Genomic DNA, 56,897 nt, shown 5'->3' on the forward strand with positions numbered 1-56,897 from the left:
TGTCGCGTGCGCGTCCGACGTCGACGTCGAAGTAGTTTCGAACCGTCTTGTTCGTGATCTTTCCGTACTCGTCGATGTGAGCGATCACGCGTCGGTCGGTCTGGTCGATGGATCGCCGGTTGTAGCGAACCGCTGTGCCCAATGCCTGCAGAGCATGCTCGCGCAAGCGGTACTTCGGGAAGCGTCGCCGCGCAGTTCCGCGACTCGGTTCAACCATCGCGACCGGATCGTCCGCGAGGCGCTTCAGCGTGACCTGGGCCGACTCGGGTCGCTTCTGGAGGAGCGGTGCGATGTCGGTGGCGGAGATGGCCTGGCGGTGGCAGAGGGTGTAGAGGACCAGCAGGGTGTCGACATCGGTGCGTTCTTCCGACGGAAGTTGAGACACATAGAACGGGATTCTCGTGTTCGCCGCGCCGCCGGTCAGGGTGACGAGAACCCGTTCCAGGTCTGAATCGATGCCGGGTAGGTCGTTGCCGGCGAAGATCATCTCGCGATACATGCGGTCGATACCGGCGCCGACTTCCTCGGCGAGTCCGAGCACGCGTGCGGCCTTCGTGAGGAGGGCGTTTCTCGGCTTGGAGTCGTGCGTGAGGATGTTCGCCGGCGTCACGCCGGCCACGAGCGGCCCAGGGGACGAGATCTCGAAGAGTTGGGGCGAGTGCGAGATCGTGACCGGCGCACCCGTGTGGTAGTCACGATGCACAACAGCGTTCGTCAATGCTTCACGAACCGCGAGATTCGGGAAGTCCTCGATCGGAAGTTGCTGTCCCTGAGGGAGAGTGACCGGCGTCAGACGCCTTCTCGCTTCGACGAGTTCCATCACCCGCTCGTAGGCGACGATCAAAGGCTCGCTGAAGCGCCGAAGCTCCGTCGGTTCGCCGCCGGGCGTCTCTCGATACATGTAGACGAGTCGCGCCGACCCATCGGCGGTTTCGCAGAAGAGGATCTCCCCGGCTCGCGAGAGCCGGCCATCCTGGCGAAGCACCCCAAGTTCCGTGAGCAGCTCCGGGTCTTCGCGACGCGATAGCGCCTGGCGCTCCTGGCTCGGATGTCTAGACAGCAGCTCTCGAGCGACGTCAAGGGCTCGCCGCGACACATCCGGCGTGGGTCGTTCGCTGGCGACTGCGGACCAATCGATCCCACGACGGTCCTCGCGGTGACGCAGCTGCTCAGCCGGGCTCATGTTGATGCAGTCTGTGTTGATCCGGCGGGGCGCGCGTCCCTGGGTATCGGCATGGATTTCGGGACTCTCAGGGACTCGGATTACGAGAAGGCGGGTCCCGTGAAAGTCGATCGCTTCCACGTCTACAGCCAAGTGCGGCACGGTCTGCTCGAAGATTCGTTGTTTGAGCAGGACGGCATCGAGAGTCGTACCGACGAACGCGTCGGGGCCTCCGGGCTTGTTGCGTACCCCGACGACGATGCTTCCTCCCGACGAGTTCGCGAAGCACAACGTCGCTTCGACAAGCAGCTTCTCGGTGTCGCCGCGGCTTCGGGTGTTCTCCTGCTTGAAGTCGATGCGTTCGGTCTCGTGAGAGTCGGCCGAGTCGCCGGCATACACGGCCTCGAGTGATTGAAGAACGGTCGGATCCATGCGAGTTTGCGGAGAGTTTGCGTCTGGCGCAACAGTAGCGCAGACCGCAAACTGATCGCAAACTCTGCCCTACGCGCGCGGCGTCAGACGCTGGCCGCTGCCGTCGAGCACGCGTTTTCACGCTGCCCGGCCAGGACGGGGAATCTCGGGTTCCTGCACTGCGGCCTCAGTTTCCGAGCGCGCGCGTGCCTTCCGGGAGCGCGGCGACGCTTCAGCGGGTGTCGGTGCCGTGCCGCGCGTTGCGTCTTTTCAACGAGCGCGAGACCCCGAGTGCGGCGGCGCGTACCACGGGGGCCAACGTGGCGGGGTTCGCGGTCGCCGAGTTCACGACGATCGAGAGGGCGGCGACCACTTCGCCCGCGCCGTCGAACACCGGCGCGGCGACCGAGAGGGCGTCGAGCGTGACCTGACCGTCGCTGACCGCGACGCCGGTGCGGCGCACATCGGCGAGGGCGCGGCGCAGGCGGTCAGGCTGAACCAGCGTCTTCTCGGTGAAGCGCTCGAGCGGCCGCGCCAGGAGCTCTTCCTGGTCGTCGGCCGGCGCGTGCGCCAGCAGCGCGAGGCCGACGCCGGTCGCGTGCAGCGGGAATCGGCCGCCGACGCGCGTGAGGACGCCGACGGCGCGCCGGCCGGCGATCCGCTCCAGGAACACCACCTCGTGCCCGTCGCGGATCGCGAGCTGGACGTTCTCGTGGGTGACCTCGTACAGGTCCTCCATGAACGGGAGCGCGGCTTCGCGGAGGCTGACGCCGCGGGGCGCCAGCGACGCGACCTCCCACAGCCGCAGGCCGATCCGGTAGCGGCCGCGATCGTCGCGCTCCAGTGCGCCCCAGGCCGCGAGCTCGGCGACCAGCCGGTGCGTGGTCGTGAGTGGCAGGCCCGCGGACCGCGAGAGGTCCGACAGCGAGAGCAGCGGCCGCTCCGGCGTGAACGCCTCGAGCACGGCGAGCGCGCGGCCGGTCACCGAGCGCTCGTCGCCGCGCGCGGTTAGAGGTCGAGGACGATCCGGTCCGTGCATGATCGGGAGACGCAGATCATCATCACGTCGCCGGCGGCTCGCTCCTCGCCGGAGAGCACCGAGTCGCGATGGTCGGGCACGCCCTCGAGGACCGCGGTCTCGCACGTGCCGCAAGTGCCCTCCTGGCACGAGGACAGCACTGGTACTCCTGCCGCTTCCACGACCTCCAGTATGGAGCGGCCGGGCGGCACGGTCACCGTCTGCCCGGAAGCGGAGAGCACGACCTCGAATCCCTCCGCGAGTACCGGCGAGGCGACGGCGCGAGCCGTGAACCGCTCGGTCTGCAGGGCTCCGGCGGCCCACTGCGCGCAGCGGTCCTCGACCGCCGCCAGCAGCGGCTCCGGACCGCAGCAGTAGACCCGCGTGCCCTCCTCGGGAGCCGGGAGCCACGAAGCGAGGTCGAGCAGACCGGTCTCGTCCTGGGGCGCGACGAGCACCTTGTCGCCGTACTGCGCCAGCTCGCCGAGAAAGGCCATGGAGGAACGCGTCCTCCCGCCATACAGCAGCCGCCAGGGCACGCCGTCGGCCTCGGCGCGCGCGACCATCGGCAGGATCGGGGTGATGCCGATGCCGCCCGCGACGAACGCGTAGCGCTCCGCCGGCAGCAACGGGAAGTGATTGCGCGGCCCGCGGATGCGCACGCCGCCGGAGAGCTCGTCGTGGACGTATCGCGAGCCGCCGCGCCCGTCGGGTTCTCGCAGCACGGCGACGCGCCACGCGCGGCGGTCCGCCGGATCGCCGCAGAGGGAGTACTGACGCGCGAGCCCGCCCTGAAGGATCAGGTCGATGTGGGCGCCGGGCTCCCACGAGGGCAGCTCGTGGCCGGTCGGCGAGCGCAGGGTCAGCGCGACGACGCCGTCGGCCACGTGGACTCTGCCCGCGACCACCGTCTCGAGCTCGCGCTCGGCCGCGACGACGGTCACTGCGTCGCTCCCACGAGCTCGTGGCCCTGCGGATGGCCGAGCAGCCACGCCCAGATCTCGACGGGAGAGGCGGCCACGTGCTCGGCGCCGCAGTGGCAGACGCCGACCAGCTCGTCGGTGCCAGGAACCCACACCACCCGATAGGTGACGTCGCGGTCCGTCACGACACCGGCACCGCCTCCCGGACGCCGGCCTCGGTGAGCCGCTGCAGCATCCGCCGCGCCGCCAGGGCACCGGTGTCGATGTTGATGCTCAGCTCCTGATAGCCGGCGGGCTCCGCGGCGATCACCTGCTCGAGCACGTCGAGCGCCACGACGTCCTGCAGCACCACGGTCCGGTTGCTCTCGCGCAGGTAGTTGGTGACGTCCGCATCGTCCTGGGCGAAGTCGCGCGCGACCGACCAGAAGTCATACGTCGAGTGCTCGGTCTCGGGCGTGACCGCGTACACGACTTCGACGTGGAAGCCGTGCGGGTCGCTGCCGTCGGCCGCGGGCAGCACGCCGGCCGGCGCGATCCGGCTGTGCAGCACGTACAGGCACGGCGGCCGGTACTCGATGTCCTGCCAGCGCACGATGCGGCCCTCGATCCCGGTCGAGCGCGCATAGAACGGCGGGCACTCGGCGTCGTCCATGTGACGCGACACGTAGACGATGTTCCGGTCCTCGTCGACTTCCGTGCTGATCGGCGTCTCGGCGACCTCGGGCGTGCCGATGTACCCGCCGTGCAGGTACGTCTCATGCGAGAGGTCCATCAGGTTGTCGACGAGCAGCTCGTAGCGGGCGGCGAGCGGCTCCATCCCGCGGACGGTGGCGTAGCCCGGGTCGGCGAGCCACGGCGCGCGTGGGATCGCGGCGGCGTCCGCGCGGGCCGGGTCGCCGATGAACACCCAGACGAACGAGTCCTGCTCGACGACGGGGTAGGCGCCGACGCGGGCGGTCCGCGGGATGCGCTGCTGCCCCGGGACGGAGACGCAACGACCGCCCGCGTCGTAGGTGAAGCCGTGATAGCCGCAGATGATGCGGTCGCCCTCCAGGCGGCTCTTGGAGAGCGGATAGCGGCGATGCACGCAGCGATCGGCGAGCGCGACGGCCGCGCCGTCCTCGGTCCGGAAGAGCACGAGCGGCTCTCCGCAGACCGTGCGAGCGAGCAGCTCGCGCCCGACCTCCTCTCCGTAGGCGGCGACATACCACTGATGGTTGGCGAACCAGGTCATGTGCCGGACGCTACGAGCCGGCCGGCCGGCTGGGAAGCGCGTCTTCCGCTCAGCGGAAGACGCGCCTCACTCGATTGCTCAGCCGAGCTTGTAGGTGTACGGGATCGTCGTCACCTTGTCCCCGCCCAGCGAGGCGAGGTTGAACGTGTCGACGTCGACGAACCCACGCAGCACCTTGCCCTTGTGCCCTGCCGCGTTGAACGTGAGCGTGATCGTCCCGGTCTGGCCGGGGGCGAGGCTCAGCGGCGTGTACGGCGCGGTCGCGTCGACGCTCTGCTGCCACACGTCGCCGCTGCTCGCGGTCACGTTCGTGTCGAACGGGTTGCTGTCCGCGATCCCGACGAGGTCCACGGACGATCCGGCCGGGACGCCGGTGGGCCCGAAGGGCCCGGTCGGCTCGGGCAGGTCGAAGTAGAACCCCGGAGCGAGCTCCGGCGCCGTCAACTTCGCCCCCGATGCGTTCCCGATCGAGCCGCCGAGCGCGTCAGGGTCGCCGGAGAAGAACGAGATCTCCGTCGTGATCGGGATGGTGCCCTTGGCGAGCACGCTGAACGCGTCGGTGTTGGTCGGCACCAGCCAGTTCGGCTGCGCGCTCAGCGACAGCGGGAGCCCGACGGCGTTGGCGTCGCTGCCGAGCAGGACCTGTTGCGTCTTCCCGTTCAGCCGGGCGTCGGCGAAGTAGTCCTTGCGCACGCTGCCGGTGTTGGTGATCTTGATCGTCGCCGTCACCGGATGCTTGGCCTTCACCACGCTCGAGCTCGAGCCGGGGATGCCCTTGCTCGTCACCGGCGGCGCCGCGAACGTGATCGCGCCGGTGAACGGCTCGCGCAGGTGCTGCCCGGCGACCGGGCCGGACACCAGCAGGGTGAGCGTCCACAGACCACCTTGCGGCGAGCCGTGGAAGAACTGCATGCTCTGCCCGAAGCCGAGCAGGTTGTCGCTCGCGTCGAAGACCGCGTTGGACTGCTCGGAGACCGGCTGGCCGCTGGGGTCGACCAGGTAGCCGGTCAGCTGGTAGTTGTTGTCGGTGAGCTGGAGGGCCGCGTTCAGCGACGGCTCGCCGTTGGGCACGTTGAACTGGTAGGTGAACTGCTGGCCGGCGTTGCCGGTCGAGCCGCCGCCGGTCAGCGTGCCGGCGAACGTGCCGCCGGCGCGCCCGAGCGGGACGAGCGAGCGGATGATGATCGGGATGCTGCCGTCGTCGGAGCCGCCCGTGCCCATATGCAGACGCAGACCCTCGTCACCGGCCTGGCCGGCGCCGACGGTCACGTTGAACGAGCCGGTCTGCCCGGGCGCGAGCGTCTGCGCGGCGGGTGCGACCGAGCCCGCGCCGTGGAAGGCCTGGGCCTCGTAGTTGAATTGGACCTGGCCGCTGTAGACGGCGGCGTTGTTGACGGTGAAGATCACCGCCGTCCACTTGCCGGCGTTTGGCTTGCGCACCTCGACGTGGCCGAAGCCGCTCTGGTCTGAGCCGATCAGCGAGTACGCCGCGACCTGGCCCTGCGGGTCGAACAGCGTCTCGAACACCGCCGTGCCCTTGGAAGCGGCGTTCCAGGTGATGTCGCCGGTGAGGTAGTCCGCTCCGGGGCCGACGTTGAACGTGTGCACCGCGTAGAAGTCGGTGTTGCCCTCGCCGTCGATGTAGGTCGGCGACGCGTTGGACAGCGTCACCGCGCCGGTGTCGTCCGACAGCGGCGTCGGGCGGCCGACGACCGATGGCGAGACCGTCTGCGGCGTGCTGCCCTCGTTGGTGGCGTGCACCGTGAAGGTGTGCGACTGCCCGGCGTTGAGCGTCGCGTTGAGCGACTTCTGGTCGATCAGCAGCGTCTGGCCCTGGTTGGCGCCGCGGTCGATCGACTCGGCGAGCTGCACCGCCTTGAGCGTGTTGACGAGGCCGGCGCCCTGGCGGTCGGCGGGGGCGCCGAGGTCGGTGGCCGTGCTCGTGATGATCTGCTCGACCAGTGCCGGGGCGGGGAGGCGGCCGTGTGTCTTGGCGTAGGCCTGAAGGACCAGCGCCGCGGTGCCGGAGGTCTCCGGCGCGGACGCGCTGGTGCCGCCGGCCGCCCAGATCGGCGGCGGGTTCGCGCCCTTGTCGATGTCGGTGCAGCCGAAGAACATCTTGGTGTCGCTGCTGCACAGCGACCAGCCGCGGTCACCCGGCGCGACGACGTCGACCGTGTCGGGGTTGAACTCGTCGATGCCGTCCGAGCTGAGCGCCGTGATGTTGTTGTTCTCCCATCCGCCCGGCACGAGCTGGGTGCCGTAGCGGGTCGTCTGGCGGTAGACGCGATAGGTCGTCGTGCCGCCGACGGCGATCACGCCGGGCGTCGTCGCCGGTGAGCCGACGTTGTTGAACGGGCCGGCGTCGCCGCTGGACGCGACGACCGTGACGCCCGCGGCCACGGCGGCCTGATCGGCCAGCGCGACCGGATCGTTCTCGGTGTTCGGCAGCGGGTTGCCGCCGATCGACTCGTTGAGGACGTTGACATGGTCGTGCAGGACCGCCCACTCGATCCCTTGCACGATCGTGGAGTTGAAGAAGCCGGCGTTCGGGCCGGAGAGGTTGATCACGGCCAGGCTCGCGCCGGGCGCGATGCCGGCGATCTTGATGTTGCAGCCGGGCGGGAGCGGGTGCGCGGGGTTGACGAAGCCCGAGATGTCATACGTCTGGTTGCCCTGTGAGGCGATCGTGCCCGCGTCGAGGAACGACTCGCGGCCGTCGCTCGGCGCGCTGGTGCCGAAGCCGCTGAAGTCCTGGTAGTCGAAGATCACGTGCTGGCCGTTGGGCCGGATCAGGTCGGGGTTGTTCGGGTCAAGGCCGTCGGCGACGATGCCCACGCGGATACCGCTGCCGTCGACCAGCTGCTGCGCGGCCGGCACATTCATCACGGTGCGGGCCTCAGGCTCGATGATCGGCTCGCTCGGGTTCGACGGGCAGATCGGCTGCTGGCCGGTCGACGCGACCTCGGGGACGGCCGCCGGGCCCGGGCCGCTGTCGAGCGTCGCGAAATGGCGGAACGTGTCCGGAACCACCGCCTGGATCGTCGTGTCGGCGCGCAGGTGCTGCGCCTCCGCCGGCGTGATCGACGCCGCGATCGCGTTGATGATGCGGAAGCCGTTGACGTGCGTGGCGTGCACGCGCGCCAGCTGCGCCCGCACCGGCGCTTGGAGCACGCTCGCCGCCTTGGCGCGGACGGCGGCCGCCGACGCCGTGGCAGGGAGGTTCTTCAGCTGGTTCTTGAAGATGATGATCGAAGGGCGTCGCGTGCCCGCCGAGAGCCGTTTGATGTCGGCGGCGCTGAGCACCGTCCGCTTGCCTCGGAAGACGTGGTCGTGCCGCGAAGTCGCCGCAGTCGCGGCACCTCCGAGCGCGAGAACGGCGGCCACCGTGACGAGCGCAGCTCGACGAATGCGAGATCGCATACGCAGTCCCTCCGGATCCGAGCGGCCCTCTTCCAGGCCGCGTCGGCCGCCAGTCTTGTGAAGGGATATGACACGCAGAGGAAAGTGCCCGCCTCAGGCGGGGACTTCGTCGCGCTCGGGCGCTTCGAGCCCGGCGTGCTTGGGCGGCGGAGGGGGTGGAGGCAGCTTGGACAGCGACTCCTCGAGATGGCCGCCGCCGCTGTAGCCGGGGACGCCCGCGGTCTTGGAGGCGCCCGTCAGCCCGGCCGGGGCGGCGTCGCGCTTCTTGGAGTCAGTCTCCAGCGAGCCCGTGCCGACCGTGGCCTCGTGGCCGCCGGAGACGGCCTGGTCCGGGACGTCGTACTGCGCGCGCAACTGGGCCGCGAGCGGCCCGAGCTCGGTCTTGTGTTTGGTGAACCAGCCGTCGATGCGGCCCTTCAGGGAGCGTTCCGGGGCGATCTTGACGGTGACCGTCTTGGTCTTCGGCTTCTTGTTCTCGTCGACGCCGTCGGACACCTCGGTGTCGTAGTTGCCGCCCAGGTTGGTCGCGGTGTAGAGGTCTGAGCTCGTGTGCGTGCTGCGCAGTCTGATCGCGCGCCGGTTGAGCAACGCGACGGGGTCGCTCGAGGCCTTCAGGCGCACGAGGTCGGCGTCGAGCCACTTGTCCATCAGATCCCCGATCGCGTTGGCCTCGTTCGGGCCGTTGATGCCGTCGAAGAGGAACAGCGGCGGTTGGTTGAACCATTCGTCATCGGTCGTCGGCGCCGTGGCCGTCAGCTTCGTGGCGGCGGCGACGGCGGGCCGTCCGCCGCCGCTGTGCCCCGAGACGATGATCCGGCCGGACGTGATCGCGGGCACGGAGAGCTTGGCTGCGGCCTTCGCGAGGACCTCGGTCACGTACGCCTGCGGGTCGGCGATGCCGAACGTCGCCGCGCTCGTGCCCTGCGGGAGCACGCCGACGATGTTGCGGCCGCTGTGCGCGAGCTGTTGCTCCATCCGGTCGGCCTCGACGTCGTGCACGCTGCCCGCGGGGCCGCGTGAGGAGTCGTCGGTGAGGCGCTCGCGGTAGCCGAGATTTCCCATCCCGTGGAAGAACAGCAGCACGTCCGGGTGCGCCTTGACGTCAACGCTGTTGGGGACGACGACGATCGCCTTGCCGGCGGCTCCCTCGCTGCTCTGCTTCTTCACGTCGGGGTCTTGGTTGCCGGCCGTGATGCCGTCGACAGGAACGCGCTTGGTGCCGGCGACGTCGCGTTCGGCCTCATTCCAGCCACCCGCGCGCGGCGGGTCGCCCTGCGGCGTCTTGTCTTTGCGTAGCAACTGCGCGACGGCGGCGTTGCCGGCGCCGCGCTGCAGTGCGAGCACGCGCGCCACCGGGTTCTCCTGGGTCCGCGGCGCGCGGGGCGTGTCGTCTTCGCGCCTCGGGGTCATTCGCTCCCGAGCCATCACGGGCGCCAGCCTCCCACATCCGCGCACCCGCGTCAGCCCTGAACATAGGCCCGTGGGGCCCTGAGGATTGCGCGCGCGTCATCCGGATCGCATGATGCCGATGGTCCCCGGCCGGTCGAAACTTCGGCGGTGAGATGGCTGCCTGAGTGGGCCCGCGGGTACGATCGTGCGTGGCTGCCGGTCGACGTGATGGCCGGGTTGACGATCTGGGCGTTGATGGTTCCGCAGGCCTTGGCGTACGCCGGGATCGCGGGGGTTCCGGTGCAGAACGGTCTCTACGTGATGCCGCTCGCGGCGGTCGGCTACGCGCTGTTGGGGAGTTCGATTCGTCTGTTCGTCGGCCCCAGCGCAGGGGTCGCGACGCTGTCCGCGTCGACGGTGGCTGTGGTCGGTTCGGCGAGCACGGGCTCGGCGGAGTACATCGCGCTGACCGTCGCGCTGACGCTGATGGTGGGCGTGCTCTACATCGCCGGCGGTCTCGCCCGCATGGGCTTTGTGAGCCGCTTCTTCGCGCGGCCGGTGCTCGACGGCTTCATCGTCGGACTCGGCCTGTACATCGCGATCGGCCAGCTGCCGAAGGTGGTCGGCATCGCGAAGCCCTCGGGCGACACATTGGCGGTGTTCGTGCGCACCGTCACCGACATCGGGAGCTGGGAGGCCTCGACGGTCGCCGTCGGGGTCATCGCCCTGCTCTCGCTGTTCGCGCTGGCTCGCTTCACACCCAAGCTCCCCGGGGTGATCATCGTGGTCGCCGTCGCGGTGCTCGCGACCAAGGTATTCGACCTCCACGACCACGGCGTGGCGATCGTCGGCGACGTGCCGACGGGCTTTGCTTTCGTCTCGCTCTCGAGCGTCACGGCAGGCGACCTGGTCGACATGCTCCCGGGTGCGCTGGCGATCGTGATCGTCGGGCTCGCCCAGTCGCTCGCGATCGCCAAGAGCTACGGCACCAAGCACCACGAAAAAGTCGACGCGAACCGCGAGATGCTGGGCTACGGCGCCGCCAACATCGGCGCCGGCGCGCTGCAGGGATTCACCGTCACGGGCGGGCCGTCGGCGTCGGCGACGGCCGAGCGCGTCGGCGCGAAGTCCCCCCCGGTCGCGTTCCTCGTGTCCGCGTTGATGACGCTGCTGACCATCCTCTTTCTCGCCGGGCTGTTCACCGACCTGCCGGAAGCGGTCCTCGGCGCGATCGTGATCTGGGCCGTCTCGGGCATGATCGACCCCAGCAAGCTCACGCAGTACTGGCACGCCCGCTCGCTCGAGTTCTGGGCAGCGCTCGGCGCCCTGCTCGGGGTGATTCTGATCAACATCCTCCCCGGCGTCGCGATCGGCGTCGCCCTCAGCTTCATCATGCTGATCCACACGATCGACCACCCCCACATCGCCGTGCTCGGACGCAGCCGCGACGGCTCGCGCTTCGTCGACCTCGAGGACGACCCAGACGCCACGGCGATCCCCGGCGTGCTGATCCATCGCTTCGAGGCGGAACTGATCTTCGCCAACGCCGATCTCTTCCAGGACGACGTGCTCGCGCGCGTTCACGCCGCGCAGCCGCAGCCCAGCATGGTCATCCTCGACTTCGAGGCGATCGGCCACGTCGACGTCACCGGCGGCGAGGCACTGCGCTCAATGCACGACACGCTCGACGCGCTCGGGGTCCGGCTGATCGTCGCCCGCGCCAAGAGCAACGTGCGCGGCGCGCTTCAGCGCCACGGGATCGCGGACGTCCTCGGCGAGGACAACTTCGCACCGACCGTCGACCGCGCCCTCGAGTCCGGCGCGCTGACCACGCGCTGAGGCACACCCGCACCCCGAGAACCGATGGATGCTCATGACGCCACGGTTCCCGCTTGCTCCGACGGTGCTGTCACCTCGTCGGAGGGATCGCGTGGCGTGCGCGCCGAGACGGCGAGCGTTGTCAGGTAGGCCGCGACGACGCCGACGATCACGAGCGGAGCCGACCCGGCGCCAGACGTCGCGGTCAGGAGCAGCGCCAACACGACCGCGGAGAGCGGCAGTCGCAGCACGGCCGCGACCGCCGCGCCGATGCCGACCGCGACCGCGGGTGTGAGCTCGAAGCCTGGCAGGTGCGAGGCCATCACACCTGCCGCCGCGCCCAGGAACATCGCGGGGAACGTCGGGCCGCCGCGGAAGCTCGCGAGCGAGATCGCCCACGCCAGCCCTTTGCACGCGATCAGCAGCGCCAGCGCGCCGAGCGACCACGTCGCCGCGCCGGAGAGCAGGCCGGGCAGCTGCTCCTGGCCCGAGAACAGCACCTCGCTCTCGTGCTTGTCGGTCGCCTGCTCGAACGCGATCGCCAGCCCCGCGACGACGAGCCCGGCGGCCGGGAGAGCGAGGAACGGTCGCGGCGTGACGACGGGCACGGTCCGGCGGGCGAGGGCGAAGATCGCGAGCGTGCCGAGTGAGATCGCCACGGCCAACGGCACCGTCCACACGAAGTCGAGCACGTCCGGCTGGTCGAACTGGGGCAGCGGGAGCGTGCCGAGCGCGTACGCGCTGTCGCTGAGCCCGGTGAACGCGCCCATGCCGATCGAGACCAGCGATCCGATCCCGGCCGCGAGCAGTCCAGGCACCAGCAGCATCCGCAGCTTCGCACCGCCGAGCCCGGTCGCCTCGATCAGGATGACCGCGGCGATGATCGGCGACTCGAAGATGAGCGCCAGCGCGGAGAACGTCCCGCACGCGCCGACCAGCGTGGCGAGCTCAGGCGGCGCGTCGCGGCGCAGTAGGCGGACGCCGAGCAGACCGAGCGCGCCGCCCACGGCGATCAGCGGGCCCTCCGGACCGAGCACGAGGCCAAGGCCGATCGTGGCCAGTCCGGCGAGCACGACGCCGGGCAGGTCCGCGGGCATCGTCGCGCCCGTGCTCAGCCCGTTCGCCGGCAGGTGGCCGCCCCCGCCAGGGAGGCGGACGATCGCGTACGCCACGATCAACCCGGCCAGCCCGGCCACCGGCAGCGGCCACCAGACCGGCGGCTCGTCGTAGCCGAGCGCATCGGGCAGCTTCTCGTAGACGCCGACCTGCACCTGATGCGTGAGCTCCAGGAACCCCCACGCGGCCAGCGCCGCGACGACACCGACCACTGCCGCGAGTCCCAGCAGGACCACGAACCGCCGGCTCGCCAACGTCTGCGCGAGATCGGGCTCCGGCGTGCTCATCGGAGCGCGACGCTAGCCACGATGCGCGCCGGCAACGTCGCCCCGATCGGGTGAAATGCGCCTCTGAGCACGCACCGCCGTTGCGCGATCATCCGATCGGAGTGATGACGGCGCTAAGCGAGCCGCGACATGCTGATGCCTCGTAGGCACGGTCGCGACACGCGGCCGGCCGGCTCGAGGAGGTACCGATGCGTGGTGGCTGGTGTCGTGAGGTCGTTTCCCGGAGCCGGATCTGGACGTCCGCCGCGACGGCGCTTGCGCTGCTGGCTGGAGCGCCCGCGGCGTTCGCCGCGTCGGTCGACTACGGCCCGATCTCCCACAGTGGTCTCAAGAATCTCGGGGCGGCTTCGACGAGCTTGAAGCTCCCGCTGCAGCTGGGTCTGATTGTGAGCCAGTCCAATCTGCAGAACGCGGTCAAGGCCGCCAGTGACCCGTCGTCGTCCTCCTACGGCAAGTACCCGTCGCTGTCGACGCTGCAGAGCAAGTACGGCGCGTCGTCCTCGAAGCGCAACGCGGTTGTGAACGCGTTCAAGTCCAACGGGATCACCGCGACCGTCGACGTCACCCATCTGCGCGTCAGCGCGACGGTCAGCGTCAGCAAGGCCCAGAAGATGTTCGGGACCAAGTGGAACGTCTACAAGACGAGCACGGGCTCGAAGGTGGCGCTGCCGGTCGACACGCCGAAGCTCCCGAGTGGCATCAGCGGCAATGTCGACACCGTCGCGGGGATGCGTGTGCAGCTCAGTTCGGGGAGTAGCTCGTCCGTGGGGCGCGCTGCCGTGGTCGCCGACGGCGGGACGCCGACGCGGACCGGGACGCCGGCGTTCGGCTGCGTTCCGACGAGCTTCCCCGCCGCGCTCGCATCCAGCAGTGGCCTGTACCCGAACCAGATCCTGACCGCCTATGGGATCGCGCCGCTGCAGGCCGCCGGCCTCAACGGGCAGGGCGTCGGTCTGGCGATCGTCGGCGAGGCGCCGACGCCGGCCGCGGACGTGAACACGTTCCGCTCGTGCTTCGGTACGCAAGGGACGGCCCTGAAGATCCACAACGCCGGCTCGATCCAGCCGATCCTCGAGAGCTCGCTGGACGCGATGGTCGCCTCGATGGTGGCGCCCGCGCTCGCGCGCTTTGACCTGTGGGTGCAGCCGATCGACGAGAGCGACGACGACGGCGACGTCGAGGGCTTCTTGCTGATGTTGGCCCAACCGCTGCAGGCGACGACCAACGGGACGTCGCTGCCCGCCGTGATCTCGGTGTCCTACGGCGAGTGCGAGTCGATCGTGCAGCCGTTCACGGCGGCGCGGACGCTGGTCGAGCGCCAGCTGACGGCCACCGCGGCACTTGGCATCACGACCGTCGTCGCGGCCGGCGACACCGGTTCCTCGGCGTGCGCGCGGGGGGTGCCGGCCAGCCAGCTGACGTCGTCGGATAAGAAGCCGCAGGTCTCGTGGCCGGCCTCCTCGCCGTGGGTGCTGGCGGTCGGCGGCACGAACCTGACGCTCAACGCGGACAACACGATCGCTTCGTCGGGCGCGTGGAACGACACGGCCTACCCGGCGCCGTTTGAGAAGACGGCGGGCGGCGGTGGTGGCTCGAGCGCGTTCGAGTCGCGGCCTTGGTGGCAGCCCGCCCAGCCCTTCGCGAGCTCGAGCAAGCGCATGGTTCCCGACGTGTCCGCCTTCGCGGACGCGAGCCCCGGCTACCCGATCGTCTGCTCGAGTGGCGTGAAGAACTGCACAGGCTCCGGCCAGAGCATCGCCTTCGTGGGCGGCACGAGCGCGGCGACGCCGCTGGTGGCCGGAATGATCGCCCTCTGGAACCAGCAGGCCCGCAGCCAAGGGCTCCCGCGGCCTGGATTCGTCCCGCCGCTGCTCACGTCGCTCGCGCAGCACAATCCGCAGACGGTTCTCGACATCACCCAGGGCACCAACGCGCTGTTCGGCGGTTCCTGCTGCCCGACCCGGACCGGCTTCGACCTGGCCACCGGCTGGGGCTCTCCGATCGCCAATGTCATCGCGTCGGCCCTTGCACGCTGACGGCGCGAGGCCGTGACCATCATCGGCAATGCACGACGTCCCGTTGCAGTGCTGCTCACGTGCGGCATGCTCGGGGTCGCGGGCTGCGGTGGCGAGTCGGGCGTCCCCGGCGACGCAACACCCCGCGCGACCGCGTCGCGAACCCCGCCGCAGACGTCGCGCACGCCGGGGGCCGGAGGAGCGCAGCCGTCCGTGACCGCACCTCCGGCCGAAACCGCGACAGCGGCGGGGGCAAGCCCGACGGCCCCGACCAGCTCGCCGTCGAGCACGCCCTCCGCCACCGCCACGAGCACGCCGTCCGCAACGGCCGCGAGCTCGCCGTCCGCAACGGCCACAAGCTCGGCCTCCGCAACGGCCACGAGCTCGCCGTCCGCGACCGCCACGAGCACGCGCTCCGCCACCGCCACCGCCACCGCCACGCGCTCCGCAACGGCCACGAGCACGCCCTCCGCAACGGCCACCACGCCCGCGCCGACCAGCACGCCGCAGCCCACGATCACAGCGACGACGACACCCGCGCCGACCTCCACGTCGACGCCGAGCGCGAGCGCCACCGTCGCGCCGAGCGCAACGACCGCGCCACCGCCGGCCTCATCGACGCCGTGGGGATGGATCCTCGTCGTCCTCGCAGTCATCGCCGGCGCGGGCGCCGGCCTGGTCGCACTGGCCCGGCGGTCGCGGCGGCGCAGGGCGATGCGGCGCTGGCAGGCGGGCGCGATCGACGCGTACTACCGGGCGCGGCAGATCGACGATCTCACCGTCCGTGAGCCGGCCGGCTCCCCTGAGCTGTACCGCCTCATCGCCGATTCCAGCGCAACCTTCGGCGCGCTCGCGTGCCGGGGTCCCGACCTGCCGTCGACACAGGCCGCCTACATGATCTCCCGCGCCCTCCTCGACCTCGAAACGACGCTGAGGAACGGCGGAGCGCCACCGAGCCCGGCCTCCCCGCCACCCGAATCCGAACTCGACGAACTGACGATCGACCAGGCGCTCTACCGCCTCGACCACGACCTCGCAGTGCTCCGGCCAATGCTCGGCGACCCCTGAGATGCCGAGGCGTAGATGCTCGAGCAAGGCACTGCCGCCCCCGACTTCGACCTCCCCGACCAGGACGGCGAGACCGTTTCGCTGGGCTCGCTGGCCGGCGCGACCGTCGTCCTGTCTGTCGCGCAGGCGAATCTGGATGCGGCGCTGCCAACAGGGACTGGGAGCGCTTGTCGCTCGAAGCGCGGCGCCAGATCATCCGCGCCACCGTCAATCGAGCCGTCGTCGCTCCAGCGACGGCCGGTACTCCGACCGCTGAACGGCAAGCAAATCTAACCCGCGAGCACGGCGAGCACGCCGCCGTCGAGCGAGCGCAGATTGCGGACGGCCTCGCGATGCAGCGCCGCGAGCGCGGGCGAGGCCTCACGCCACGGCTCGAGCTCCCGCACGGCCGTGCGAAGCTGCGTCAGGCAGGCCTCGCGCGGGAACTTGCCGAGGCCGAGCTTGCCGAAGTCCAGGCAGAACGACGCGTGGGCGAGCGTGGCGCTGGAACGCTCGGAGAGCTCGAGGCCCATCGACAGGTATGGCCAGTCGTCGTCGTCGCGCAGGCGCGTCTGCTCGACGAGCTGGCGGACCTGGAGCATCCCGAGCGCCGCCGCGCCGAGCGGGTCCTCGCGGGCGAGCCGCTCGAAGAGGCCGTTGTCCGGGCCGCCCTCGAGCCACGCGATCACCGCGGCGCCATGCGGCGTGGCCTCCAGGCGCGTGAGCGCCACCTGCTCGTCGGCAGGGTCGCGGGTCGCGATGTAGCGGGTGAGCGCGTCCGCCCATGACCCGTCCTCGGCGGCCTCCGCGGGGCTCACATGCGCGCGCGGGTCGCCGAAGAGCCCGAGGCACGCGGTGACCGCCGGGCTCACCCCGCGCTCGTGCAGGCGCGTGCGCGCGGCGACGAGCGCCCCGCCGACGTCGAGCCCGTCGCGGGTCGCGCGGTAGAACTCGCGCGCGAACAGCGGGCCGAGCCGGTCGGGCGCCGCCTGCGTCCAGGCGAGCACGGCGCTCGCGCCCGCGTCGCGCAGCGCGGGGACGAGTCCGCGCCCGCCGCCGCCTTGGATGTGGCGCGAGCGGCCGAGCTCGCAGGCGTTCATGAAGCACACCGGACGCCCGGAGAGCGGCGGGAGGCGGTGGACGCCGAGCGCGCCGTCGCCGACGGGGATGCCCTCGGAGAGCGCATTCGCGACGCCGTGGCCGATGAAGTGGATCAGCGCCGCGGGGCGGCTCAGCGCATCGATCAGCTCGGCCTCACTGCCCGGCGTGAGCGGGTCGGCCGTGTCCAGGCCGAGCAGCGGGCCGGCGCGCTCGACCAGCTGGCTCTCCTCGTCGGCGTGGCCGAGCGCGGCGAAGTCGGGAGACTCGGGGGCGCGCAGGATAAGCGCGTTGCGGGCGGCGCCGGGGGCGGTGGGAGCGAGCGCGCGGATCGCGTCGTCGATGGACCGCTGGCGGGCGATCACGCGCGTCTCGCCGAGCCAGCCGTCCGGCGCGCGGACGGCCTCGAGCGGCAGCTCGTCGAGGGAGCCGAACGGGTCCGGCGCGTAGAGGATGGTCCGCGCAGCGGAGAGCGTGTCGCGGACGGCGTCCGGGAGCTGGGCCCAGATCGCCTCGGCGGCCTTGACGAGGTCCGGCTCCTCGAGCCCCTGCGTGAGCGTGGCCGACTCGATCGCGACGTCCAGCGCGCCGCTTACCTGCAGCATGAAGGGCGTGAGCGCGTCCATCAGCTGCGACGAGGCCGTGCTCAGCGCGATGCGCTCCGCGACGCTCCCGGCGCCGCCGCGGATCGTCATGAAGGTGAGCGGGTAGCCCCCGCTCTCGACCACGAGCAGGCACCAGTCGGGCCGCGCCTGCAGCCGCGCGGCCGCGAGCGCGACGCGGCCGCGGACATCGGAGATCCAGCCGCCCGGAGCGTCCCGGCCGACGTCGCTGAGGACCTCGGGGCGGCGCAGCGCCTCGACGACGTCCGCGTAGGCCTCCGCGCGTGCAGGGGTGATCGGCTGCTCGGCCAGCGTGAGGAGCAGGCGCGTGTAGGAGACGGTGAACACCGACTTGGCCGCAAAGCCCGTGGACGACCCGGGCCGGCCGAGCTCGCTCTCGACCGCCCCGAGCAGCGCTCGCAGCTCCGCTTCGAGGTTGGGCGCGCGGCCCAGCTCGGCGCGGGCGAGCAGTGCGCCCTGGCGGCACTGCAGGGCCTCCGCGGGCTGCTGCCAGCGCTCGAGAATCTCGGCGGACTGCTCGTACACCGGGAGCGCCTCGGCCTGGCGGCGGAGCGCGGCGAGCGCGTTCGCCTCGCCCAGCCCGGACACCGCGACGCGGTGGTCGGCGGCGCTCGCCCAGGGCGCGTCGACGTACATCGCCTTCGCGCGGCGGAACGCCTCCAGCCCTTCGGCCGTGTGCTGCTGGATCGCCCCGAGCGTCATTTCCAGCTGCCACACGAGATCGTGCGCCTGCGTCGGCACGCCGATCGGGAAGCGCTCGCGCAGCCACGTGATCCCGTCGTGCACGAGCGCGACCGCCGCCTTCTCGTTGCCTATGCGGTTGTAGACGTCGGCGAGGCCGTTCCAGACCTGCGTGCGCGCCGCCGCGGCGCGTGTCGAGCGCCAGATCTGGATCAGCTGGCCGGGGGAGCTGTCGCCGGGCAGCGGCTGGCCGCGGTCGAGCGCGGTGATCTGCTCGGCGACGAGCGCCCAGACCTGCGGCCAGCGCTCGTCGAAGCACTGCTCGATCAGCGCCTCCCAGGCGGCGTCGGCGGCAAGCACCTCGCCGAGCGCCCCGCCAGGCTCGTCGACGCGCAGCGCCTCCCAGCCGAAGCCGGTGCTGATCTCGGCCGTGAGCAGCGGGCTGGTCGCGCCGAGCCGCGAGGCCGCCGCGAACCACTCGATCCCCCGCCCGACCCGCTGCAGGTGGATGTTCGTCTGTCCGACCGCCCACAAGCGCCAGGCCTGGGTCAGCGGGTCGCCCCCGAGCGCCACGACCTCGGGCGGGCCGAATGCCGGCCGGGAGGCGATCGGCTCGCCGAAGACGAGCGGGAGGGCGTTGAAGTAGCCCTGCGGGAGGTTCATCCCAGCGCCCAGGCGGGGAAGCCGGCGTCGCCCTCGCGCGGCCAGTAGGCGCGGTACACGCGCCCGCCCGTGAAGACGCAGCGGGCCGTCAGTTGGCGCGAGGCCTCGCGCTTGACGGTGAGGCCGAGCTTGGCGTTGACGACGGGGACCGTCACGGCGAGCTCGAAGGAGCGGTTGCTCTCGAGCCGAGCAGCGACCTCGCGCGAGAGCGGACCCGTGAACTCGCGCAGGTCGAACGGGTCGCCCCACTCGAAGTCGAAGTCGTCCACCTCCTTCGCGGCGACGCCGCAGAGCGCGCACCGGCGGGTGTTGGCCACGCCGTTGCCCGCGCCGCGGACGACGTCGAGCTGAATCTCCTCGCGCTCCACCCCGCCGCGGTTGACCGCGAAGCGCTGGGCGTGGACCTCCAGGTCCTGCGTCAGCTGCACGCAGTTGGCGGCCGGCTCGATCGTATCCGTGCTCGTCCAGGCGAGCTTGCGGCCGGCGCCGACGCCCGTCCCCACCGAGAGCGTGAAGCCGAGCTCCGAGCTGCGCGCCTGCTCGAGCTCGGCGGCGACCGTGCCGCCCGGCGGGGCGTGAAGTGTCAGCCACGTGATCGAGACCACGTGGCGCCCGAGGTCCTCGACGAGCTTGCGGCGCTGCAGGGCGGCGGCGAGCGCCCGGAACGGGGCCGGCACGCCGCGCCCGCCCGCACTCGGCAGGTCGTAGGCCGCGGCGTGCGCCGCGAGCTCGGCGGCGATCGCGTCCAGGTCCTCGCCGGCGGCGGTCCGCTCGGCCACGATCTCGGCGTAGCCCGCGACCGGTTCGTCGAGCTCGGCCTCAGGCAACGCGCCGCGCCCCGGCCCGCAGGAGGTCCTCGTAGGAGGGCGGCGGCGTGCCGGCGACGGCGTTGCTGAGCATCGGTGGCATTCGCTCAGCGTGCCCGATCAGCGCCTGGATCGACACGCGCCATTCCGCCGGCCCGGGCCAGCCGACGACCTCGTGGCGGAGCGTGAGCGTGTTGTCGCGCTGGTCGATGCAGACCTTCCCAATCACGATCTGGTCGTTCAGCCGCGCGATCAGACCCGGCGGGAGGCTCGCCGGGTCGACGTTCGTCATCAGCGGCACGTCGATCATGCTGACTGGCCACATCTCGCCCGCCGCGTCGTCGACCTCGCCTGCACTCAGCAGCAGGACCCCGCCGGTCGGGGTCGGAAGCACGAGCGTCAGCCCGTCCGGCGTCTCCCCGAAGGAGACGCCGAGGGCGACCAGCATCTCCTTGGCCCGCGTGATCATCTCGAGGCCCACGGGCGGATTCACAGCGCCGACGCTATTCGCGGCCCGAGAGGGTGTCAATCCGGGCGGTGCGGCGGGTACTGGAGGGCGACCGTACGCAACCTGGAACTCGTCAGCAATCTACGCTTTCGACCAACCAGGGTCATCGCTGGTCACGCCGCCTGGTCCGTGCCGGTCCTCCGCGCTTGTCTGCGAACCGGTGGGTGTAAGTCCATCGGTTCGGACTCGCACACCCAAAGACCCCGCGCGCGTCTTCAGTCTGACATTGGTCATCAGCCGACGCGTCAGGCGGCAAAGGCAAACGGCAAACAGCACCGGCGGACGACAAGAGGAGAAAGAGAAGGGAACGCAGCCCTCAGTCGGTCGCCGTGTCGATCTGAGCAATCAGCGCGGCGACGTCGTCGGCCGCGTGGTCAACGTCCGTTGGTGTGAAGCCTGGGATCTTGGCGACCTCGGCCCGGTAGAGCTGCGGCCACGCTGGCAACACGGTGATCGTCGGCGGCCATGCGTGTTTCTCGCGCAGGCGGAAGATCTCTACGCAGGCCTGTCGCACTTCCGCTAGCTCGGTGTCCGCAAGACGGCGGCGGACGAGGAGAACGTCAACGAGGTCGCGCGCACGGTCGTTCGCCCACTCGGGGATCGAATGGTCCGTGCATGCATGCAGCTTCTGGGCGATCAAGTAGCCGAGCGTGACCAGCGGCACCGCGCCGATCGACGTCAGCCCGAGGTCGCCCGGGTCGACGAAGGTGTTGTCGATGAAGTGCAGTGCCTGGCCGGCCCGCCCCTCGGAAGGGGCCGCCTCGAATAGGACCGTCGAGAAGGGGCGTCCCTGAGCGTTCTTGGGGGAGTGTCGTAGGTGCGGTCGTTCATCGCTGTTCGTGCAGTTCGCGCAATCGTTCCGCCGCGGCGGTCGTGATCGCCGCTTGTCGCTGCGCTGTGTCGATCGCCTGCTCGATCAGCGTCGGCCGAAGTCCCGCTTCGATCCCATCGATGATGGCGCGCCCTGGGGTGACGATCGGCACCCCGTTGACCGCCGTGATCTCGTCGGCGTCGAGATCACGCCGGTGCACCCGATACGCGAGTGGAGTGTCTCGGTGGGTGCGATACGCCTTAGGGACCGTGACGTCGATGTGATTTGGGTTGACGTCGCACAAATCGTGCAAGTCGAGGGCTGTCTCGTGCGAGAGCACGCCCCGGCCGTCCGGCCAGACTGCCGCGTGCATGAACTCGTCCCACTCGTCGTGTGGGACAAGGTGCAGGCGATAGACCCCGTAGCCGAGTCGTTCCGCCAAGCCGCGCCGCCAGTAGTCATTTAGGCGTTTGGGATCAATGCCCACCTCACGCAAGTCGGTCGTGCGCACGAATCCGTGCTGGTCGCGTGCGATCTCAAGGACTTCGGTGAAAACCTTCCCAGGCATGGGATGTACAGACTACGGCATTTTGCGGTTATCTGTACGTGCAGCCGTGGGTGAGGCTTGCACGAACAACTGCAAATTGCCGCTGTTCGTACGGACCCGTGGTGCTCGGATCGAAATTCGCCGAGGGGTAGCCTGCGAAAGATGCTCGAGCAAAGCACTGCTGCACCGGACTTCGACCTCCCCGACCAGGACGGCGACCACGTCAAGCTGTCCGACCTCAAGGGCCAGACGGTCGTCCTGTACTTCTATCCCAAGGCCGACACTCCCGGCTGCACCACGCAGGCGTGCGGGATCCGGGATCACCTGCCCGACTACACCGCCGCCGGCGTGCAGGTGCTGGGGGTCTCGCCCGACCCGGTCAAGCTCGTCAAGAAGTTCCACGACAAGCAGGGGCTGAACTTCACGCTGCTCGCCGATGAGGACCACGCGGTGTGCGACGCGTACGGCGTGTGGGCGGAGAAGAAGATGTACGGGAAGACGTATTGGGGTGCGCTGCGCGCCACGTTCATCATCGACGGCGAGGGGACGATCGTGCACGTGATCCCGAAGGCGTCGCCGAAGACGCATGACGACGAGGTGCTCAAGGCGCTTGGGGAGCTCGCCGCGGCCTGAGGCTTGACATGGACCGCTATTCAACGCTACGGTTGATCAACCGGAAGGATGAATAGCGACCAGCTCACCCTCACGTTCACGGCCCTGGCCGACCCCACGCGGCGGCAGATCCTCGCGCGGCTGCGGACCAGCGGCGAGGCGACGGTCAACGAGATCGCGGCGCCGTTCGCGATTTCGCTGCAGGCGGTGTCCAAGCACCTGAAGGTCCTGGAACGGGCCGGCCTGATCGCGCGTGGGAAGGATCGGCAGCTCAGGCCGTCCCGCATCCAGGGCGAGGCGTTCAGAGAGGCGGCGGCGTTCATCGACGACTACCGGCAGTTCTGGGACGAGAGCTTCGACCGGCTCGGGGAGCACCTGGATGGCGCGTGACCTGAGCATCACCCGCGTCTACAACGCCACGCCCCAGCAGCTGTGGGACGCGTGGACGCAGCCCGAGCAGCTCGCCCGCTGGTGGGGCAAGCGGGGCTGGAACGCCAAGCCGGAGTCGATCGAGCTCGACGTCCGCCCCGGCGGCACGTTCCGCGTGACCACGGTCAGCGACGAGGACGGCAGCGAGATGACCAACGAAGGCACGTACGACGAGGTCCAACCACCGCACCGGCTGACCTTCGGCGAAACCGTCGTGACGTTCACGAAGCTCGACGACGGCCGCACCGAGATGCACTTCCACACGACGACAGAAGCCCAGGACGAGCTCTTCCAGCGCATGAGCAAGGGCGTGGAGAGCGCGTTCGACCGCCTCGAGGAGGCCCTCGCACCATGAGCACGACCACGAAGATCGTCACCGGCGTCGACTACGTCGGCATCCCGTCCAACGACCTCGAGACGGCGCGCGCGTTCTACGAGAACGTGCTCGGCATCGAGGCGAGCAGCGTGTGGCAGCAGGCCGACCAGCCGGCCGTGGGAGCGGAGTTCGAGACCGGCACCGTCACGATCGCGCTGATCAACTGCCCCGGGCTGGGCATCCCGTTCCAGGTCAACCCGGCGCCGCTCGCGTTCCAGGTCGACGACGTGGCGCAGGCGCGCGCCGAGCTCGAGTCACGTGGCGTGACGTTCCTGGGCGACGACATCGACTCCGGCGTCTGCCACATGGCCAACTTCAAGGACCCCGACGGCAACGCCCTGATGCTGCACCAGCGCTACGCGCCCAAGGGCTGAACCGGCACGAAGTTGTCCGGGTCCATCGGCGCGTAGGCGACCTCGATCGTCATCCCCGCCTGCCAGCCGATGGTCGGCGGGACGTAGACGGTGCGCGCGCGGCGCCCGCCGGCGAGGTCGACCGCGAGCTGCATCGGGCTCAGCGCGCCCACGCGCGAGTAGGGGTTGAGCGAAGCCTCGAGCACCTGAGCGGTGGTGCGCGACGTGCGCGCCGCCGCCTCTTCGGCATCACGCCGCTTCCCGGCTCGCCGGGAGACGATCGCGACCACGGCGAAGATCACGCCGACACCCACGAAGATCAACCCCAAAGGCTTGAACGCCGCGGGCTCGGACACGAAGCCGATGACCGCGAACGCGATCCCCAGCGGCAGGAAGGTCACGGCGAGGATGCCCGTCACGAGGGTCACGACGAACCCCTTGACGGCGGTGTCGGTGCGGAACATGGGCGCGATGCTCTCGCGTCGCGCCCATGTCCGCAATCAGGACCCGACCCTGGGATTTACGGGGTCGTGGTGGACAGCGTGAACGTCAGCGTCTTCGTGTACGCCCCCGTGCGGAGCGCATCCGTGGCGTCGACGTGCTGCTTGAACGTGATCGTCACCGGGTCATTCGACACCGGCGCCGTCCACGCGGCCTTGGAGAACGAGACCGCCAGCGGCGACGGGAGCGAGAACGTCCCGTTCATCAGGTGGCCGGGATCGGACACCGTCAGCGCCGCGTCGCCCGCGGTCGACAAGACCGTCGCCGGAGTCGTCGCCGTGTAGTCCTTCGCCAGACCGGGCGTGAACGCGCCGAACGTCGCCGGAGCGCCCAAGACCAGCGAGAGCGTGGCCGGCACGCTGCCGCCGACCGTCGAGTTCACCGGGACGAGCCGCGTGATCTCGGCGCTGGTCGACGCCGCGTACGCACCCGCACCCACGTAGGTCGCGCTGATCTGGTGCGACCCGCCGCTCAAGGCCGGAACCGGCAGCGTCGCGACGCCGCCGACCAGCGGCACCGGCGCGCCGAGCGGCTGCCCGCCGTCGAGGAACTGGACCGCGCCGCCGGCCGTGTCGAGCTTCGTGAAGCCGGCGAAGTCGGCCTTGTTCAACGCTTCCGCCATCAGGTCGGCCGGAAGCGGCGAGGCCGCCGGGGCGGAGCCGGCGACCGTCGCGGTGAACGCGGAGCCGGTGTCGGCCACGGTCGTCGTGGTCGGCTCGCCGCCCGAGATGCCGGCGGCGCGCGCAGCCACGTCGCCACCCACGATCGGCAGCGAGATCCGGCTGTTCTTCAGCGAGAACGTGATGTTCGCCGCCGTGGTCGAAGCGGTCGTGCCGTAGTCGCGGTAGGAGCCCACGATGACGACGCCGATCTGGTGCCCGGCCGGGAACGTGTAGTCGTTCGGCAGCAGCGGGAAGCTGAACGGGTACCGCGTGCCGGCAACGATCGGGGTGGTGACATTCCGCGACGTGCGGTGCCCGGCGTCGAGCACGCCCTTCGTGACCCGCCACGCCGTCGTGGTGGTGTCGATGCGCTCGCCGACGTCCTTGTAGCAGCCGTTGTCGACCGCGCTGGCCTGGCCGTAGCACGAGGTCGTGGTGAGCGTCTGCACGCCGTCACCGGTCGCCCGGTTCACGCGCGGGAAGGCTGGGCCGAAGTCGACCAGGATCGCGCCGAGGTGCGTCGAGGTCTTGTCGGCCGACGCGTCGAGCTGCACGGTCGGCGTGCCGGAGAGCCGGACCGGCGCCGACAGCGGCGGCGTGAGGAACACGCGCCGGTTGGCGGTCACCGTCGTCGGGTTGGCGAGCATCGCGGTCTCGCGCTGCGAGGCGGAGTCCTGGAACGTCGTGGTCTGCTCGGCGCCGGTGGCGGGAGCGAGCCCGAGCTCGGCACCGGGCTTGAGGAAGAGCTGCGTCTGCTTGGTGCCCGGCACCGGCCACGAAGCGGCATCCGTCAACACGCCCGGGGACGTCTCGACGCTCACCTGCGGCTGGCTCATGATGCCGTTCTGCACGCCCTCGAGCCAGTAGTCGAACCAGTGGTGCAGCGTGTCCACCCACTTCGCGCGGCTGTTGTCGAACGGGTCGACGTGCCCGGTCTGCATCAGCCACGCCTTGGACGGCACGCCCAGGTCCTGCAGCGCGTACCAGAAGCGGCTGAAGTGGTCGAAGCGCACGTTCTCGTCACCCATGCCGTGCGTCAGGAACACCGATGCTCGGACCTTGGGCGCGTCCTTGACGTAGTTGCGGACGTTCCAGAACGGCGTCGTGAAGTCGCCGGTGGCGTCGGCGTCGTTGGCGTCGATCTTGTCCCGGGTCGGCTTGCAGTACGCCTGCCGGTTGGCGTCGGTCACGGTGTTCGCCAGGGACGACACGTAGTGCCCGCCGCGCTGGATGACGCCGTTGGAGCGCGTGTAGTCGTAGTAGTCGTACGGGCCGGACTCGCCGACGATCGTCGTCAGCCCGTCCACGCCGGTGACGGCCGCGGCGGCGGCCAGAGCGCCGTCGTAAGACTTGCCGATCATGCCGGTCTTGCCGTTGAACCACGCCGGAGCGGGGACGAGGTTGCCGTCCTTGTCGTGCGCGGTCCGGCGGCCCTTGAACCAGTCGATGACGTCGACCGCGGCGTTGTTGTCGGTCGCGTCCTGGACCGTCGGGCACCCCGTCGAGTGGTTGGTGCCGGTCATGTCCACGAGCGCGATCGCGTACCCGCGTGGGACGAAGTAGTTATCGAGGAACAGCGGCCACTTCTGCAGCAGACCGCTGGCGTCGTCGACTTTCAGCTGGGACTCGTTGCCGCGCCCGAGCGTCGAATAGTACGGGCTGGCGTCCATGATCACGGGCGCCTTCAGGCCGTTGTTCGTCTCCGCCGGCCGGATGATGTCGACGGCGATCTTGTCGGCCAGGCCGTCCGCATCGGAGTCGAAGTCGGAGTCGACCCACACGCGATCACGGACCGCGCCCGCGTAATTGAACGCTTCCTGGGTCTCGCCGTTCTCGACGACGATCCCGGGCGTTTGGGCGTTCGCCTTCCCCGCGCTGGAGAACACCGCTGCGGCCACCGCCGCAGCGAGCAGCACCTTGCGTCCCTGCATCTCTCTTTTACCCCCAGTTAGACCAGGAGCGAAGCTACTCCGGCGCGGCGCCGGTGTCCTTCGACTGCGAAGGGAAATCCGAGCGCCGGATTTCGACACCTGTGGCCCCGTTCATCACCCGCCGTTCACCCACCGGCGCCGCGAGGGCGACCTCGGTCGAGCGCGCCATCCGCACGGCGTGGGGCAGCGAAGGCGAGCCGTCCTCGCGAAAGCGCGGCGGGTGGCGCTCCCACAGCGTGATCGTCACATGGGTGGCGGTCTCGGCGACGTCGACCCGCTCGAGCGGCAGCAGGCCGCTGGTCCACGCGACACGGACGCCGCCCTCGATCGGCTCCCAGTGCTCCCACGACGCCGCGACGAGCCGGCTCTCGAAGTCCTCCGGGCTGCGCGGCTCGTCCCGCTCGCGCAGGCCTTCAAGCGTCACCAGCACCGACAGCGCGCGCGGATTGGGCGCGAAGCCGGGCAGGTTCTTGCGCATGAACCGCCCGCGGTCCGTCCGCGGCTTGAACGGATCGGGATACCCGAGCTCCGCCTGCGAGCGGGCGAACGCCCGCGCCTCCTCGCCCTCCGGCGGCAGCGCCTCGATGTACGCCGCCCAGTCGTCGACCCCGTGGGCGCGCAGATACGCACCCATCCGGCGCAGCGTGATGACGGCGCTTCCCATAGACCTAGGGTGCCAGGTTCTTGAGCGCCTCCCGCTGGCTCAAGGGACTGAGCTCATGAGCCTCGCAGTACGTGCGCACGACCTCCGGCTCGACCCACGCGTAGGCGCGCAGCGCCCAGCCGATCGCCTTGCGGATGAAGAACTCACGATCGCCGCGGTTGGGCTCGATGCAGTCGGCGAGCAGCGCGAAATCGGTCTCGCGCTTGCGGCGGACCTGGGCGATGATCGAGGCGCGGCGCTTCCACATCACGGCGTCGGTCGACCACTCGACCAGCGCCGGCCCGACCTCGGGCAACAGCGCCCCGAGCGGCCCGCACGCCACCTCGTCCACGTAGTCCCACCAGGCGCCGGTGACGATCAGCTCCTCGTAGAGCCCCAACGCCGCCGGCGTGCGGTAGGCGGCGTAGCGGCGGTCCTGCAGCAACGCCAGCGCCATGTAGCGCTCCTCGCGGCGCGAGGCTTCCCGCCACAGCGTCTGGATCGTGCGCTGCCAGGCGTCGAAGCTGTCGAGCAGGTACTCGTCGAACACCGCCCGCGCGAGCTTCACCCGCGCGGGCTTCTGCACGCCGTAGAACGGCATCTCGGACTTCATGTACGCCTGCATGGCCGGCGCCTTCGCTGGGTCAGCGAGGGCGGCCAGACCGTGGCGGATGGCGTCGATCATGACGCCGACGATACGGTCCGAAGGGTGAGCTTCACGTCGCCTCTTGCCGAGACCCTGGCCCCCGACCTGTTGGAGCGCTTCCAGCGCTACGTCCGCATCGACACGCAGTCCGAGCGTGATCGCAAGCAGAGCCCGAGCACGCCGGGGCAGCTCGACCTCGCGCGTGTGCTCGTCGAGGAGCTGCTCGCGATCGGGCTCGCCGACGCCCGCCTGGACGAGCACGGCTACGTCACCGCCACGCTGGCGGGCGACGGACCGGTCGTCGGGCTGATCGCGCACGTCGACACGAGTCCCGACGCGCCAGGAGCGGGCGTCGAGCCGATCGTGCACCGCGCCTACGACGGCTCGCGCATCGAGCTCCCGCGCGGCGGGACGGTGCTCGACCCGGCGGAGATCCCCGCGCTCGCCGCCGCGGTCGGCCACGACATCGTGTCCTCGTCCGGTGACACGCTGCTCGGCGCCGACGACAAGGCGGGCGTGTCGGAGATCATGGCCGCGGTCGCCCACCTGGCCGCGCACCCGGAGCTCCCGCGCCCGACGCTGCGCATCTGCTTCACGCCCGACGAGGAGATCGGCGAGGGCGCGACGCTGTTCGACGTCGAGGCCTTCGGCGCGGTGTGCGCGTACACGCTCGACGGGTCCGACCTCGGCGAGCTGCAGGACGAGACGTTCGCCGCCGAGGAGGTCTCGCTGACGATCACCGGCGTCGACGCCCACCCCGGCTGGGCCAAGGACGTGCTGGTCAACGCCGCGCGGCTCGCGAGCAAGATCGTCGCCGCGCTGCCGGACGACCTCACGCCGGAGCGCACGGACGGCCGCGACGGCTTCATCCACGTCTACGAGATCGACGCCAGCGGCGGGCGCGCGGTGGTCCGCGCGATCGTGCGCGACTTCGACGACGACCGGCTCGCCGCGCACACCGCGCTGCTGCGCCGGACCGCCGAGGAGGTCGTGGCGGGCGCGCCCGGCGCCAAGCTCGAGGTCGTCGTGACGCCGCAGTACCCGAACATGCATCGCTTCATCGAGCGCTTCCCGGAGGCGACCGAACGCGCGGAGGCGGCGCTGCGCGCGGAGGGGATCGAGCCGGTCCGCACGCCGATCCGCGGCGGCACCGACGGCTCACGCCTGAGCGCGATGGGCCTGCCGACGCCGAACCTCTTCACGGGCGGCCATGACTACCACTCACGGCGGGAGTGGGCGTCGCTGCAGGAGATGGCCGCGGCGTCGGCGACGGTCGTGCGGCTGGCGGCGGCGTGGGCTCGCGATGGAGCGCCACCCCGACGATGACGAGCGCGATGCCGAGCACGTCCGTGGTGGTCGGCACCTGCGTGAGCACGATCAGGCCGACGATGGTCGCGGTCGCGGGCAGCAGCGAGACCATCAGCGCGTAGGCGGCGCGGCTCAGCCGCGCCATCGCGACCTGGTCGGCGACATAGGGGATCACGGAGCTCGAGATCCCCACGCCGACGCCTGCGAGGAGCGCGAGCGGGTCGCTGAAGGCCGGGATCGCCGCCCGGCCCGCCATCGGCGTGACGACGACCAGCGCGACGAGCATCGCGCCCGCGAGGCCGTCGATGCCCTTGATCGCGGGGTCGCTCGCCACGCGGTGGGCGAGCACGATGTAGGCCGCGAACAGGCCGGCGTTGGCGAGGGCGAGCACGACGCCGAGCGGCTCCGCCTCCAGCTGCACCCCGGTGAGCAGGTAGACCCCGGGAATGGCGAGCGCGATCGCGGCGAAGTTGCGGTGGGTGCGGGCGCCGATCGCGGCCAGGACGATCACCGGCAGGAACTCGATCGCGGCGACCGTCGCCAGCGGCAGCCGGTCGATCGCGGTGTAGAAGCAGCAGTTCATCAGCGCCAGCACGAGGCCCCAGGTGAGCACGGTGCGGTTGCGCAGCACGTGCCACGGGCGGCGCCAGAGGGCGAAGACCAGCGCGGCGGTGGCGATCCGCAGCCAGGCGACGCCGAGCACCTCGACGCGGACGAACAGCAGGACGGCGAACGCGGGGCCGAGGTAGTGGAAGACGGCGCTGACGAGGAACGGGAGACGCGCTTTCATGATTTACAGGTTCGTCGGTGAAACGCCGTTGCGGAATGGCTGATCGAAGCTATTCTCGGCGGTATGCCTTCAGAGAATGGGCTCATCGACGCGACGAACCTTCGATTGCTCGCGGAGCTCGTTGAGGACGCCCGGATCAGCCAGGCGGAGCTCGGGCGGCGCGTCGGATTGTCGGCTCCGGCGGTCGCCGAGCGGCTCGCGCGGCTGGAGCGCGAGGGCGCGATCGTCGGCTACCGGACCGACGTGTCACCCGCCGCGCTCGGCTACACGCTCGCCGCGGTGGTGCGGATGCGCCCGGCGCCGCGCCAGATCCCGAAGGTCGCCGACGTCGCCCGCGCGACGCCCGAGGTCGTCGAGTGTCATCGCGTCACCGGCGAGGACTGCTTCTACATGAAGATCCACGTCCGCTCGGTCGAGCACCTGGAGGAGGTGATCGACCGCTTCACGCCCTACGGGCAGACGACGACGTCGATCATCCAGTCCTCACCGGTCCCGCGGCGCGGGATCGAGCTGGGTCCCCAGCGCGAGCTGGCTTGAGATCTCCTGGATCCGGCGGCGCCCGTTGAGGTAGCCGACGACCGGCCACTCGTACGCGACGTCCTTCGTGCGGGCGAAGACGATCCACGGCCGCCGGAACACGACCCGGCCGATGACGCCGATGAGCGCGATGACGATCACGATCAGCAGCTCGATCGCGATCGCGATCACGTTGAAGAGCAGGAGCGCCAGGAAGACCGCGAGGATCACGATGAAGACCGCGGCGATGATCGTGCCCACGATCCCGAGATCGTCGAGGCCGTCGAAGCCGGGGAGGTCGGGGCCGAAGTCGGTCAGGTCGGCCTTCTTGAACTTCTTGCGGCGCGGCAGCCAGTGCCGCCCGAGCGTCCACCTGCGGCCGTCGGGACCCGTGACCTTGCGCCGGAACATGGCGTGCCAGGTTAAGGGGCGATGCGCGCTCGCGGGACGCTTCCCCTTTACATCGGCGGGTTCCTCGGCCCGTTCGGCGGCGGCGTGGTCGCCGTGCTCGTCCCGCAGCTGCGCGACGCGTTCGACGCCACCACCGCGGGCGTGGCGGCCTCGATCCCGGCGTACCTCGTCCCGTTCGCGGCGCTGCAACTCGTGTCGGGGACGCTGGGCGAGCGGCTGGGCCGCCGGCGCGTCGTGCGCACCGGCTACATCGCCTACGCGTTGTTGTCGATGCTGGCGGCGTTCGTTCCCACCCTGGGCGCGTTCCTGGTCGTGCGGGCGTTGCAGGGCTGCGCGAACGCGTTCGTGACGCCGCTGTTGCTGGCCGGGCTGGCGGACGAAGTGCCGCCGCGCCAGATCGGGCGGGCGGTGGGGACGTTCGCCGCCGTGCAGACATCGGCGATCGCCCTGGCGCCGCTGGGCGGCGGTGCGCTGGGCGCGATCGACTGGCGGCTGGCGTTCGTCTCGCAGGCGGTGGTGGCCGCCGGGCTGGCGCTGATGCCGCCCGACGACGGGCCGGTGCGGAAGGAGCAGCCGAGTCTGCGGACCGTCTTCACCCGGCGAGTCGGGTTGCTGAGCGCGGCGTCGTTCGCGGGCTACGCCGGCGTCACCGGCGTCGGCTTCCTCGTGGCGGTGCTGGCGGCGGACGAGTTCGGGCTCGGGTCGGTGTTGCGCGGCGTCCTGCTCGCGGGCTTCGGCATCGCGGGCATCCTGGTCGGGCGGGCCGCCGGGAACTGGGTCGACCGCTACGGGCGGGTGCCGGTGGCGAGCGTCGGCATCGCCTGGTGCTCGTTGCTGGTCGTGTCGCTCGGGCTGGCGCCGTCGGCGTTGACGCTGGCCGTGCTGTGGTTCGCCACCGGGCTCGGCTCGACGCTCCTCTGGGCCGGGATCAACACCCTCGCCGTGGAGGCCGTGCCCGGCAACCGGGCGGGTGGGACGTCGGTCATCTCGGCGTTTCGGTTCGCCGGCAACGCCGCCGCGCCGTTGATGTGGCTGCCGCTCTACCACATCGATCCGCGGCTCGGCTTCCTCGGCGCGGGCACCCTCGCGGCGGTCACGGTCGCGTTCATCCTCCCGCTGCGCGTGCCAAGGTAAGAAGGGTGCCGATCGCATCCCTCGGAGACTCCTTCTCCTCGTTCTTCAACGCGGTCGGCGACTTCTTCTCCAACCTCGCGCGGGTGTCCTGGCTCGCGCTGCTGCTCGCGCTGGTCTTCTTCACCGTGTACCTGACGCTGCGGGCGCGCGCGTCGTTTCACATCCTCCGCGCGGCGTATCCGGACTCCAAGATCGAGTTCCGGCGCATCTGGGGCGCGTACTTCGCCGGCTACGGCTTCAACGCCGTGATCCCCGCCCGCGGCGGCGACGTGGTCCGGCTCTTCCTGACCAAGTCCTCCGTGCCCGACTCCTCCTATCCGGCGGTCGCCGCGGCGTTCTCGATCGAGTTCATCTTCGATCTGACGATCGCGGTGCCCGTGCTCGCGTACGCGTTCAGCCAAGGCGTGTTCCCGAAGCCGCCGGACTTCTCAAAGCTGCCGGCGTTCGATCTCGCGCTCTTCGCCTCGCACCCGCGCTTCACGCTCTTCCTGCTGACCGTGCTCGGGATCGCGGTCCTGGCGGGGTTCGCGCTGCTCTCGGCGAAGGTGCGGGCGTTCTGGTCGCGCGTGCGCCAGGGCCTGACGATCCTGTTCGACCGCAAGCGCTACTTCCGCGAGGTCTGGCTCGTCCAGTTCGCGGGCTGGCTGTGCCGGTTCGCCGCGTTCTGGTGCCTGCTCGAGGCGTTCAACGTGGGTGGGTCGGTGTCGAACGTGCTGCTCGTGCTGGGCGTGAACGCGGTCGCCGCGCTCGTACCGTTCACGCCGGGCGGGGCGGGTGTGCAGCAGGCGCTGCTGGTGAAGGTCTTCGGCTCCGGAGCGACCGTCGCCGCCTACTCCGTCGGGCAGCAGATCGCGATCGCGGCGCTCACATTCGCGATCGGCCTCGCCTCCGTGATCTGGATCTTCAAGTTCCGCTCCTTCAAAGAGGTCATCGCCGCCGGTCGGGCGCAGCGCGAGGCGGAGAAGGCCGACAAGACCGCCGCCGCGGAGCCTGTGTGATCCTCACGGGCCGGTCGCCGTTCCTCGCCGAGCAGGTGCTGGCGTTCCTCGAGCACCGCGCGGTGCCGGGGGTGGAGGACGTGATGCCGTACCGGCGGGCGCTGCGTTTGCAGCACGGCGCCGGCGTGGTCATGCTGACCCCCGCGGGAGAGGGCATGCGGGTGACACTGGACCTCGACGACCCGCGCGATGAGGACGAGGCCGTGGCGCACGTCTCCGCGATGCTCGACCTCGACGCCCCCGCGGCGGAGATCGCCGACGTGCTGGGGCGCGACCCGGTCCTCGGTTTCACGCCGGGCCTGCGCGTGCCGGGCGGCGACGGCTACGAGATGGCCATCCGCGCGATCCTCACGCAGCAGATCTCGGTGCGTGCCGGGCGCACCCACGCGGGCCGGCTCGTCGCAGCCGCGGGCGAACCGCTGGCGCGGCCCCGCGGCTCGATCACCCACCTCTTCCCGACGCCCGAGGCGATCGCGGGCGCGCCGGACGAGGCGTTCGCGATGCCCGTGAAGCGCCGGGAGACGCTGCGCTCTCTGGCTGGTGTGCCGCTCGACGAGCTGGTGTCGCTGCCGGGGGTGGGACCGTGGACGCAGGCGTACGTGCGCATGCGCGGGTTGCGCGACCGGGACGCGTGGCTGGGGACGGATCTCGTCGTGCGGCACGCTCTTTCGCGACTTGGGCACGACGGGTATTCGGAGCCGTGGCGGCCGTATCGCGCGTATGCGGTCGTGCATTTGTGGAACGTGGCGTAAGGGTCGAAAGTCAACTGCGCCGGGTGGGGAGGGGGGAGTGGCAGTGCCGCCCGTTCCGGGCTGGCGTGGACCCGGATGGTGCGCGGCTCTGTTGGGGTCGAAGTGCCGTGCTGGGACACCGGCAGTTACGGGCGTGGTGCTGACACCCCGGTCCGCGCCGGGCCTTGCGGTGATCGGTTTCGGCGAGCAACGAAGTCATGCGCGAAGGGGGTGCGTCCGGAATGTTTCCCCACAGGCAACATTCCGGACGCACCCCCACCAACGCGCCATATCGACCAGTGCGAACCTGATCGAAACCCGCGATCTGTCCCTCAAGCGCGCACGGTCGACCACGCGACCGGGTCGCCGCTCCCCCACCCGGCGCAGTTGACTTTCAACCCACCGCCAGCTCACGAACGACCGCCACGAACGCCGCGACCAGGGGCGACGCATCACGAGCCCGCCACGCCACCGCGATCCGCAACGGGTCGATATCCCGAATCGGCACCCACACGACGTCAGGCCGCGCGTAGAACGTCGTCATCGAGGCGGGCACGATGCAGTACGCGGAGCCGTCGGCGACCTGCTCGAGCATCTCTTCGACGTTCTCGTTCTCCGGCCCCCAGCGCGGCTCGCGACCGTCCGGGCGCGGGTTCACCGCCCACCAATCGACCCAGTAGCGCGGCGCTCGGCGCGTCCACATGATCGGCTCGTCGGTCAGGTCGTTGACGGAGAGCGACGCACGCGCGGCCAGCGGATGCGAAACCGCCACGCCCGCGAAGCGCGCCTCACTCGCGACGAGCTCGGAGTCAAGGCCCGTCAGGTCGGCAGGAAGCCAGACGAACGCCACGTCGCACTCACCGTCTCGCAGCCCCGCGACCTCGCCGCCCCAGTCGTAGCGCCGCGGCTCGACGCGCACGTGCGGGAAGCGGGCGAGGAAACGTGCGCGGGAGCGCGTCGACAGCGTGCCGGCGCCGGCGGCCTCGAAGCCGACGCGCAGCCGGCCGGTCTGGCCGTCGGCGGCCTCGCGCACCGCGGCGAGGGCGGCGTCGAAGCGGGCGATGGCCTCCCGCGCCTCACCCACCAGCACGTCGCCGGCCGGCGTCACGGCGACCCCGCGGCTGGATCGCGCGAGCAGTTCCACGCCAAGTTCGACCTCGAGCTTGCGCAGCGCCTCGCTCAAGGCGGACTGCGAGAGGTGCAGATCGAGCGCGGCCTGGGACACGCTCCCGCGCTCCGCGACCGCGACGAAGTACCGCAGCTGCCGGATCTCGGCCATCGGCGAAACCGATAGCAGGCGGACGGCAAGACCTGTGGAGCGGCCAACCCCGCACGGGGACGATCACCCACATGCAGACCCGGAACCTGAACGGACTGACCACCTCGGCGATCGGCTTCGGCGCGATGGTGCTCGTCGACGGCATGTACGGCCACGTCGACGACACGCGCTCACCGGCCACGCTCCATCACGCCATCGACGCGGGCGCCACGCTGATCGACACCGCCGACGCCTACGCCGCCGGCGCGAACGAACAGCTCGTCGGCAAGGCGATCGCCGGCCGCCGCGACGAGGTCCAGCTCGCCACCAAGTGGGGCATCGTCTTCGAGGGCGGGCGTGTCGTGCACCACGCCCACGCGCAGGAGATCCGCGTCGACGGGCGCCCCGAGCGCGCCCGCGAGGCGGCCGAGGCGAGCCTCCGGCGGCTCGGCGTCGACGTCATCGACCTCTGGTACCTGCACTTCCCGGACCCGGACGTGCCGGTTCAGGAGACGATCGGCGCGATGGCCGAGCTGGTGCGCGAGGGCAAGGTCCGCCATCTCGGGCTCTCGAACGTCACCGCCGAGCAGGTCATCGCCGCCCACCAGGTTCACCCGCTCGCCGCCGTCCAGGGCGAGTACTCGCTGTGGACCCGCGAGCCCGAGCGCGAGCTGCTGCCGGTGCTCAAGGAGCTGGGCATCGGGTTCGTGCCGTGGTCGCCGCTGGGCGCGGGCTTCCTGGCCGGCTCGGCGGACCACATCGGCACGGCGGGCGAGGACTTCCGCGCCAACCACCCGCGGTTCGCGCCGCAGAACCTCGCAGCCAACCGCGACCGCTTCGCGCCGCTGCGCGAGCTCGCGCAAGAGCGCGAGATCACCCCCGCGCAGCTCGCGCTCGCCTGGCTGTTGCACCAGGGCGACGACCTCGTCCCGATCCCCGGCACCCGCACGCCGAGCCATCTCGACGAGAACCTCGCCGCGGCCGAGATCGTCCTCGACGCCGACACACTCGCCCGGATCGGGGAGCTCGCCCCGGCCGGCGTCGCCGCCGGGGCGGCATTGCTCTAGCGTCATAGGGGTGAACCCGGCCCCCAACCACGCGCTCTCGTCCACGCTCGCCGCCGCGATCGAGCGGGTGACCGGCCGGACCGAGGTCGACCCGCTGCTGACCGTGGCGCGCCAGCCCGGCTTCGACCTGCAGGCCAACTTCGCGATGAAGCTCGGCAAGCAGCTCGGGGAGACGCCGCGCGACGTGGCGGCGCGGGTCACCGAGAAGCTCGGCGATGCGGGCGGACTGCTGGCGTCGGCGGAGGTGTCCGGGCCCGGTTTCGTGAACCTCGCGTTCTCGCCCGCGGCGCTGGCGGCGTGGGCGACGCGGGCACTGGCCGACGCGCGCCTCGGCGTCCCGCTCGCCACCACCCCGCAGACGATCACGGTCGACTACTCGGCGCCGAACGTGGCCAAGGAGATGCACGTCGGGCACCTGCGCTCCACGGTGATCGGCGACGCCATCGTTCGCACGCTCGAGTTCGCCGGCCACACGCTCATCCGCATGAACCACCTCGGCGACTGGGGCACGCAGTTCGGGATGTTGACGCAGCACATGCTCGACACCAACACCCAGCACGTGACGGATTTCGAGGCGCTCGGCACGCTCTACCGGGACGCCAAGCAGCGCTTCGACGAGGACGCCGCGTTCGCGGACTCCGCCCGCCGGCGCGTCGTCGCGCTGCAGGCCGGCGACCCGGCGACGATCGCGCTCTGGCAGGACCTCGTCGACGTCTCGCTCGCCCACATCAACCACCTCTACGCGCAGCTGGACGTGACGCTCACCGACGAGGACGTCACCGGCGAGAGCTTCTACAACGACCGCCTGGCCGGCACGGTCGCGCTGCTGCTCGAAGCGGGTGTCGCGGTCGAGAGCGAAGGCGCGGTCGCGGTCTTCTCGGAGCAGTTCAAGAACCCGGACGGCTCACCCGCGGTGCTGATCGTGCGCAAGACCGACGGCGGCTTCGGCTACGGCGCCACCGACCTGGCGTCGCTGCGCTACCGGATCGACGACCTGCACGCCGACCGGCTGATCTACATCACCGACGCGCGCCAGTCGCAGCATTTCCAGATGGTCTTCGCCGCCGCCCGGCGCGCCGGGTGGGTGGGTGAGCAGCGGATCGAGCACATCTGGTTCGGCACGATGCTGGGCGAGGACGGCAAGCCGTTCAAGACCCGCTCCGGCGGCACGATCCGGCTCTCGGACCTGCTCGACGACGCGGTCGTGCGCGCCCGCGCCGTGGTCGACGCCAAGAGCCCCGAGTTGCCCGAAGAGGAGCGCGCGGCGATCGCGAACGCCGTCGGCATCGGCGCGGTCAAGTACGCCGATCTCTCCACCTCGCGCCAGCGCGACCTGCTCTTCAGCTTCGACCGGATGCTCGCACTGGACGGCAACACCGCCCCGTACCTGCTCTACGCGTGCGTGCGGGCGGAGTCGATCGGGACGCGCGCAGGCGAGACCTCCGATGCGGTGACCGTGCTCGCCGAGCCGCAGGAGCGCTCGCTCGTGGTCAAGCTGTCCGCGTTCGCCGACGTGCTGGACGAGGTCGAGGAGTCGCTGGAACCGCACCGGCTCTGCACCTACCTGTACGAGCTCGCCGGCGCTTACACGACGTTCTACGACGCGTGCCCGGTGCTCAAAGCGCCCGACGAGGAGACGCGCCGCTCCCGCCTCGCACTCTGCGCGCTCACCGCCAAGACCCTCAAGTCCGGTCTCGGACTCCTCGGCATCACGGTGCCGGCCCGCATGTGAGCGAGCCTGCCAATCTCTCGGGCATAGAGAGCGAACCGGCACACCCGGAAGCGGATTCAGTAGACCTTCGCGCGATCGTCAAGCGCGGGGGTTTCTTCGTCTTGGTGCTCGTTGCCGCCGTCGTCCTGATCCTCTCGCTGCCCGGGATCGGCGAGATCCGCGAGCGGTTCTCCTCCGCGGATCCGTGGTGGCTCGCGGCCGCGGCGGTCTGTCGCCTGATGTCGATGCTCGGGTTCGTGCGCGCGCTGTGGTCGGTGTTCGACCGCGTGATGCCGTGGCGCCGCGCGCTCGTCCTCGGGCTGGCCGAGCAGGGAGCGAACGTGCTGGTGCCCGCGGGCGGCGCGGGCGGGCCGGCGTTCGGCGCGTTCGTCCTGACCAAGATCGGCGTTCCCGCCGACCTGGCGGCGAGGCGCCACGCGGCGCTGTTTCTGATCACCAGCGCGGTGACGTTCGTCGCGATCTTCGCGGCAGGCCTGCTGACGACGCTCCACATCCTGCCCGACGACGTCGGAATCCTCGCGACGCTGCTGCCGGCGATCGGCGCCGGGATCGCGATCGTCGCGGCCGTCGCGTTCGGCAAGAGCGACCCGCCGAGCGAGCCCAGCGGCGGCCGCATCAAGCACCTGTGGTTCCGCGTCTGGTCCTTCGTGCATGCCGGCGCCAGGACGAGCGTCGCGCTCCTGCGACAGCGCGATCCGCTGCTGATCTACGGCGCCGTCGCGTACTACGCCTTCGACGTCGCGTCGCTCGCCTGCGTCTTTGAGGCCTTCGGCGGTGGCGGCCCGCCGATCGGCATCTTCATCCTCGCCTACTCGCTCGGGCACGCCGGGGCATTCCTGCCGACGCCGGGCGGCGTTGGCGGCACCGAGGGCGGCCTGATCGGCATGTTCGTCGCCTACGGGACGCCGATCGGCCTCGCCGCGGCATCGGTCCTCGCCTATCGGGTCTTCCAGCTCGGCCTGCCCGCGATCTTCGGCGCGTTCGCACTGCTGCGCGTGCGCCACACCCTCGCGCACCCGCCGCCGCGCGAGATCATCGAGGCCCGCTTCGCCGCGATCGTGCAAGACGACGAGGAGTAGCCGCCGCGGGCGGAGCAGTCCGAGGAGTTCGTGCCCGCGTTGCGCTGGGTGATCAATTCAGCAGCGGGTGCTCCCAGTAGTTCTGCTCGATGACGAGGTGCTCTTCCTTGGGTGGGCGCTTGTAGCGGTGCTGCTTCGGGCGCGGCGGCAGGTCGATCGGGCCCGGGAGCGCGTCCCGGTACGGGATCTGCTCGAGCACGTGCGAGAGGCAGTTCAGGCGCGCGGCGCGCTTGTCGTCGGACTCGATCGTGAACCAGGGCGCTTCGCCGATGTCGGTGACGGCGAACATCTCGTCCTTGGCCTTGGAGAACTCGACCCACTTCTCGCGTGACTTGAGGTCCATCGGGCTGAGCTTCCAGCGCTTCAACGGGTCCTGCGCGCGCTCCTGGAACCGCCGCTCCTGCTCGGCGTCGCTGACCGAGAACCAGTACTTCAGCAGCAGGATCCCGGAACGCACGAGCATGCGCTCGAACTCGGGGCAGGCCTGCATCCATTCCTCGTGCTCGGCGTCGGTGCAGAACCCGAGCACCCGCTCGACGCCGCCGCGGTTGTACCAGGAGCGGTCGAAGATGACGATCTCACCCGCAGCCGGCAGGTGGGACACGTAGCGTTGGAAGTACCACTGCGTCTGCTCGCGCTCGGTCGGTGCCGGGAGCGCGACGACGTTCGCTCCGCGCGGGTTCAGCGGCTCCATGAGGCGCTTGATCGTCCCGCCCTTGCCCGCCGCGTCGCGGCCTTCGAAGATCAGCACGACCTTCAGGCCCTGCTGCTTGACCCAGTACTGCAGCCGGACGAGCTCGAGCTGCAACTCCGCCATCCGCGCGTCATAGATCTCGCGCTTGACCCGCTTCGTCTTCTCGGCCACGTTCACTCCTCATTGCCGCCGGCGTCCTACGCGGTGAGCCTACCCCCGACGAGCACCGCCGCCGGGCGTGCGAGCGCGCCAGGGTGCTCGCGTGGGTCGGCGTCGTAGGTGACGAGATCGGCGGGATGGCCGGGAAGGCCGAGCGCGCGGCGGGGCGTCGCGGTCGCCGCGGTCAGCGCCTGGGCGGGCGTGAGGCCGCCGGTCGCGACCAGTTGCTCGACCTCGTGAACGGTCTCGCCCGCGGGGCGCTCGTCGGAGCCCACGAGCACGTCGACGCCGAGGCGCAGCGCGAGCCCGAGCAGCTCGCGCATCCGCTCTCTCCAGGCGACGACGATCGGCTCGGCGGGCGTGCCGGCGAGCGGGCGCAGGTGGCTCTCGGCGGTCCACAGCGTCGGGACCCACAGCGTCCCGCGCCGGGCCATCTCCGCGACCGCCGCCGCGTCCAGCGACGGGCCGTGCTCGATCGAGTCCACGCCGGCCTTGACCGCGTCGGCCGCGGCCGGGCCGGTGGTGTGCACGGCGACGCGCGCGCCTTCGGCGTGCACCGCTTGCACGAGCCGCGAGAGCGTGTCCGGGTCGTAGTTGCGCGGCGCGGCGAACCAGTTGCCGTCGGGCCCGACGAAGTCGAGGATGACCTTCACCCACTGCGCGCCGCCGCGCGCGTGACCCACCGCGAGGTCGACGACGCGGTCCGGGGGAGCGTTCTCGCCGAGGCCGGGGAAATACCGGCCGGGCGGGGCGAGCAGGGTGCGCGCGGCCGTGAAGGCCGGGCCCTGCAGGTCGACCAGCCATGGCGCGTCGGGCGGCTGGCCCGTGTCGCGGGCCGCGAGCACGCCGGAGCGCTGCAGCGCGGCGAGGTTCAGCTCCAGCAGACGCTCGCGGGTGAGGCCACGCTCCTCGAAGTCGAGCGTCGCGTGGAAGTGCGCGTCGACGATCCCGCCCGGCAACAGGTACGCGCCCGGAAGTGTCCGCGCGCCGATGAGCGGCGCCTCGCTCAGCCCCGACGCGTCGATCCACAGATCGATCGGCGCCGTCCCATCCGGCAGCAGCACGCCGTGCAGATGCCACGCGTCCATGCGCGGAATCTAAACCCGCAGGCGCGCGACGCTGGGTTAAGGTGGCGAGGTGCGCGAGCGTTCCGAGACCCAGGCGCCGCCTGCGCCGCAGGCGCCGGCACTGGCGCCGAGCCTCGGTGCCGCGCTGCCGACCGCGCTCGACGCGGCGACGGTGATCAGCCTGCAGCAGACGTCCGGCAACGCCGCCGTGACGCGGCTGCTCTCCCGCGCTCCCGCTCCACCCGCGGGCCTCACCCGCGACCGCTCGCAGGTCCACATCGTCCCCGGCCGCGGCGCGACTGACCCGATGGACTACGTCGAGTTCACGAGCCAGGAACGGCACACCGAGGTCGTCGCCGGCCAGTCGATGGAGACCGAGGACGCGCGCGAGTTCGACTACGAGTCCAGCCCGTGGAACCTGTCGGCGACATGGCGCTACTACGACGGCGCCGACCGCCTCGTGCACACGATCTCCGACATGCCGCGGGCGATCGCGATCTGGCCGGCGAACATCCGCGAGCACGTCGGCCGCACCGGCCGCTCGGCGTTCGGCACCTGGACCGTGCGGCTGGAGAAGGACCGCTTCTACGACGACGTCCACTTCGACGTCACCGAGGGCGCGCGGCCCGCGGGCGCGCCGCTGGAAGGCACGACGACGGAGTCGTTCTTCAACCTGCGCGAGTTCCCCAGCGCGACGTCGCGCCGGCTGGGCGCGCTGACCGGCCAGTCGGTCGCGATCCGCGCGACCGACAAGGCGAAGGCCGAAGGCCACACCTGGTACCGCGTGACGCTCGGCGCGCCGGTCGGCTCGCTCCCGGCCGGGACGGTTGGCTGGATCGTCGCCGACGCCGTCACGCTGGTCACGCCGTGGGACACCTTCCGCACGCAGCTCGCCGCGTGGGAGACCGCCAACGCGACGATGACGCTCGACGCCCGCATCACCCGGCTGCGGCAGATGTGCCACAACTCCGACCTGCCGTTCGACGCCGTCATCGGCACCGCGCCGGGCCGCGAGTACGCGGACACGCGGCGCTTCCAGTCGGGCGAGTGGGAGCTGCTGCGCGACTCCCAGCAGGTGACGATGCCCGACGGGCAGGTCGTCGACGTCTACCACCTGCTGGTCGGCCTCGACGTGCTGCCGCGCCGCAACGAGAGCACCGACGTGAGCGTCGCGCCGCTGATGAGCCGCAACGTCGGCCAGAACTACTCCGCCGCGACCTGGTCGGGCGACATCGGCGCCGCGGCCGCCGACGCCTTCGTGCGCCAGGACGCCGAGTGGGAGCGCCAGAATCCGACGGCATCGCCGGCCGACCGCATCCACCGCTACTACGACACGCGTGTCGCGAACGCCGACCTGCTGGGCGACGTCGACGCGTGGGGCATCGACGCGGCCCGGGCCGCGCCCGGCGCCCCGACCACGATCGAGGGCCTACTGGCCGCGTATTACGGCGCGCCGGTCACCACGACGGGCCCGGGCGGCGCGCCCAACACGAGCCGCCGCAAGGGCGCGGTGGAGCGCTTCGCCCGCCATTACGGCTTCTCGGTCGGCGGCCCGTCGGCGGCATTCCCCGATCAAGCCGCCCCGCGCGCCGCGATGGCGCACCAGATCGAGCTCTTCGCACACGTGTGGGTCGAGCGCCGCGACTACTTCCGCTCGATCGACGGCACGCTGGTCAGCGACTACGTCGAACCGATGACCGACGTCTTCCTGCGCTGGCTGGACGCGCTCGCCGCCCAGGTGGGCGCGGGCACTCCGTAGCTACGAGAGACCCTGGCGCGCTTCGCGCACGAGCGTGACCGCTTCAGGGAACACGGTCGCCATCACGGTGCGGACCTGTTGGGCCTGCTGTTCCGTGGTGCCCTGGATATTGACGCGGTTGATCGCCGCGACGGTCATGTCGACCGCGAGCTTGATCGCGTTGTCCGCCCACGCCAGCGACTGAGAGGCCTGCATCTGCTCGGCCATCTCCTGCATGCGTCGCTGGAAGTCTGGGTCGTTGAAGAAGCCGCCGAAACCTTCCATGGCTCAACTGTACTGGTGGCAGAGCGAGCGGTCGTGATGCACGGTCCGGCGCGGCTTCGCAAGCGCGGCGGGCTCGGGCTCGGGCTCGGGCTCGAGCTCGCCCGCGTCCTCGGCCTCCCAGGTCGCGACCGTGCGGCGCAGCGTCACGTAGGACAGCGCGCCCGGGGCGATCGGCAGCCAGAAGGCGAAGAAGCGGTAGGCCAGCACCGCGACGATGGCCGCCGCCGGGTTGACGCCGAAGGCGACGAACATCCCGATCATCCCGCCGTCGACACCGCCCACGCCACCGGGGAGCGGGAGCGTGTTGGCGAGCATGCCCACGAAGTAGCCGAGCACGAGGACGCCGACGGCGGGGGACTCGCCGAAGGCGTTGAAGCACGCCCACAGGCAGGCGATGTCGAACGCCCACCACATCGCCGCGCCGATCAGGCCCGGGTTGCCGCGGCGGATCAGGCCGCGGGCGTCGCGCACGCCGTCGCCGATCGGGGAGAGCCAGCGCTGCAGCTTGTGCTCGCCCGGCTTGACGAGCTGCGCGGCCGCGACGAGGGCGATCACGGCGCCGCCGAAGATCGCGGGCACGATCGTCATGGCGAACGACCCGCCGCCGGGGATGATGCCCGTGTAGAGGCCGACGCCGCCGAACAGCAGCGAGCCCATGTAGACGCTGTAGAGCAGCACCATGAACGTCGTCATGCGGGCGGCGACGTCACGCGCCTCCATCCCGGACTTGCGCAGCGCCCACGCCGTCAGGGCGATGCCACCCGCACCGGCGCTCGCGAACAACCGGGTGGCGGCGTGGCCCGCCAGCGTGATCTCGGTGCTCGCGCGCAGGCCGATGCGGGTGCCTCCGCCCTCGACCGAGACCGCGCGGAAGAGCACGGCGTGACCCACGAAGGACAGCGCTTCGAGCACGAGCGCGAGGGTGAGCCACTCCACGGAGCCGTCGCCGAGCTTGCCCCACACGTCGGGGAGATCGGCCAGAGCGGGGGCGATGACGACGAGGCCGGCGACCATCGCCGCGCTCGCGATCACGAGCACGACCACCTGCCGCGCGGACACGCGGCCCAAGGGCAGCGAGCGGTCTGGTGTGTCGACTACGGCCATAACATGCATCCTGTCGCGGGTGGGGAGGACCTTCGATTGGGTGAGCCGCCCAATGTGGGGTGTGGTTATCCCCAGCTAAAGAGCTCGCTTACATACTATTAGTGGGTAGTTGCAAGCTCAACCCCCGAGGCGAAGAAGTTCCGTGCGGTGCGTCAAGGCGGGCTCGGCGAGGGCGAGCCCGTGGGTGACGACGCGGCGCGGGAGCAGCGCGAGCCCGTGGCCGGCGGCGACCAGCGCCAGGAGCCCGGAGACGTCGGCGCCGTCGTAGTGCAGCGCGGGCCGGAAGCCGTCGGCGCGGGCGATCGCGGCGAGCTCGTCGAGCGGCGCGCAGACGACGGGAGCGTCGATCCAGCGCGCGTCGACGAGGTCCTCGAGCCGCACGGCGGGCCGCGAGCGTCGACTTTCGTCAGTAGAGCGCGAGAAACTCGACGGTCGCGCGATGCCGGGGACCGTGCGGGCGATGAGCGGGTGGTCGGCCGGCACGGCCACGGCGAGCGGCTCCTCCCACACCTCGGCGACGGTCAGGCCCAGCTCCGGCAGGCGGAGCGGGTCGTTGACCGCCGCGACGCCGTCGACGAAGCCCACGTCGAGCACGCCGGTCGCCACTTCCCGCGCGATCGTCACGCGATCGGCCACGCGCACCGTCACCGTCAGCGCGGGTGCGACCAGTGACGCAGCGTGGCCGCAGGCCAGCGGCGTCGTCCCGATCCGCAGCGACCGTGGCGGCCCGCCGGCCACCTTCGCCACGTCCGCCCGCGCCGCATCCAGGCGTAGGAGGATCGGCTCGGCGTGCTCCAGCAGGCGGGCGCCCGCCTCGGTCGGCTCGACCGGCCGGCGCGTCAGCAGCGGCGCGCCCAGGTCGGCCTCGAGCACGCCGATGTGCTGGGACACGGCGGACTGCGTGTAGCCGAGCTCGCGCGCGGCGGCGCTGAACGACCCGAGGCGGGCGACGGTCACGAACGTCCGGAGGAAGCGCGGGTCCATCAGCATCTCTTATCACGTGGCCAGCGAAGATCGTTGGACGTGATGGACGCGGCGCGCGAGCATGCCCGGCATGGCAACCGCGAAACTCGCTCTCGTCGGGGACCGGTCCCCGAGCGTCCGCGCCCACGCCCGGATCCCGCTGCTGCTCGACGCGCTGCGCCGGCGCGACGGCATCGTGCTCGACCCGTACTGGATCCCGAGCACCGAGGCCGACGACCTCGAGGCCTTCGACGGCATCTGGGTCGTGCCCGGCAGCCCGTACACCGACCCGGACAAGGTCGTCGCCGCCGTCAAGACCGCGCGCGAGCGGCAGATCCCGTTCCTCGGCACCTGCGGCGGCTTCCAGCACGCGATCCTGCACCTCGCCGGGGACCTGGCGGGGATCGAGCACGCGCACCACGCCGAGTACGGGGTGACCGAGACGGACGTGATCGTCCCGCTCGAGTGCTCGCTCGTCGGCCACGAGGGCCCGATCAACTACACGCCCGACACGCTGATCGCGCGGATCGCGGGCGTCGACCGCAGCCTCGAGCGCTACCACTGCTCCTACGGGATCGCGACCGACTACATCGCCACGTTGGAGGCCGCGGGCGTGATCTTCGGCGCCCACGACCAGGACGGCGCGCCGCGGGCGCTCGAGCTCCGCGACCACCCGTTCTTCCTCGGCACGCTCTTCCAGCCCGAGCTCGCGGGCGACGGCACCCGCGCGCACCCGGTGATCCGGGCCTTCGCGGAAGCTACGACGCTTCGCGCGCGCGAGAGAAGTAGTCAGGCGTCGCCGGTCGCGTGATCCGCGCCGAGATCGCCGAGGCGCGATCGCCCACGCGCGAGGCGAGGTCGTCGAGGGTGACGACCCCCACGAGCGCGCCGGCCTCGATCACGACGAGCCGCCGGATGCCGTGCCGGATCATCCTGTCGGCCGCCTCCTCGAGGTCCATATCGGGGGCGGCGACGATGACCGGCGTCGAGGCGTGATCGGCGGCGCGGCTGTCCGGGTCGCGCCCGTCGGCGACCACGCACAGCGCGACGTCGCGGTCGGTGATGAAGCCGACCGGCCGCGTGCCGTCGACCAGCACGACCGAGCCCACGTTGCGGGCACGCATGAGCAGCGCGATCTCGCGCACTGAAAGCGACGGCTCCGCGGTGACCACCGCTTCCGTCATGACCTCGCTCACCAGCACGAGCAGCGAGTCTACAATCGCGGCGTCGTGCCTTATCGCAGCGCCAGTCAGCTCTCACGTAGGCGCCGGATCGAGGCGCTGATCAAGCTCGCCGCGCCCGCGCTGGACATCGTCCTGTACGCCGGCGATCGCGTCTCCCGCGTGGTCGGCCGCAACGAGCTCCCGCCCGAGCCGGTCAAGCGCGCGGGTCTTCCCCCTGCAACACGCCACTAGAGTGTCCGCCGTGACGGCTGAACCCGAACCGGCGATCGCGAACCCCGAGCAGCAGCTCGCATGGGAGAAGCGCCATCGGCAGCGCGCGGGCATCGCGGCGCTCGTAGGCGCCCTCGGCCTGCTGGCGTTCTACGTGTTGCAGCAGGTGCTGCAGCGCGACATGCCGAAGGTCAGCGGGCTCGAGACGCTGGTGCGCGCGGCCAAGCCCGGCGACGTGGGTGCGCTGCCGTCGCTGCAGAACGCGTTCTTCGAGTACCTGGACACCAAGACCGTGCTCGTGATCCTGATCGGCCTCGGCGGGTTCATCGGGTGGTTGGGGGTCGCGTGGTGCGTCGGCTTCCTCGGGGTCGCCACCCGCTCACGGCTCCCCGTGTTCCGGCGGTTCATCATCTACGTGCCGATCGTCGGCGGTGTCGTGCTCGGCATCAGCGTCCTGATGTCGCAGCTCGGCAGCCTGCAGGTGGTCAGCGAGTACCTGGACTCCAACCGGACGGTCCAGGCAGCGACCGACGCCGACAACGGCCTGATCGTCTACGCGCGGCTGCTGTATCAGCTGGGCACGCTCTTGCTCGCGGTCGGCCTCGTGTTGGTCGCGCTGAACGCGATGCGCGTCGGCCTGCTCACCCGCATGCTCGGCTACATCGGCATCGCCTCGGGCGCGATGATGGTGCTCTTCCCGCTGCCGATCGTGCAGATCTTCTGGCTCGGCGCGCTGGGCTTCGTCCTGCTCGGCCGCTGGCCGGGCGGGGACCTGCCCGCGTGGGCGACCGGCGACGCCGTGCCGTGGCCGACGCCCGAACGGCCCCCGCCCCGGCAGCGCCGCGGCGCGCCCGCGGCCACTCCCGCCGCCGAATCGGGTCCCGCGCCCGCGCGGCGCAAGCGTAAGAAGCGCAACTAGCCCGCCGCCTAGAAGCGCAACTCGCCCGCAACCTTCTCGCATCCGCCGTCGTAGCGTGGTAGGCCTTCGGGTAGGAAGGCTGCAGCTGACGCGAACGAGGAGACGGCATGGCGACCGAAGGTCAGACACTCGAGCAACAACTCGAGGAACTGCTCGACGACGAGAAATTCTCGCCGTCTGAGGACTTCGTCGAGCAGGCGGTCATCACTGACCCGAAGATCTACGAGCAGGGCGAGGACTACGAGGCGTTCTGGGCCGAGCGCGCCGAGGCGCTGCACTGGGACACGAAGTGGGAGCAGGTCCTCGACTGGTCCAACCCGCCGTTTGCGAAGTGGTTCGTCGGCGGCAAGCTCAACGTCTCCTACAACTGCCTCGATCGCCACGTCGAGGCGGGCAACGGCGGTCGCGTCGCCTACCACTGGCGCGGTGAGGAGGGCGAAGAGCTCGACGTCACCTACGCCGACCTGCACTCAGACGTCCAGAAGTTCGCCAACGCGCTGAAGTCGCTGGGCGTCCGTAAGGGCGACGTCGTCGCGGTCTATCTGCCGATGATCCCCGAGGTCGCGGTGGCGATGCTCGCCTGCGCGCGCATCGGCGCGATCCACAACGTCGTCTTCGGCGGCTTCAGCGCCGAGTCGGTGCGCGAGCGGATCGAGTTCTCCGAGGCGAAGATCCTGATCACCGTCGACGGTGCCCGCCGCAAGGGCAAGACCGCGCCGATCAAGGAGAACGTCGACGAGGTCATCGGCGACCTCGTGGACACGATCGTCGTCGTCAAGCGCTCCGACAACGACGCGCCGATGAAGGCCGGGCGCGACCACTGGTACGGCGAGCTGCTCGAGGCCGCCGACGCCGACTGCCCGCCCGAGCCGATGGACGCCGAGGACCCGCTCTACATCCTCTACACGTCCGGCTCGACGGCCAAGCCCAAGGGCATCCTGCACACCACCGGCGGCTACCTCACCGGCGTCGCCTACACCCACGCCGCGGTGTTCGACCTCAAGCCGGAGGAGGACATCTACTGGTGCGCCGCCGACGTCGGCTGGGTCACCGGTCATTCCTACATCATCTACGGGCCGCTGGCGAACGGCACGACCTCGGTGATGTACGAGGGCGCACCGGACTACCCCGGCAAGGACATCTGGTGGGAGATCGTCGAGCGCTACAAGGTGACGATCATGTACTGCGCGCCGACCGCGATCCGCGCATGCATGAAGTGGGGCGTCGAGCACCCCGCCTCGCACGACCTGTCCTCGCTGCGGCTGCTCGGGACCGTGGGCGAGCCGATCAACCCGAAGGCATGGCTGTGGTACTGGAAGGTCGTCGGCGGCGGGCGCTGCCCGATCGTCGACACGTGGTGGCAGACCGAGACCGGCGGGGTCATGATCACGACGCTGCCGGCCCTGCTGGACGCCAAGCCGGGCTCGGCGGGCAAGCCGCTGCCGGGCATCGAGGCCGCCGTCGTGGACGAGGAGGGCAACGACGCCGGCACCGAGCAGGGCTACCTGGTCCTCAAGCGGCCTTGGCCGTCGATGCTGCGGACCCTCTACAAGGAGGACGACCGCTTCGTCGAGACCTACTGGAACAAGTTCGGCAAGGACACCTACCTCGTCGGCGACGCCGCGCGCCGCGACGAGGACGGCTACTTCTGGATCATCGGGCGCATCGACGACGTCGTGAACGTCTCCGGCCATCGCCTGAGCACCGCGGAGGTCGAGTCCGCGATCGTCTCCCACGGCAAGGTCGCCGAGGCGGCCGTGATCGGCCAGGCCGACGAGGACACCGGCCAGGCGATCACCGCGTTCGTGACCCTCGAGGGCGACCTCGACGGCACCGACGAGCTGATCGCCGAGATCCGCGAGAAGGTCGCCGATCGGATCGGCAAGTTCGCCCGCCCGAAGCGGATCATCTGGGCCGACGACCTGCCCAAGACGCGCTCGGGGAAGATCATGCGCCGGCTGCTGCGAGACATCGCCGAGGGGCGCGAGCTGGGTGACGTCACCACCTTGCGCGATCCCAGCGTCATGGCCCAGCTGGAGGGCAAGATCAAGGAACGCGACGCGGAGGGCAACGGCTAGCGGCTGCGCGCCCGTCCCACGGTGTCGCGGACGATGAGCCTCGGCTCCAGCAGCCGCCGCACCCGCTCCGTCCGGCCGTCGATGCGCTCGAGCAGCAGCTCGAGCGCTTGGCGGCCCATCGCCGCGCGCGGCTGATCGACGGTGGTCAGCGACAGCTGGCGCAGCGCGGCGATGTAGATGTTGTCGTAGCCGACGAGCGAGATGTCGGCCGGGATCCGCAGGCCGGCGCGCACGAACGTGTCCATCATGCCCGCGGCGGTGAGGTCGTTGGCGGCGAAGACGGCGGTGGGAAGGTCGCCGCGGGTGAGGATCGCCTGCGCGGCCTGCACACCCGCCTCCTCGGTGAAGTCGCCCTCGATCAAACGGCCAGGCCCGAGACCGGCCGCCTCCATGGTGGCGCGGAAGCACTGCAGGCGGGTGGCGGCGCCCGCGCCGTCGCCACCGGTCACGTGCAGGATCTCGGTGTGGCCGAGGCCGGCGAGGTAGCTCACGACGGCGCGCACGCCGAGCGGCTCGTCGATCGCGAGCGTGTCGATCTCCGGCGCGTCGATCTCGCGCCCGGTGACGACGGTCGGGATGCTCCGGGCGGCCGCCGCGAGGTCGGCCTCGTCCAGGCGCGGGCTGACGAGGATCAGGCCGTCGACGCGGTAGTCGACGAACGACGTCACCACGGTCCGCTCGCGCTCGGGATGGCGGCGGCCGGTGCCCAGGAGCAGCTGATAGCCGAGCTCTGACGCGAGCGCCTCGATCCCGCCGGCGATGTCGGCGAAGAACGGGTTGTGGAGGTCGTTGAGCAGCACGCCGATCGTCATCGTCCGCGACGACGCGAGGCTGCGGGCCATCGCGTTGGGGCGGTACCGCAGCCGCTCGGCGGCTTCCAGGACGCGCGCGCGGCGCAACTCGGAGACCTTGGGGCTCCCACGCATGACCAGCGAGACGAGCGCCCGCGAGACGCCCGCCTCGGCGGCGACGTCCTCCATCGTCGGCGGTCGGCCGGGAGTGGTCATCGAACGCACTTTAGGCATAGCGCGCTCTAACGACAATCCTTGACAGATCGCGTATCGCGTGCAGACAATGGCGACCGTCAAGTGGTAGAGCGCTCTAATCGCGAACGACGCCAGATCGGGGTCGGCGTCATCGGCCTCGGCTGGCTCGGGCACGCCCACGCGCGCTCGATGCAGCGCATCCGCACCCACTTCGAGGACCGGACGTTCGACCCGGTCCTCGCCCACTGCGCCGACACCGTGCCGGCGCGGCGTGACGAGGCGCTGGGCTCGTTCGGCTTCGCCGCGGCGTCTGCCGACTGGCGCGCGGTGATCGACGACCCGGCGGTCGAGGTCGTGTTCATCACCGCGCCGAACATGCTCCACCTCGAGCTGATCGAGGCCGCCGCGCAGGCGGGCAAGCACGTGTTCTGCGAGAAGCCCGTCGGCGGGACGCCGGCGCAGACCGCACGCGCCGAGCAGGTCTGCCGGCACGCGGGCGTGATCACCGGCGTGGGCTTCAACTACCGCTGGGCGCCGCTCGTGCGCTACGCCAAGCAGCAGCTCGACACGGGTTCGCTCGGCGCGCTCACCAACTACCGCGGGCGCTTCTTCTCGATGTACGGCGCCGACCCGCTCGGCCTGCTCTCCTGGCGCTTCCTGCTCGACGAGGGCGGCTACGGCGTGACGAGCGACCTGCTCTCTCACGCCGTCGATCTCGCCCACTTCCTGGTCGGCCCGATCACCCGCCTGGTGGGCACCACGGAGACGTTCATCCGCGAGCGCCCGCTGGCGATCCCGGGCGCCGGGCACTACGGCCGCGGCCGCCCCGAGGACCCGCGCGGCGAGGTCACCAACGAGGATTACGCGGCGGTGTTGTGCGAGTTCTCGGGCGGCGCCCGCGGCACGTTCGAGGCCAGCCGCGCGATCGTCGGGCCAGAGAGTCAGATGGCGTTCGACGTCTACGGCACCGACGGCGCGCTGGGTTGGAACCTCGAGGACCTCAACCGGCTGCGCCACTACCGGCGCACCGACGATCCCTCGTCCGGGTACACGACCGTCTATGGCGGCGACCGCTTTCCGTACCACGGCGCGTTCGTGCCGGGCGCGGCGAACGGGATCGGGTTCGAGGACCTGATCGTCATCGAGGACCTCGAGTACCTGCGCGCGGTGGTCGAGGATCGCCAGCACGAGGTCGGCTTCGCCCAGGCGCTCGAGTGGGTGGCGGTGCAGGCCGCGCTGCTGCGCTCGGTGCAGTCCGGGAGCTGGGAGAACGTCGTGTCACTGCGGGAGGACTGATGGCGATCGCGACGGAGACATTGCGCATCGGGGTGCTCGGCGTCGGCCGGATCGGGCGCATGCACGCCGAGCTGCTCGAGCGTCAGGTGCCGGGCGCGGCGGTGTCGGTGGTCTATGACGCCTACGAGCCGGTCGCGCGCGAGGTGGCGGCGCGGTTGGGCGTGCTCGCCGCCGAGACGGCGGAGGAGCTGATCGCGGCGCCCGAGGTGGATGCGGTCGCGATCTGCACGCCGACCGGGTTCCACGTCGACCAGATCATCGCCGCCGCGCAGGCCGGCAAGGCGGTCTTCTGCGAGAAGCCCGTGTCGCTCGACCTGGCGACCCTGGACCGGGCGCTGACGGTCGTGGCGTCGACCGGCGTGCCGTTCCAGATCGGGTTCAACCGCCGGTTCGACCCCGCCCACGCGGCCGTCGCCGCCGCGGTGGCCGACGGGACCGTGGGCGAGCCGCACATCGCCCGCATCACCAGCCGCGACCCTGACCCGCCGCCCCTGGAGTACGCTCGCAGCTCAGGCGGCCTGTTCCTGGACATGACGATCCACGACTTCGACATGGCGCGTTACGTGGTCGGCTCGGAGATCGAGGAGGTCTATGCGCGTGCCGCCGTCAGGGTCGACCCGGCGATCGCCGGCGTCGGCGACGTCGACACCGCGGTGATCACCCTCGTTCACGAGAACGGCTGCCTGACGACGATCGACAACTCGCGCCGTGCGCGCTACGGCTACGACCAGCGCGTCGAGGTGTTCGGCTCGGAGGGCATGGCGGCCTCCGGCAACCCGCTCGGGCACACGGCGACCGTCTCGACCGCCACCGGGACCTCGTCGGCGACGCTGCCGTACTTCTTCCTCGAGCGCTACATCCCGAGCTACCTGCGCGAGTGGCAGGCGTTCGTGCACGCCGTCAGCACCGGGGTGCCGCCCGCGGTGGGCCCGCGCGACGCCCGCGCGCCGCTCGTGGCGGGGCTGGCGGCCTGGATGTCCGTCCGCGAAGGGCGGCCGGTGAAGACCGCGGAGGTGACGGCATGACCGCATTGGACCTCTTGACGATGGGGCGGATCAGCGTCGATCTCTACCCGGAGCAGATCGGCGTGGGGCTCGAGGACGTGGCGACGTTCGCCAAGTCGCTCGGCGGCTCGCCGACGAACGTCGCGGTGGCCGCGGCCCGGCTGGGCGCCGCGGCGGCCGTCATCACGAAGGTCGGGGACGACCCGTTCGGCGTCTACTGCCGCCGCGCGCTGCGCGAGTTCGGCGTCGACGACCGCTTCGTCGGCGTGCATCCGACGCTGCGGACGCCGCTCGCGTTCTGCGAGGTGCACCCGCCCGACGACTTCCCGTTGCTCTTCTACCGCGAGCCGACCGCGCCCGATCTCACGATCACGGTCGACGAGCTCGACTTCGACGCGATCCGCGGCGCGGGGTTCCTGTGGACGACGGGCACCGGGCTCAGCGCGGAGCCGAGCCGCGCGGCGACGCTCGCCGCGCTCGAGGCGCGAGCGGGCGCGCCGGTCATCCACGACCTCGACCACCGGCCGATGTTCTGGGCCGATCCGGCCGAGGCGACCGAATACGCCCGTCAGGCGCTGCGCTTCGCCACCGTCGCGGTCGGCAATCGCGAGGAGGTCGAGGTCGCCGTCGGCACGCGCGACCCGCACACCGCGGCCGACCGGCTGCTCGAGCTCGGCGTGCAGGTCGCGGTCGTCAAGCAGGGTCCCGCCGGCGTGCTCGTCGCGACGGCGGAGCGCCGCACCGAGATCCCGCCCGTCCCCACCGACGTCGTCTGCGGGCTCGGGGCGGGCGACGCCTTCGGCGGCTCGCTCGCCTATGGCCTGCTGCAAGGCTGGCCGCCCGAGCGGGCGGTGCGGATGGCCAACGCCGCCGGCTCGATCGTCGCCTCGCGGCTGGCGTGCGCGGACGCGATGCCCACCCTCCACGAGCTCGAAGGAGTCCTGACATGAGGCTCACGGTCGCGCAGGCCCTCGTCCGCTTCCTCGCGGTCCAGCAGGTGGAGCGCGACGGTGTCCCCACGCCGTTCTTCGCCGGCTGTCTCGGCATCTTCGGGCACGGCAACCTCTCCGGCATGGGGCAGGCGCTCTCGGAGGGTCACCTGCGCTACGTCCCGGCCCGCAACGAGCAGTCGATGGTGCACGTCGCCACCGCCTACGCGCGCCAGCGCAACCGCCTCGCGACGTGGGCGTGCACGTCCTCGGTGGGTCCGGGCGCGACGAACATGGTCACCGGCGCGGCGGTCGCCACCGTCAACCGGCTCCCGGTCCTGCTGCTCCCGGGCGACACGTTCGCCACCCGTGCGCCGCACCCCGTGCTGCAGCAGATCGAGGCGCCGCACGACGCGATCATGACCGCCAACGACGCGTTCAAGCCGGTGTCGCGCTTCTTCGACCGCATCACGCGGCCGGAGCAGCTCGTCCCCTCGCTGCTGGAGGCGATGCGGGTGCTCACCGACCCGGCGGAGACCGGCGCGGTGGTGCTCGCGCTGCCCGAGGACCTGCAGACCGAGGCGGTCGAGGTGCCCGACGCGTTCCTCGAGGAGCGGGTGTGGACGATCTGGCGCCGGCCGCCCGCCCCGGGTGCGATCGAGCGCGCCGTGGCGCTGATCGCGTCGGCCCAGCGCCCGCTGATCGTCGCCGGCGGCGGCACGGTCTACGCCGAGGCGCTCAGCGAGCTGCACGCGTTCTCGGCCTTGACCGGCATCCCCGTGTGCGAGACGCAGGCCGGTCGCGGCGCGCTGCTCTCCGACAACCCGCTCGCGCTCGGCGCGGTCGGCGCGACCGGCACCGCGGCGGCGAACGCAATGGCCGCCGAGGCCGATGTGGTGATCGGCGTCGGGACGCGCTGGGGCGACTTCACGACGGCGTCCAAGACCGCGTTCCAGGACCCGGGCGTGCGGTTCGTCAACGTCAACGTGGCCTCGCTGGACGTGCACAAGCACGCGGGTGTGGCGGTCGAGGCCGACGCGCGCGAGGCGCTGGTCGCGCTGCGCGCGGCGTTGACGGGGCACCGCGCCCCCGCGGCCTGGACGACCCGCGCCGGGGAGCTCTCGGGCGCGTGGGCGCGAACCGTCGCCGAGCTCGTCGCGCCCGGCCCGGCGGACGCTCCGCTGCGCCAGTCGGCGGTCATCGGCGCCGTCAACGACGTCGCGGGCGACAGCGGCGTCGTCGTCAACGCGGCCGGCTCGGCGCCCGGCGACCTGCACAAGCTCTGGCGCGCCCGCGACCCGCTCGGGAAGGGCTACCACGTCGAGTACGGCTTCTCGTGCATGGGTTACGAGGTTCCGGGCGGGATGGGCGTCAAGCTGGCGGCGCCGGAGCGCGAGGTGTGGGTGCTGGTAGGCGATGCCTCGTGGCTGATGTCGCCCGGGGAGCTCGTGACCGCGGTCCAGGAGCGGATCCCGATCCGGATCGTGCTGGTCGACAACCACGGGTACGCGTCGATCGGCGCGCTCTCGCGCTCGGTCGGCTCGGCGGGCTTCGGCACGATCCTGCGCTCCGCCGACAACGGGCAGCTGCCGCGCGACGACAACGGCGGGCTGCCCGCGCCGCTGCCGGTCGACCTGGCGGCCAGCGTGGCCGCGCTCGGCGTGCCGGTGACCCGCGCGGAGACGCTGGAGGAGCTGCGTTCGGCGCTGGAAGGGATGCGCGGCGCGGCCGGTCCGACCTGTGTGTACGTCGAGACCGACCGCTACCAGGGCGTTCCCGACTTCGACGGCTGGTGGGACGTGCCCGTCGCCGAGGTGGGCGGCGAGGCATCCGTCCGAGAGGCGCGCGCGGCCTATGAGCGGGCGCGTGCCCGGCAGCGCGCCTACGTGGAGACCAACTGATGGCGTCCGAGTTGCTCGTCCCGCCCGCGACCGAGGGCACGACGATCGTCGCCGTCACGCCGGAGCTCGCGGGCTGGACCTACGTGGGTTTCGAGGCGCTGCGGCTCGCCGAGGGCGAGACCGCCGCGCGCGACACCGGTGAGCGCGAGCTGTGCGTCGTCGTGATCGCCGGTCACGCCGACGTCGGCGAGTGGACCGGGCTCGGCTCCCGCGCGACGCCGTTCGAGGGGGCGCCCGACGCGGCCTACCTCCCACCGGGGTCGAGCGTGACCGTGCGCGGTGGCGCGGGCGGCGCGGAGATCGGCTTGTGCTGGGCGCCGGCGCCATCCGGCGGAGCTTCGGCGCGCGTCCTACCGGGCTCGGAGATCGAGCCCGAGACCCGCGGCACCGGCACGATGACCCGCACGATCCACAACATCCTGATGAGCGGTCGCGAGGCCGAGCGCCTGCTGGTCACCGAGGTCCAGACGCCTGCCGGGCACTGGTCGAGCTACCCGCCGCACCGGCACGAACGCGACGCGCCGCCGGAGGAGACGCTGCTCGAGGAGACGTACTACCACCGGGTCGATCCGGCGCACGGCTTCGTCGTCCAGCGCGTCTACACCGACGATCGCGAGCTCGACGAGGCGCTCGTCGCCCGCGACCGCGACACGGTGCTCGTCCCGCGCGGCTACCACCCGGTCGGCGTCCCGCCCGGGTACCGCTCCTACTACCTGAACGTCATGGCCGGTCCACGCCGCGCGTGGCAGTTCCACAACGACCCCGATCACGCATGGCTGATGGCAGGACCACCGTGACCACCAGGCCACCGCCGTCGCGCGGGACGATGGTCAGCGTCCCGGAGTGCAGGGTCGTGATCCGCGCGACGAGCGCCAGGCCGAGCCCGTAACCCTCGCCGCGTGTCCTGCCGTTCCCGCGCAGGAACGGCTCGACGAGCCGGGCGGCGGCCTGCGGCGAGTACAGCGCACCGTCGTTCTCGACCCGCAGCGTGCCGTCTGCGGTCGTGGTGACGAGCGCGGTCGTGTAGCCGTGGCGGATCGCGTTCTGCACGAGGTTGGCCGCCACCTGCGTGAGCAGCGCCGGGTCGCCGGTGACGGTGGCCGGAGCGAGCACGGCCTCGACGGTGACGGCGCCGGGCTCGGCCTCGGCGAGCGCCTCGCGGGTGATCTCGGCGAGGTCGACGGACTGGAAGGTCGCGCTGACGGCGTTCGCGTCGGCGAGCCGCAGGAGCGCCTCGAGCAGCCCGACGCTGCGGGCGTTGGTGAGCTGCAGGCGGCGCAGCAGCTCGTTGTCCTGCTTTGGATCGGCGCGAGCGACGTCGAGCATCGTGGCGGTGACCGCCAAGGGCGTGCGCAGCTCGTGCGACGCGTTGGCGACGAAGCGCTCCTGCATGGCGAACGCGCTGTCGAGCCGGGCGAGCATGTCGTCGAAGTTGTCGGCCAGCTCCTTGAACTCGTCGCTGCGCCCGGTGAGGTTGATGCGATGGTCGAGCCGCCCGCCCGCCGCGATCCGCGCGGCCTCGTTGATGTCCTGCAGCGGACGCAGGATCCAGCCCGCGAGCAGCCACCCGCCCACGAGGCCGATCACGGCGAGCAGCGCCAGGCTCCACGCCGAGTACGTCAC

At 71.1% G+C, this 56,897-nt stretch carries 51 protein-coding genes and 2 pseudogenes (2 of these 53 cut by a window edge); 26 read left to right on the forward strand and 27 right to left on the reverse strand.

Annotation, left to right across the window (positions count from 1 at the left end; genetic code table 11):
* The 6 genes and pseudogenes from OM076_RS03245 to OM076_RS03275 form a co-directional block, all read right to left on the reverse strand.
* A protein-coding gene (locus tag OM076_RS03245; protein WP_270037949.1) for an RNA/DNA-binding domain-containing protein crosses the window boundary here: on the reverse strand, positions 1-1,594 show its 5' portion. It extends 182 nt beyond the left edge of the window; only the first 1,594 of its 1,776 coding nucleotides appear in the window; it begins with the start codon at positions 1,592-1,594; its stop codon lies beyond the left edge, outside the window.
* 211 nt (positions 1,595-1,805) lie between these two features.
* On the reverse strand, positions 1,806-2,612 hold the full coding sequence (locus tag OM076_RS03250; protein ID WP_272597530.1) for an IclR family transcriptional regulator: 807 nt from the start codon (positions 2,610-2,612) through the stop codon (positions 1,806-1,808).
* Positions 2,582-3,611 (reverse strand): annotated as a pseudogene (locus tag OM076_RS03255) (PDR/VanB family oxidoreductase); the annotation flags it as partial. The gene OM076_RS03250 and the pseudogene OM076_RS03255, both read right to left, overlap by 31 nt.
* A gap of 84 nt (positions 3,612-3,695) precedes the next feature.
* Positions 3,696-4,748, reverse strand: a complete 1,053-nt coding sequence (locus OM076_RS03265) for an aromatic ring-hydroxylating dioxygenase subunit alpha (RefSeq protein WP_270037953.1) — start codon at positions 4,746-4,748, stop codon at positions 3,696-3,698.
* Between the two features lie 78 nt (positions 4,749-4,826).
* Complete coding sequence (locus tag OM076_RS03270; RefSeq protein WP_270037954.1) at positions 4,827-8,135, reverse strand: S8 family serine peptidase; 3,309 nt, start codon at positions 8,133-8,135, stop codon at positions 4,827-4,829.
* Between the two features lie 129 nt (positions 8,136-8,264).
* The gene (locus OM076_RS03275; protein WP_270037955.1) at positions 8,265-9,581 is read right to left on the reverse strand and encodes a hypothetical protein; all 1,317 of its coding nucleotides are present in this window, start codon (positions 9,579-9,581) and stop codon (positions 8,265-8,267) included.
* Positions 9,582-9,728: 147 nt separating this feature from the next.
* On the opposite strand from OM076_RS03275, the gene OM076_RS03280 reads away from it, so the two are divergent.
* Entirely contained in the window at positions 9,729-11,399 is a 1,671-nt protein-coding gene (locus OM076_RS03280; protein WP_270037956.1) for a SulP family inorganic anion transporter, read from the forward strand.
* A 32-nt stretch (positions 11,400-11,431) separates the two neighbouring features.
* Here OM076_RS03280 and OM076_RS03285 read toward each other — a convergent pair whose 3' ends face one another.
* The gene (locus OM076_RS03285; protein ID WP_270037957.1) at positions 11,432-12,781 is read right to left on the reverse strand and encodes a chloride channel protein; all 1,350 of its coding nucleotides are present in this window, start codon (positions 12,779-12,781) and stop codon (positions 11,432-11,434) included.
* Positions 12,782-12,969: 188 nt separating this feature from the next.
* Between OM076_RS03285 and OM076_RS03290 the strand changes: the two genes are divergently transcribed.
* From OM076_RS03290 to OM076_RS03300, 3 genes are read left to right on the forward strand one after another with little or no spacing between them, the layout of a single operon-like run.
* Entirely contained in the window at positions 12,970-14,817 is a 1,848-nt protein-coding gene (locus OM076_RS03290) for a S53 family peptidase (RefSeq protein WP_270037958.1), read from the forward strand.
* Between the two features lie 59 nt (positions 14,818-14,876).
* Positions 14,877-15,584, forward strand: a complete 708-nt coding sequence (locus tag OM076_RS03295) for a hypothetical protein (protein ID WP_270037959.1) — start codon at positions 14,877-14,879, stop codon at positions 15,582-15,584.
* Positions 15,511-15,864 (forward strand): hypothetical protein, encoded by a 354-nt coding sequence (locus OM076_RS03300; RefSeq protein WP_270037961.1) that lies wholly within the window; start codon positions 15,511-15,513, stop codon positions 15,862-15,864. Before OM076_RS03295 ends, OM076_RS03300 begins: the two co-directional genes overlap by 74 nt.
* Positions 15,865-16,133: 269 nt before the next feature.
* Here the strand turns inward: OM076_RS03300 and OM076_RS03310 are convergent, their stop codons facing one another.
* The 5 genes from OM076_RS03310 to OM076_RS03330 all read right to left on the reverse strand — a co-directional run bounded on the left by OM076_RS03310 (position 16,134) and on the right by OM076_RS03330 (position 21,601).
* Complete coding sequence (locus tag OM076_RS03310; RefSeq protein ID WP_270037963.1) at positions 16,134-18,908, reverse strand: CHAT domain-containing protein; 2,775 nt, start codon at positions 18,906-18,908, stop codon at positions 16,134-16,136.
* Entirely contained in the window at positions 18,905-19,735 is an 831-nt protein-coding gene (locus tag OM076_RS03315) for a hypothetical protein (RefSeq protein WP_270037964.1), read from the reverse strand. Before OM076_RS03315 ends, OM076_RS03310 begins: the two co-directional genes overlap by 4 nt.
* Positions 19,728-20,207, reverse strand: a complete 480-nt coding sequence (locus OM076_RS03320) for a hypothetical protein (protein WP_270037965.1) — start codon at positions 20,205-20,207, stop codon at positions 19,728-19,730. The genes OM076_RS03315 and OM076_RS03320 overlap by 8 nt, the downstream gene beginning before the upstream one ends.
* Before the next feature lie 331 nt (positions 20,208-20,538).
* Positions 20,539-20,886: a nucleotidyl transferase AbiEii/AbiGii toxin family protein gene (locus OM076_RS03325; RefSeq protein WP_270037966.1), complete on the reverse strand. Its 348-nt coding sequence runs from the start codon at positions 20,884-20,886 to the stop codon at positions 20,539-20,541.
* 163 nt (positions 20,887-21,049) lie between these two features.
* Positions 21,050-21,601, reverse strand: coding sequence for a type IV toxin-antitoxin system AbiEi family antitoxin domain-containing protein (locus OM076_RS03330; protein WP_270037967.1), 552 nt, complete (start codon positions 21,599-21,601; stop codon positions 21,050-21,052).
* A 141-nt stretch (positions 21,602-21,742) separates the two neighbouring features.
* Here OM076_RS03330 and bcp point away from each other — a divergent pair, with 141 nt between their 5' ends.
* The 4 genes from bcp to OM076_RS03350 are packed head-to-tail and all read left to right on the forward strand — an operon-like array spanning position 21,743 to position 23,371.
* Entirely contained in the window at positions 21,743-22,213 is a 471-nt protein-coding gene (gene bcp, locus OM076_RS03335) for a thioredoxin-dependent thiol peroxidase (protein WP_270037968.1), read from the forward strand.
* 48 nt (positions 22,214-22,261) lie between these two features.
* Positions 22,262-22,582: an ArsR/SmtB family transcription factor gene (locus OM076_RS03340; protein ID WP_270037969.1), complete on the forward strand. Its 321-nt coding sequence runs from the start codon at positions 22,262-22,264 to the stop codon at positions 22,580-22,582.
* Positions 22,572-22,976: an SRPBCC family protein gene (locus OM076_RS03345; RefSeq protein WP_270037970.1), complete on the forward strand. Its 405-nt coding sequence runs from the start codon at positions 22,572-22,574 to the stop codon at positions 22,974-22,976. The genes OM076_RS03340 and OM076_RS03345 overlap by 11 nt, the downstream gene beginning before the upstream one ends.
* A complete protein-coding gene (locus OM076_RS03350) occupies positions 22,973-23,371 on the forward strand; it encodes a VOC family protein (RefSeq protein WP_270037971.1) in 399 nt (132 codons plus the stop codon). Before OM076_RS03345 ends, OM076_RS03350 begins: the two co-directional genes overlap by 4 nt.
* Here the strand turns inward: OM076_RS03350 and OM076_RS03355 are convergent.
* The 4 genes from OM076_RS03355 to OM076_RS03370 are packed head-to-tail and all read right to left on the reverse strand — an operon-like array spanning position 23,353 to position 27,772.
* The gene (locus OM076_RS03355; RefSeq protein WP_270037972.1) at positions 23,353-23,814 is read right to left on the reverse strand and encodes a hypothetical protein; all 462 of its coding nucleotides are present in this window, start codon (positions 23,812-23,814) and stop codon (positions 23,353-23,355) included. The two genes, OM076_RS03350 and OM076_RS03355, sit on opposite strands and share 19 nt — an antisense overlap.
* Before the next feature lie 56 nt (positions 23,815-23,870).
* On the reverse strand, positions 23,871-26,444 hold the full coding sequence (locus OM076_RS03360; protein WP_270037973.1) for a CocE/NonD family hydrolase: 2,574 nt from the start codon (positions 26,442-26,444) through the stop codon (positions 23,871-23,873).
* Between the two features lie 34 nt (positions 26,445-26,478).
* Positions 26,479-27,108 carry a hypothetical protein gene (locus tag OM076_RS03365; protein ID WP_270037974.1) on the reverse strand — a complete coding sequence of 210 codons (630 nt, stop codon included), beginning with the start codon at positions 27,106-27,108 and terminating at the stop codon, positions 26,479-26,481.
* Between the two features lie 4 nt (positions 27,109-27,112).
* Complete coding sequence (locus OM076_RS03370; protein WP_270037975.1) at positions 27,113-27,772, reverse strand: DNA alkylation repair protein; 660 nt, start codon at positions 27,770-27,772, stop codon at positions 27,113-27,115.
* Between the two features lie 24 nt (positions 27,773-27,796).
* Here OM076_RS03370 and pepT point away from each other — a divergent pair.
* Positions 27,797-28,972: pseudogene (gene pepT / locus OM076_RS03375) on the forward strand (peptidase T); the annotation flags it as partial.
* Here pepT and OM076_RS03380 read toward each other — a convergent pair.
* The gene (locus OM076_RS03380) at positions 28,932-29,831 is read right to left on the reverse strand and encodes an EamA family transporter (RefSeq protein WP_372517992.1); all 900 of its coding nucleotides are present in this window, start codon (positions 29,829-29,831) and stop codon (positions 28,932-28,934) included. The pseudogene pepT and the gene OM076_RS03380 sit on opposite strands and share 41 nt — an antisense overlap.
* A gap of 63 nt (positions 29,832-29,894) precedes the next feature.
* Between OM076_RS03380 and OM076_RS03385 the strand changes: the two genes are divergently transcribed.
* On the forward strand, positions 29,895-30,368 hold the full coding sequence (locus tag OM076_RS03385; protein WP_270037977.1) for an Lrp/AsnC family transcriptional regulator: 474 nt from the start codon (positions 29,895-29,897) through the stop codon (positions 30,366-30,368).
* On the opposite strand, the gene OM076_RS03390 is transcribed toward OM076_RS03385, so the two are convergent.
* Positions 30,315-30,758: a hypothetical protein gene (locus OM076_RS03390; RefSeq protein WP_270037978.1), complete on the reverse strand. Its 444-nt coding sequence runs from the start codon at positions 30,756-30,758 to the stop codon at positions 30,315-30,317. The two genes, OM076_RS03385 and OM076_RS03390, sit on opposite strands and share 54 nt — an antisense overlap.
* 21 nt (positions 30,759-30,779) lie before the next feature.
* Here OM076_RS03390 and OM076_RS03395 point away from each other — a divergent pair, with 21 nt between their 5' ends.
* Genes OM076_RS03395 through OM076_RS03405 form a run of 3 tightly spaced genes read left to right on the forward strand, consistent with a single transcriptional unit; the run spans position 30,780 to position 33,642 of the window.
* Positions 30,780-31,892, forward strand: a complete 1,113-nt coding sequence (locus OM076_RS03395; protein WP_270037979.1) for an MFS transporter — start codon at positions 30,780-30,782, stop codon at positions 31,890-31,892.
* A gap of 5 nt (positions 31,893-31,897) precedes the next feature.
* Positions 31,898-32,890, forward strand: coding sequence for a lysylphosphatidylglycerol synthase transmembrane domain-containing protein (locus tag OM076_RS03400; RefSeq protein ID WP_270037980.1), 993 nt, complete (start codon positions 31,898-31,900; stop codon positions 32,888-32,890).
* Positions 32,887-33,642, forward strand: a complete 756-nt coding sequence (locus OM076_RS03405; protein ID WP_270037981.1) for a DNA-3-methyladenine glycosylase family protein — start codon at positions 32,887-32,889, stop codon at positions 33,640-33,642. The genes OM076_RS03400 and OM076_RS03405 overlap by 4 nt, the downstream gene beginning before the upstream one ends.
* A 373-nt stretch (positions 33,643-34,015) precedes the next feature.
* Here the strand turns inward: OM076_RS03405 and OM076_RS03410 are convergent, their stop codons facing one another.
* On the reverse strand, positions 34,016-34,900 hold the full coding sequence (locus OM076_RS03410; protein ID WP_270037982.1) for a LysR family transcriptional regulator: 885 nt from the start codon (positions 34,898-34,900) through the stop codon (positions 34,016-34,018).
* A 71-nt stretch (positions 34,901-34,971) separates the two neighbouring features.
* Here OM076_RS03410 and OM076_RS03415 point away from each other — a divergent pair, with 71 nt between their 5' ends.
* The 3 genes from OM076_RS03415 to OM076_RS03425 all read left to right on the forward strand — a co-directional run bounded on the left by OM076_RS03415 (position 34,972) and on the right by OM076_RS03425 (position 38,757).
* Positions 34,972-35,946, forward strand: coding sequence for an aldo/keto reductase (locus tag OM076_RS03415; RefSeq protein WP_270037983.1), 975 nt, complete (start codon positions 34,972-34,974; stop codon positions 35,944-35,946).
* Positions 35,947-35,956: 10 nt separating this feature from the next.
* Positions 35,957-37,678, forward strand: coding sequence for an arginine--tRNA ligase (gene argS / locus OM076_RS03420; RefSeq protein ID WP_270037984.1), 1,722 nt, complete (start codon positions 35,957-35,959; stop codon positions 37,676-37,678).
* 104 nt (positions 37,679-37,782) lie between these two features.
* A complete protein-coding gene (locus OM076_RS03425; RefSeq protein ID WP_270037985.1) occupies positions 37,783-38,757 on the forward strand; it encodes a lysylphosphatidylglycerol synthase domain-containing protein in 975 nt (324 codons plus the stop codon).
* Positions 38,758-38,809: 52 nt separating this feature from the next.
* Here OM076_RS03425 and ppk2 read toward each other — a convergent pair whose 3' ends face one another.
* Both ppk2 and OM076_RS03435 read right to left on the reverse strand, forming a co-directional pair.
* Positions 38,810-39,622, reverse strand: a complete 813-nt coding sequence (gene ppk2 / locus OM076_RS03430) for a polyphosphate kinase 2 (protein ID WP_270037986.1) — start codon at positions 39,620-39,622, stop codon at positions 38,810-38,812.
* A 26-nt stretch (positions 39,623-39,648) separates the two neighbouring features.
* Positions 39,649-40,698 carry an amidohydrolase family protein gene (locus tag OM076_RS03435; protein ID WP_270037987.1) on the reverse strand — a complete coding sequence of 350 codons (1,050 nt, stop codon included), beginning with the start codon at positions 40,696-40,698 and terminating at the stop codon, positions 39,649-39,651.
* Positions 40,699-40,747: 49 nt separating this feature from the next.
* Here OM076_RS03435 and OM076_RS03440 point away from each other — a divergent pair, with 49 nt between their 5' ends.
* Positions 40,748-42,436: a hypothetical protein gene (locus OM076_RS03440; RefSeq protein WP_270037988.1), complete on the forward strand. Its 1,689-nt coding sequence runs from the start codon at positions 40,748-40,750 to the stop codon at positions 42,434-42,436.
* On the opposite strand, the gene OM076_RS03445 is transcribed toward OM076_RS03440, so the two are convergent.
* The 3 genes from OM076_RS03445 to OM076_RS03455 form a co-directional block, all read right to left on the reverse strand.
* A complete protein-coding gene (locus tag OM076_RS03445) occupies positions 42,437-42,700 on the reverse strand; it encodes a hypothetical protein (protein WP_270037989.1) in 264 nt (87 codons plus the stop codon). It abuts the gene before it with no gap.
* Between the two features lie 3 nt (positions 42,701-42,703).
* Positions 42,704-43,804, reverse strand: coding sequence for a lysylphosphatidylglycerol synthase transmembrane domain-containing protein (locus tag OM076_RS03450; RefSeq protein ID WP_270037990.1), 1,101 nt, complete (start codon positions 43,802-43,804; stop codon positions 42,704-42,706).
* 117 nt (positions 43,805-43,921) lie between these two features.
* Positions 43,922-44,788, reverse strand: a complete 867-nt coding sequence (locus OM076_RS03455) for a LysR family transcriptional regulator (protein ID WP_270037991.1) — start codon at positions 44,786-44,788, stop codon at positions 43,922-43,924.
* A gap of 70 nt (positions 44,789-44,858) precedes the next feature.
* On the opposite strand from OM076_RS03455, the gene OM076_RS03460 reads away from it, so the two are divergent.
* Positions 44,859-45,578, forward strand: a complete 720-nt coding sequence (locus tag OM076_RS03460) for a glutamine amidotransferase-related protein (protein ID WP_270037992.1) — start codon at positions 44,859-44,861, stop codon at positions 45,576-45,578.
* Here OM076_RS03460 and OM076_RS03465 read toward each other — a convergent pair.
* Entirely contained in the window at positions 45,526-45,969 is a 444-nt protein-coding gene (locus OM076_RS03465; RefSeq protein ID WP_270037993.1) for a CBS domain-containing protein, read from the reverse strand. The two genes, OM076_RS03460 and OM076_RS03465, sit on opposite strands and share 53 nt — an antisense overlap.
* Positions 45,970-45,996: 27 nt before the next feature.
* Between OM076_RS03465 and OM076_RS03470 the strand changes: the two genes are divergently transcribed.
* From OM076_RS03470 to acs, 3 genes are all read left to right on the forward strand, one after another.
* Complete coding sequence (locus OM076_RS03470; RefSeq protein WP_270037994.1) at positions 45,997-46,182, forward strand: hypothetical protein; 186 nt, start codon at positions 45,997-45,999, stop codon at positions 46,180-46,182.
* Positions 46,183-46,192: 10 nt separating this feature from the next.
* The gene (locus OM076_RS03475; RefSeq protein WP_270037995.1) at positions 46,193-47,080 is read left to right on the forward strand and encodes a hypothetical protein; all 888 of its coding nucleotides are present in this window, start codon (positions 46,193-46,195) and stop codon (positions 47,078-47,080) included.
* A gap of 107 nt (positions 47,081-47,187) precedes the next feature.
* A complete protein-coding gene (gene acs / locus OM076_RS03480) occupies positions 47,188-49,158 on the forward strand; it encodes an acetate--CoA ligase (protein WP_270037996.1) in 1,971 nt (656 codons plus the stop codon).
* On the opposite strand, the gene OM076_RS03485 is transcribed toward acs, so the two are convergent.
* Complete coding sequence (locus OM076_RS03485; protein ID WP_270037997.1) at positions 49,155-50,165, reverse strand: LacI family DNA-binding transcriptional regulator; 1,011 nt, start codon at positions 50,163-50,165, stop codon at positions 49,155-49,157. The two genes, acs and OM076_RS03485, sit on opposite strands and share 4 nt — an antisense overlap.
* Before the next feature lie 81 nt (positions 50,166-50,246).
* Between OM076_RS03485 and OM076_RS03490 the strand changes: the two genes are divergently transcribed.
* The 5 genes from OM076_RS03490 to iolB are packed head-to-tail and all read left to right on the forward strand — an operon-like array spanning position 50,247 to position 56,071.
* A complete protein-coding gene (locus OM076_RS03490; RefSeq protein ID WP_270037998.1) occupies positions 50,247-51,440 on the forward strand; it encodes a Gfo/Idh/MocA family protein in 1,194 nt (397 codons plus the stop codon).
* On the forward strand, positions 51,440-52,465 hold the full coding sequence (gene iolG / locus OM076_RS03495; RefSeq protein WP_270037999.1) for an inositol 2-dehydrogenase: 1,026 nt from the start codon (positions 51,440-51,442) through the stop codon (positions 52,463-52,465). Before OM076_RS03490 ends, iolG begins: the two co-directional genes overlap by 1 nt.
* Positions 52,462-53,394, forward strand: coding sequence for a 5-dehydro-2-deoxygluconokinase (gene iolC / locus OM076_RS03500; RefSeq protein WP_270038000.1), 933 nt, complete (start codon positions 52,462-52,464; stop codon positions 53,392-53,394). The genes iolG and iolC overlap by 4 nt, the downstream gene beginning before the upstream one ends.
* Positions 53,391-55,274, forward strand: a complete 1,884-nt coding sequence (gene iolD, locus OM076_RS03505) for a 3D-(3,5/4)-trihydroxycyclohexane-1,2-dione acylhydrolase (decyclizing) (RefSeq protein ID WP_270038001.1) — start codon at positions 53,391-53,393, stop codon at positions 55,272-55,274. The genes iolC and iolD overlap by 4 nt, the downstream gene beginning before the upstream one ends.
* On the forward strand, positions 55,274-56,071 hold the full coding sequence (gene iolB, locus OM076_RS03510; protein WP_270038002.1) for a 5-deoxy-glucuronate isomerase: 798 nt from the start codon (positions 55,274-55,276) through the stop codon (positions 56,069-56,071). The genes iolD and iolB overlap by 1 nt, the downstream gene beginning before the upstream one ends.
* Here iolB and OM076_RS03515 read toward each other — a convergent pair.
* On the reverse strand, positions 55,995-56,897 hold the 3' portion of the coding sequence (locus OM076_RS03515) for a sensor histidine kinase (RefSeq protein WP_270038003.1). The gene runs 177 nt beyond the window's last position; 903 of the gene's 1,080 nt are visible here — the last part of the coding sequence; its start codon lies off the right edge, out of view — the gene reads right to left on this strand; the stop codon is at positions 55,995-55,997. The two genes, iolB and OM076_RS03515, sit on opposite strands and share 77 nt — an antisense overlap.

This window comes from Solirubrobacter ginsenosidimutans (genome assembly GCF_027587205.1).

Excerpts from the sequence above, each read along its gene's own strand:
- OM076_RS03250 (WP_272597530.1), bottom strand. The coding sequence starts at position 2,612 with ATGCACGGACCGGATCGTCCTCGACCTCTAACCGCGCGCGGCGACGAG.
- OM076_RS03265 (WP_270037953.1), bottom strand. The coding sequence starts at position 4,748 with ATGACCTGGTTCGCCAACCATCAGTGGTATGTCGCCGCCTACGGAGAG.
- OM076_RS03275 (WP_270037955.1), bottom strand. The coding sequence starts at position 9,581 with ATGACCCCGAGGCGCGAAGACGACACGCCCCGCGCGCCGCGGACCCAG.
- OM076_RS03285 (WP_270037957.1), bottom strand. The coding sequence starts at position 12,781 with ATGAGCACGCCGGAGCCCGATCTCGCGCAGACGTTGGCGAGCCGGCGG.
- OM076_RS03290 (WP_270037958.1), top strand. The coding sequence starts at position 12,970 with ATGCGTGGTGGCTGGTGTCGTGAGGTCGTTTCCCGGAGCCGGATCTGG.
- OM076_RS03300 (WP_270037961.1), top strand. The coding sequence starts at position 15,511 with ATGCGGCGCTGGCAGGCGGGCGCGATCGACGCGTACTACCGGGCGCGG.
- OM076_RS03310 (WP_270037963.1), bottom strand. The coding sequence starts at position 18,908 with ATGAACCTCCCGCAGGGCTACTTCAACGCCCTCCCGCTCGTCTTCGGC.
- OM076_RS03330 (WP_270037967.1), bottom strand. The coding sequence starts at position 21,601 with ATGCCTGGGAAGGTTTTCACCGAAGTCCTTGAGATCGCACGCGACCAG.
- bcp (WP_270037968.1), top strand. The coding sequence starts at position 21,743 with ATGCTCGAGCAAAGCACTGCTGCACCGGACTTCGACCTCCCCGACCAG.
- OM076_RS03340 (WP_270037969.1), top strand. The coding sequence starts at position 22,262 with ATGAATAGCGACCAGCTCACCCTCACGTTCACGGCCCTGGCCGACCCC.
- OM076_RS03345 (WP_270037970.1), top strand. The coding sequence starts at position 22,572 with ATGGCGCGTGACCTGAGCATCACCCGCGTCTACAACGCCACGCCCCAG.
- OM076_RS03350 (WP_270037971.1), top strand. The coding sequence starts at position 22,973 with ATGAGCACGACCACGAAGATCGTCACCGGCGTCGACTACGTCGGCATC.
- OM076_RS03355 (WP_270037972.1), bottom strand. The coding sequence starts at position 23,814 with ATGTTCCGCACCGACACCGCCGTCAAGGGGTTCGTCGTGACCCTCGTG.
- OM076_RS03360 (WP_270037973.1), bottom strand. The coding sequence starts at position 26,444 with ATGCAGGGACGCAAGGTGCTGCTCGCTGCGGCGGTGGCCGCAGCGGTG.
- OM076_RS03365 (WP_270037974.1), bottom strand. The coding sequence starts at position 27,108 with ATGGGAAGCGCCGTCATCACGCTGCGCCGGATGGGTGCGTATCTGCGC.
- OM076_RS03370 (WP_270037975.1), bottom strand. The coding sequence starts at position 27,772 with ATGATCGACGCCATCCGCCACGGTCTGGCCGCCCTCGCTGACCCAGCG.
- OM076_RS03380 (WP_372517992.1), bottom strand. The coding sequence starts at position 29,831 with ATGAAAGCGCGTCTCCCGTTCCTCGTCAGCGCCGTCTTCCACTACCTC.
- OM076_RS03385 (WP_270037977.1), top strand. The coding sequence starts at position 29,895 with ATGCCTTCAGAGAATGGGCTCATCGACGCGACGAACCTTCGATTGCTC.
- OM076_RS03390 (WP_270037978.1), bottom strand. The coding sequence starts at position 30,758 with ATGTTCCGGCGCAAGGTCACGGGTCCCGACGGCCGCAGGTGGACGCTC.
- OM076_RS03395 (WP_270037979.1), top strand. The coding sequence starts at position 30,780 with ATGCGCGCTCGCGGGACGCTTCCCCTTTACATCGGCGGGTTCCTCGGC.
- OM076_RS03410 (WP_270037982.1), bottom strand. The coding sequence starts at position 34,900 with ATGGCCGAGATCCGGCAGCTGCGGTACTTCGTCGCGGTCGCGGAGCGC.
- OM076_RS03415 (WP_270037983.1), top strand. The coding sequence starts at position 34,972 with ATGCAGACCCGGAACCTGAACGGACTGACCACCTCGGCGATCGGCTTC.
- OM076_RS03435 (WP_270037987.1), bottom strand. The coding sequence starts at position 40,698 with ATGGACGCGTGGCATCTGCACGGCGTGCTGCTGCCGGATGGGACGGCG.
- OM076_RS03445 (WP_270037989.1), bottom strand. The coding sequence starts at position 42,700 with ATGGAAGGTTTCGGCGGCTTCTTCAACGACCCAGACTTCCAGCGACGC.
- OM076_RS03450 (WP_270037990.1), bottom strand. The coding sequence starts at position 43,804 with ATGGCCGTAGTCGACACACCAGACCGCTCGCTGCCCTTGGGCCGCGTG.
- OM076_RS03455 (WP_270037991.1), bottom strand. The coding sequence starts at position 44,788 with ATGGACCCGCGCTTCCTCCGGACGTTCGTGACCGTCGCCCGCCTCGGG.
- OM076_RS03460 (WP_270037992.1), top strand. The coding sequence starts at position 44,859 with ATGGCAACCGCGAAACTCGCTCTCGTCGGGGACCGGTCCCCGAGCGTC.
- acs (WP_270037996.1), top strand. The coding sequence starts at position 47,188 with ATGGCGACCGAAGGTCAGACACTCGAGCAACAACTCGAGGAACTGCTC.
- OM076_RS03485 (WP_270037997.1), bottom strand. The coding sequence starts at position 50,165 with ATGACCACTCCCGGCCGACCGCCGACGATGGAGGACGTCGCCGCCGAG.
- iolG (WP_270037999.1), top strand. The coding sequence starts at position 51,440 with ATGGCGATCGCGACGGAGACATTGCGCATCGGGGTGCTCGGCGTCGGC.
- iolC (WP_270038000.1), top strand. The coding sequence starts at position 52,462 with ATGACCGCATTGGACCTCTTGACGATGGGGCGGATCAGCGTCGATCTC.
- iolD (WP_270038001.1), top strand. The coding sequence starts at position 53,391 with ATGAGGCTCACGGTCGCGCAGGCCCTCGTCCGCTTCCTCGCGGTCCAG.
- iolB (WP_270038002.1), top strand. The coding sequence starts at position 55,274 with ATGGCGTCCGAGTTGCTCGTCCCGCCCGCGACCGAGGGCACGACGATC.